Source organism: Acinetobacter sp. ANC_7655, from assembly GCF_056784015.1.
On record NZ_JBWYJB010000001.1, the window covers coordinates 400,977 to 458,647 of the forward strand.

Consider the following 57,671-nt stretch of genomic DNA (forward strand, 5'->3'; position numbering starts at 1 on the left):
ATTTTGTTTGCACAATCCGAAAAAGCCAGTCGAATTTCATTAGAGACACAACGAAGTAACTTTCAATCTCACCAACTTTACGAAAAGATGGGCTTCGTCAAAGACAATGAATTCCAAACCTATCATTGCTTTCTATCTTAAGGCATTACATAACATATCGTCTTGAGAATAGAGTCTTTAGCATTAATGATTTAAATTTCAAGGAGTTGAGCATCAGGACTTTGATTTTTGGCAGCGAGTATTTGCTGTTCAGTGAGATAGCAATATTCACCTTCAGCAAGCTGATCTAATTTTAATTGTCCAATTTGCAGTCGATGCAATGATTCAACACGATTTCCCACAGCAGCAACCATACGCTTTACTTGATGATAAACGCCTTGATGCACTGTAAATTTTAGGTGTTGATTGCTTATGAGTTGAATATCTGTTGCTTGAAACAATCCTGTTTCATTGCGAAGCTCTACACCTTGACCCAATTGAATGATTTGCTGCTCAGTGACTGGATCTACTGTATGCATTTGATAAACTTTAGGAACATGTTTTTTAGGATGAGTCAGCGCTTGCAGAAATTGTCCATCATCTGTAAGTAACAATATACCAGTCGTGTCTTGATCTAAACGTCCGACAGTTTGCACTCCCCTTTGCAACAATATGTCATCGATTAATTCAAACACGCTGAAGTGATGCGTCGCTTGATGCGAGCATTCATAGCCTACAGGTTTATTGAGTGCTATATAAACTTTTTCACGATAAGTATATTCATCGTTATACACGTGGAAGCTAAGACCTTGAAGCTTCAGTTTATATTTCGGGTCCGTGATCACAGTACCATCAATGACCACTGCACCAGCTTTAATTAATTGTTGACAATATTTTCGTGATCCAAAGCCTTGAGACTGTAACATTTTTTCCAGAACCATGAATCACTTCCATTACTTACAATATTCGTTGAAATTTAAAGGATGCCATCTGAATGCAGACTTTAAATCAGTTAAACTATTATAACTTTCAAGTACTGTCCTGATAAGCACTGGATCTTCTTTATGTCTCAATTAGACCTCAATTTAATCGTTCTAATCATTTTATTGGCATGTGGAATATTCAGTCAAAATACAGCTGTCACAATTGCAGTCGCAGTACTTATTGTTTTTCGTATCACCCCTTTAAACGAGTATTTTCCATTGCTTCAACAGCATGGTTTAAATATCGGCATTATTATCCTCACCATTGGCGTACTCACGCCAATTGCCAGTGGCACCATTCCGGGTAAAGATATCCTCAAGTCATTCTTGAGCTTAAACTCAATTTTAGCCATTGGAATCGGGTTATTGGTGGCATGGTTAGGTGGTCGTGGCGTAACGCTTATGGCGAATCAGCCAAATATTGTCGCTGGACTTCTGATTGGTACTGTAGCAGGTGTGGCTATTTTACGTGGCGTCCCTGTTGGACCTTTAATTGCAGCAGGAATACTTTCCATTATTATTGGCACTTCTTGAAACAGGTTGCTTTCACGAGTGAGCAATCATTTCACAAACGCAACAGTCATTATTTGTTGGTTTAATCTTTTAGAACTGCAGTAAAGTATTTTGATTACGGATACTTGCACAGTTTAAATTATGCAAAAAATTAAAATTATTCGTCAGGATCAATACGAACTCGCTGCTACCTTTTTTCCTGCCGAGCATTCAAAGCGTCTTCCCGTCTTGGTGTGCCCTGCCACTGGAATTACTCAAAAGTTTTATCATCGATTTTGCGAATGGCTTAACCAACAAGGCTATGCCGTAATGGTGTTTGATTTTAGTGGTATTGGTGCTTCTCTTTATGGCCCATTGAAGCAATCCAAAGCAAATATTGTGCAATGGGGACAGTTAGATATTCCCGCTGCGATTGATCAACTCTTACAACTTACCCATGCCAAGCAAGTTATTCTTGTCGGTCACAGCGCCGGCGGACAACTCATTGGGATTACCCCCAACCATGATAAAGTTGCAAAAGTCGTTGCAATTGCAGGTTCGACTGGGCATGTAAAAGGGCTCAAAGGTCGTACGAAACTACTTGCCCCTGTGATGTTTAAAGGTATTTTTCCTCTCGCACGTATGATGCTCGGTTACGGCCCTACCCAAGCCATTGGTATGGGGGAAAATCTACCGAAAGATGTTGCACGTGACTGGGCTCAATTTTGTAGTCAACCAGGCTATGTTATTAATGCAATTGGCAAAACGGTTACCCTAGATCAAGATTATCACAAAGAGATACGAATTCCTGTCACGGCCATTTGGGCAAGTGATGATGAGATTGCAACCGAAGCAAATGTTCAGGATTTACTTCGTTTGTATCCTAATGCACCTACCGAAGCGATCGAACTCAAACCCAAAGAGCTTGGCCATAAAGCGATTGGACACATGATGATGTTCAAACAGTCGCATCAAAATATTTGGCCGATGATCGAATCTCAACTGCATATATAAGTCTCCATAAGTAAAAAACCGCATTAAAGGCGGTTTGTTTAAACTTGCTCTATCCCAATATTCCAATGGAGAGCTGGATCACTATCGCATTTACAATATCAATGAAAAATGCACCTGTCAGTGGAATGAGTAAGAATGCTTTGTGTGAAGGACCATAGGTATTGGTTACTGCTTGAATATTGGCAATAGCCGTTGGCGTCGCACCCATACCAAAACCACAATGACCTGCTGATAAAACCGCAGCATCGTAGTTGCTCCCCATCACCTTAAATGTCACAAAAGCAGTGTATAAAATCAATACCAGCATTTGCACAATCAGAATCGTGACTAACGGACCTGCCAAATCTGCTAATAACCACAGTTGTAGTGATAACAATGCCATAGATAAATAAAGTGATAAAGATGCATTTCCAAACACGTCAATCGCACGATCAAAGATATTTACTTTGAATACATGCTCAAGCAAATTTCTCAAAATCACACCTGAACCTAGTGCCCAAACAAAGGTTGGAAGCTCAAACCATTTACCCTGACTAAAATCTGTCATTAAGTTTGCCGTGAATATACAAAGTGCAAACATACCAAGGGTCGAAACCGCATTACTTGCAGTAATTAATCGTGTCTTTTTTGGATATTCAAATGGTGCAGATTTTAACTGATCATCCAATTGTGATTCGTTTTGATCATTGTCAATTTTGTCAGCCAGTTGATGACGTTTAATTAAAAATTTAGCAACTGGACCACCAACGATACCACCAATGATCAGACCAAAGGTCGCACTTGCCATACCCAATACAATAGCACCTTGAATGCCATGCTGGGTTTCAAGCACTTGGCCCCATGCACCTGCCGTGCCATGACCACCCGTTAAGGTGATTGAACCTACAATTAAACCGATGAGCGGATCTAAACCTAATACCGTCGCTAAACTCACCCCAACAATATTTTGAACGATCACAAATCCGATCACACAGAACAAAAATATAAATAGGGCTTTGCCACCATCTTTTAATTTAACAAAATCTGCACCTAAGCCCACAGAGGTAAAGAACATCAGCATTAAAATGCTTTGAATTTGCGCATCAAATGTGGCACTGATATTAAAGAATTTAAATAAGATGAATGCTGTAATTGCTGCGACCAAACCGCCAATCACAGGTTCAGGTAAATTGTAGTTTTTAAAGAATTGGACTCGGTTGACTAGATAGCGCCCAATAAATAGAAAAAATACGGCAATCACGATGGTGCCAAAGGCATCAACTTCAAAATTCATTCTATTTCCCTAATGTTTTAATTTTAATCAATTTTCACAAAGAATTATGCTTTATTCAGCTATTGAAATGTAATTTTTCAATGATTTATAGGCAGTACATTTATTTGTACTGCCCTATTGGTTTATTGCACCTGTTTTCTTCTTTGCTCTCGAATTGATTCGTGAACTTGATCTGGCTCAACTACACCTAGGTGATGCTGATTGTAATAGCGCTGTTTATCGTATTCAGACATGTTTACTGTTTCATCTTTATATTTCTGATAACGTGCGTCTTCTTCTGAATCAGAATTTTTAATCTCCACGCTTGAACATGCAATGAGCGATAGACTGATTAAACTTAATGTGAGTATGCTTTTCATTATATTCATGCTGTGTTCATTTTTTGCTTATTCTATTTATTTCACCTTTCTAGATTGTTGCTGTCTGTTTTATTTATGGTTACGTGCTTGTAAGCTTTTCGCAGTAGTCGATTTGAATTTATATTCGATTCAGCATGACGAATCTGTGTGAATGTGTTTTAATACAGGCAGTATGAGATGAGCCTTATATGAGTATCACGAGAGTGGTACGACTAGCCCCGTTAATTTTTTAATTACGGGGCTTTTTCATGGGCTTTCTTTTTCGGTAGATGACGGTTTCTCCATATTTTTGAAACACCCACTCTTTTGCTTGTTGGTCGGTGATGTTTTCAAACACGTAGTAGTCATGATCCCATGCTTCTTGATGGAAAATGACCTTCTTCGTATAAGTTTCATTCTTTCCATCGGTCATACAAACAAAGCTGTCACTTTGGTCTTTAACTTGGCTTCCGTTAAGGAATCCACCAATGCAGAAGAAACGGGATTGTGAAGACATTGTCTAAATTTTACACCATTGTGAAATATAAACTAACTATAAGTTTTAAAGTAAATCACCTTTTCCTCAAATTCTACATCTATTTTCCTCTCATTTATAATTTTAATTATAATTGAATAATTATCATAATAATTTATATTTTGATAATCATTTTCTTTTAAATTAGGAGAAAATTTAATTACAATTTCGCCCTTATTGATTATTAATTTTGAGTCATCATGATAGTTATCTGAAACTATACTAAATAATCCATCCTCATCAAGTCCTAGAATAAACTTCAGTTTTTTTAACTTACAAAAATCATGACCTATTATCATTAGCTCAAATGATTTATTCGACTCCTCTTTTACACTTAAATATATTTCTTTAGAAACAGAATCATTACAAATCATTTCCCCTGTCTTATAGTCCCATTTTCCTCCATTTTCAGCTAAAAACTTAAAAAAAGCCTCACCCAAGGTTAAATTTTTTTTACCTATGAGATAATTTTTTAAATATTTTATTGACTCATAAAAACCATCATTTCCGAAAGTTTTTTTGCTATAAGTGCAATAGATAGTAACCATTAGATTTGAAAAATAAGCCTTCTCATTCAAAGTAGATATGTTTTCAAAGAAATTATATCTCTCAAATAATTTTTTAATTTTTAATGATCTTTCTCCCTCTGTGGAATGACCATATATTGCTAGACATAAAAGTAATTCTGGCTCTATATAAGCTTTTATAATATTAATATAACCTATCATTTTATCATCTACAGTTTTTTGATAAAAAATCTTATCAGTAATATCTTTTTCATGATCTTCCAAATATTTTAAAGTTTGAAAAATTATTAAATAAAAATTTAAAAAATTTTTAATCTCCAAATCTATTTTATTCTTTAAAAAACCCAGATCTTTTTCACTTCCATATTTTTTAATAAATACCTTAGATTCTTGAGATAAGTTGTTACTATTTTTTATTTCACCTAAAATTCCAATTAATTTAAAAAATCTATCTTCAATTTTTTGTTCTTCAATTCTAGTTTTTTCTTTTAAAAAAGTTATCAAAACAATAATTAGTGTAATTGCTGACAATGAAACTCCTAAACTTCCTGAAATAAAATCACCAATATATCCTAAGTGAACGATATAATTATCTTGTGCATTGATAAGAGAGAATTTTTCAGTGTCAATTTTGCTTACATCCATACCTTTTAGAAGTTCATCCTTTAACTCCTCCTGGTTTTTGGTTTTTTCTAATGCATTCTCAATTTTTTTACCAATTAAATTATAAATAAAAATAAAAATAAAAATAACTAATAAAATAATGGAAAATAAATCCTTTCTTAAATATTTTTTCATTAAATGTCCATAAAAAAATAAGGGCTGATTAATCAGCCCTTACTTTTAACTCATATTACTTTAATTTTCAACAAATTAAGACAATTGAGCAGCAGCAATTTTCTTCGTATCAACGTCTTTAGCAGCGTCTGTATAGTCGTTCATTTGATCGAAGTTCAAGTACTTGTAGATATCCGCAGACATGCTGTCGATTTGAGCAGCATACTGTTGGTATTCTTCAGGAGTTGGCAACTTACCAAGTACCGCAGCAACAGATGCAAGCTCAGCAGAAGCCAAGTAAACGTTCGCACCTTGACCTAAACGGTTCGGGAAGTTACGAGTAGAAGTAGATACAACAGTTGTATTTGGAGCTACACGTGCTTGGTTACCCATACATAATGAACAACCTGGCATTTCTGTACGCGCGCCAGCTTTACCATAAGTATTGTAGAAACCTTCTTCCATCAATTGGCGTTCGTCCATACGAGTTGGAGGAGCTAACCAAAGACGAGTAGATAAAGAACCACCAGGTACTTTGTCTAAAAGTTTACCAGCTGCACGGAAGTGACCGATGTTCGTCATACAAGAACCGATGAATACTTCATCAATTTTGTCGCCTTGAACCTCAGAAAGAAGTTTTGCATCATCTGGATCGTTCGGGCAGCAAAGGATAGGTTCTTTGATGTCAGCAAGGTCGATTTCATACACTTTCGTGTATTCAGCATCAGCATCAGCTTTAAGAAGTGATGGGTTCGCTAACCATTTTTCCATGTTCTCAACACGGCGTGCCATAGTACGAGCATCGCCATAACCTTCAGAGATCATCCACTTCAACATCGTGATGTTTGAACGAAGGTATTCAGCAACTTTCTCTTCAGAAAGTGTGATCGCACAACCAGCAGCAGAACGTTCAGCAGAAGCATCAGAAAGTTCGAATGCTTGCTCAACAGTTAAGTCAGTTTCCATTTCTGATAAGTCGATCTCTAAGATACGACCAGAGAAGATATTTTTCTTACCTTTCTTCTCTACAGTTAAGTCACCTTCTTTAATTGCGTAGTAAGGAATCGCATGTACTAGGTCACGTAGTGTGATACCAGGTTGCATTTTACCTTTGAACTTCACAAGAACTGATTCAGGCATATCAAGTGGCATAACACCAGTTGCTGCAGCGAACGCTACAAGACCAGAACCCGCTGGGAAAGAAATACCGATTGGGAAACGAGTATGGGAGTCACCACCAGTACCTACTGTATCTGGAAGAAGCATACGGTTTAACCAAGAGTGGATAATACCGTCACCTGGACGTAGTGATACACCACCACGGTTCATGATGAAATCAGGAAGCGTGTGTTGCATTTGAACGTCAACTGGTTTTGGATACGCAGCAGTATGACAGAAAGATTGCATTACGAGGTCAGCAGAGAAACCTAAGCAAGCTAAGTCTTTCAATTCGTCACGCGTCATTGGTCCTGTTGTATCTTGAGAACCAACAGTTGTCATCTTAGGTTCGCAGTAAGTACCTGGAAGTACACCTTGACCTTCTGGAAGACCACAAGCACGACCAACCATCTTCTGAGCAAGCGTGAAGCCTTTGCCAGTTGCAGCTGGTTGAACTGGAGTACGGAACAAGTCAGAAGCAGGAAGACCCAGTTCTTCACGTGCTTTAGTAGTCAAGCCACGACCAATGATCAAGTTAATACGACCACCCGCACGTACTTCGTCTAGAAGTACTGGAGTTTTTAACTCAGCTTCAGCAATTTGAGCGCCATCTTTGAACGCTGTAACTTTTGCAGTCGCTTTGTCAATCTTCAACGTGATTTCGTCACCCATGTTCATGTTAGCAACGTCGATTTCAACTGGTAACGCACCAGCGTCTTCCATAGTGTTGAAGAAAATCGGAGCAATCTTAGAACCTAAGCAGTAACCGCCTTCTTTCTTGTTCGGAATGTGAGCGATTTCGTCACCAAAGAACCAAAGTACAGAGTTAGTTGCAGATTTACGAGAAGAACCTGTACCAACAACGTCACCCACGTAAGCAACTTGGTTGCCTTTCGCGATTAACTCTTTGATTTGGCTTAATGGACCAACTTCACCAGGAACTTCTGGGTTAATACCATCACGTACGTTTTTAAGCATTGCATTCGCGTGTAACGGAATGTCTGGACGGCTCCAAGCGTCTTGCGCAGGTGACAAGTCGTCAGTGTTAGTTTCGCCAGTAACTTTGAAAACTGTAAGTTTGATTTCTTCTGGAACGTCTTTACGGCTAGTGAACCATTCAGCGTCAGCCCAAGATTGAAGAACAGCTTTCGCGTTTTCGTTACCTGCTTTTGCTTTATCAGCAACGTCATGGAACGCATCGAAAACAAGAAGTGTTTTCTTAAGCGCTTCAGCAGCTAAAGCACCAAGCGCTGCGTCTTCTAATAATTCTACTAAAGGAGCAACGTTGTAACCACCAAGCATAGTACCTAGTAAGTAAACCGCACGCTCTTTAGAAACTAATGGAGAAGTCGCTTCACCTTTCGCCAAAGCAGCCAAGAAAGCAGCTTTTACATAAGCAGCTTGGTCAACACCTGCTGGAACACGGTTTTCAAGCAAATCAACTAAGAATGCTTCTTCGCCAGCTGGTGGATTTTTTAATAATTCAACTAATGCAGCTGTTTGAGCGTCATCAAGTGGCTTCGGTGGGACTCCGAGTGCGGCACGTTCTTCAACGTGTTGGCGGTAAGCTTCTAGCACGGTGTTATTCCTCTTCTTTAAAAAATTACTTGCAATATCCTGCTTATAAAGCCTGCAAATAATATGGACTGCTAAATTTTACTAAAATTCCGGTTAAAAGTTAATGCAAGAAGAGTGTTTCTTTGTGATGACCATTATTTTCTTACTAAATGATCTCTCTTCTGATTACTCATTGCTCAATATGTTGTTTTATCGAACAATTCTGACATTAACATGAAGCTTTTACGGATCTGAAATAAATAAAAGGCAACAAGATGTTGCCTTTTAAATCCTTTTTTGACTATTCAACCTTAGTGGACAGTCGTGCGATCTAAATATTGTTGCAGACTTTCTCGTGTTCCTTCGAATCTGACCAGAATTTCATCATCATGTAGCATGCGGTGTTCGGCACAGGCAAAACTAATGTGTACCTGATAAATTTTGGCATGTTCATTGATCATATTTTTAAGATAGACTCGATCCCCTAAACTTAGGACGTAATGGCTGCCATTAATTACTGCAACACCATTGGCATCTTCAAGCAGAAGATCGGCATTATTCAGGTATGCGACCACTTCCATTGTTCCGCTCCTTTTGTTTTATTTATCTTATTTTTATATAAGCTTTTCTATTTTAATGCTAATTAAAATTTGTAATTAATTTCAACAAAAAAAGGGAAACTTACGCTTCCCTCTTTTTATGATCAATCTTTTTGTAGCGCCTTAAAACTGTTTGTAGTCAGGCAGATTATCTTTATCGTAAGGAGTGGCTAAACACTCATCCGTTGCTTCTTTTTTGAATTTAGCCATTAATGCATCACGATCCACTTCTAATTGATTCGCAGGATAAGCATAAACCTTCTCAATTTGAGCATCTACAAATTTCTTCGTCGTCGGATCGGTCAGTTTAGAAGCATGTTCGACCGCCGCAGTTTTCTCGATACCATTTTGACGGTCTAGCAAAATAGAGCGTGCAGCATTACCAATACTGGTACAGTAACCATGCCAGACTTCTTCAGGGGTTAGTGGCTTTTTTTCTTCACAAGCACTGAGCAAAACGGCTGAACCAAGTACAGCACCCAGAATCACGAATTTGTTCATACATCTCTCCTGTTGCGGCTATGATAATCGAGTTAAACCGAATAGGAAATCGTGCAATGACATTTCTCGTTCATTAACCGCAGCTTGAACGAATAATTTTATTCTGATCATCCACGGTTACTGTAATACGATCATTTCGATAATCCATAGTAACCAGATCATTTGGTCCGACCCGGCGAATAATTTTGGCTTTGGTTTTATTCAAAATCTGTTGATCATCAAGATTATGCATACCGACTATTTTTTTCGCTTCTTCAGGCTTGCAAATATTTTGATGATGTCTAAATAACTCCCATTCTTCTACTACAACGCCATCTGGCAACTGGCAATAACCCACTTGACCATTTGCCTCATCGCGTATTTCTAATTTTCCACCTTGTTGAACACAAAATTTGCTTGCAGGATTAGCCATTCCAATTTTTGGAGTAAGTTGCTCAGTTTGAGTGGTTTGACAGCCCGCCATGAGTGTTGCCGCTATCATCGCGATGAATATTGCAATTGTTTTCATTTTTTAATTCTTTCTTGTCCGATAAATTTTAAGTCTAGCATTTTAACAATAGGGCTTAAATTTAATTTCGGTTTATACAGTGAATTAAAAAAGGCTTCGATTGAAGCCCTTTTACCTTTTAGAATCGCCAATTGTAGAAAATATCAATGGCTTTTTCTAAAGACTGACTTGCTTCCAAATAGAGTCTTTGGTTCATCTGATATCGTAGCGTCAATTTATTGACTGGCGTAAAGACACCAACACCATAACGGATATATAAATCAGGGGTCAGATAACCTGTCACACTCACTTGAGTGTCATCACCTGTTCCTTGCGCATCAAGAGCAAGACCACTTAACCCAAATGTCTGTCCAATTTGATTGGTTAAAGCACGTGTACCACCAAGCCCTAAACTAATCCCCGCTGCAGCAATGGTATTGTTCACATCTGATTTAAAGCCTTCTGCTTGACTCAAGCTACTAGAACCTTCATTAATTCGACCTGTAATCAAGGCATTCATCGCCTCTTGTTCAGACAACCCGGCATCATTAAAGACTTGGATATTTGGACTGCTTGCAGTTCCAGTAACACGCACACCAACTGTACTGCCTGAAATGAGTTTACTTGCTTCAACCTCAAGGGTTGGGTTAGACAATGCACCATTGAAACGCGCAATTGCACGACTTAATTCTAAAGACTGCCCATAAGCTTCAATAGTAACGCGCTTACTTACACCAATCGCACCATTGGCACGCATGGCAGTTTCTAAACCGCGTTGCGTTAAGTAAATTCGCCCTAGCAATGGAATACGACTATTAAAGCCTTGGAAAATCACTTGGTTTCCTAAATTTAATTCTAAGTCAGCGCGGATATCCCATGGCTTTGCAGCCTTAAGTACCGCGAGTTGATTATCACCTTCACGTACCACTCGAACATCGGCGGATAAAGGCACTACGGATGCGCTCGATTCTGGCATTGAAATCAGCGCACGCGGAACTTCAACTTTACCATTCAAAGTTAATTGCTTACTGACGGGACGTGCATCTAAATCCATTTCAGTGTTCACAACAGCTGTGATTAATGGTGCTTGGCGAATAAATAAATTATCACCTTTGAGTTTTAAACGAATTCTAGGATCATTTTTCCAATCGATATCACCCGTTAACTTACCCACACCTCGACCACTATTGAAAGCGCCATCGATCGTCGCTTGGTTTTGACGAATAGATGAATACAGCTGAATATTCGTGAGATTAACAGGTAACGAAATCATGCTGATTGAACCATTTTTAAGTCGCATTTCGCCGTTAAATAACGGTTGAGTCAATGTCCCACTGATTTTACCTGCAAGGGATAAATTACCATCGATTTTACGCACATCCGAAATGAATGGTTTTAAAATTTTCAGTTGTACTTGACTCAGAGCAACTTCACCACGCATTGGTTTCGAATCAACAAATGGATTCACCACAACATTTGCATATCCAGTCCCAATATTCGGAGCTTTCAAATCAGCACGAAGTAATAATCCTTCACGAATACTTCGTGCAATAAGACTTACTTCATCGTAGTTCATCGTGGTGCTGATATCATCTGGATCGGCAGCTGCTAGACCGACAACACCATTACGCGTAACAAGTTTGGCATCGATTTTTGGTTGAATGCCTTGCCCCCAAGACGCTTTAGCATAACCATCCAATTTACCCGTAATTGCGAAACCTTCAGGCATAAATGCGGCAAAGTCACCAAGATCTAAATTCCGACTCACAAATGAGGCGCTACCTTTGGTCTTACTCACACGTAAGGGCTGATCAAAGCAAAGTTGGCTTTGATTACTGGTCCAGCAATGAGCACCCACAAATAATTCAGTTTTCGCAGTATTATAAATCACAGGTGCAGGTTGGGCCTGTTTCAAATGCACCCGTGCAGAGTCAAAGTCACCTTTTTGAATTTGACCTAACCAATCATTCGCAGGATTAAATCCACCTGCCAGTTGCACATAAAATTTAGACAGCTTGTTCGAGGCTTGCACTTTCAATAAATGTGCTTTTCGTGTACCAGCAATTGAGACTTCAGCGTTTTGAATCTCACGATTGCCACTTCTTAAACTGTCCATTCTTGCAGTTAATGCAGTAGGCACTGTGTCTGAAGTTGGTAATTCCCCTTGGATGTTGAGTGATTTGATACTGACAAGATCATTGAAACCAAAGTTATTCACCCTCACATTCGCAGTTGCAGACAATCTCGGTTGAGACTGCACGTTAACAAAACCTTGCGCACGACCACGTAAACCAGGATAAAGCTCAAATAATGCAGGCGCGTCAATCTTAACGCGAAGATTCTGAGCATTCCCTTCGGCTTGAATCTGATTCTGCGCATACACCAAATACAAATTATTGGCTTCAAACTGTTGTGGTAGGAAACCTGTCTGATTCGAATTAAGAATAACAGCAAGATTACCTTTTGCTCTCAGCGGTTTTTTATTGATCATGCCAGCGAGATTGAGTCGATCAATATTAATTTTTTTCAAACGATCTGACCAAACACCATCCGTTTTGATATTACCTGAAATTTCCCCTTTAACACTTGAAACAAAATAATGAGGCTTAAAGCGTATTAAAGAAGCATTAATGTCCCATCCGATTCCATTGGCTAAATTGACTAAACCATTGGCATTGATCTGACCCGCAGCACCCTGATGTTTAAATTCGGAAATATTGATGCGCTGAGGTGTGCCTGCTACACGTATTTTAAGCTGACCATCCCCTTGTGGCAGTTGGCTTGCATGTAATGCACCATCATAATTGACTGCGAAGCCTTTAAAGCCACCACCCGACTTTTCATCATGTAGAAGAATGGCTGCTGTACTTGAGCCAGTCAGCTTAATTGTTTCCGGTGGATTTTGATTGGCAAGTTGACCTGAAAGATTGATCTGATTTAACTGAATAATTTGCTGGTTAGGTCGAGCAAAGCCACTCGCTTGAATTTGTCCATTTAATAAATTTACAGGAGCAGCAGAACTGATGGTTTGCGGATTAAAGTCTTTTGCATTAAGCACCGCATTCCACTTCAACTGTCTTTGATCAGATGGTAATTCAACCTTGGCATTTGCTTGTAAAGATCCTTTTCCATCTGCTTGATAGATAAATGAAGGAACATGAAGATCATTCCCTTTAAGGTCTAATTGGGCATTGTATTTGCCAGCAGGTAAAGTTCCTTTTTCATTTGCACCAACTACGGTTGCCACATGAATATTTTGTTGACCTTCAACTAAAGCAAGTTTTACATCCCCAGATTCACTACTTAACCAACCAATGTACGGAACAGCACGATCAATATTTTTCCAAGCGACATCTAGCAACATCGGATTCGGTTTATTATTTTTTTGTTCAGCTTGATTAAGATTTAAATTCCATGTTTCATATTGGTCAAAATCAATAAGTGCTGTGAGAGCTAATCCCTTCTCTAACGACCCAGCTGAGGCGATTTTGGCATCCAAACGTTCTGGCAGAAAATCTTGCACCACTTGTGGAATCACTTTATCTTTTGGATTGATTTTATCTAAGCGACCTTGCACATCCCAAGTGACTTTATCCTTCCACCCAACGACACCCGCAAGATTCAGCGCCCCGTTCATCAATTGACCATTCAGGTTTGAAATATTCAATTGATTGACGAGATCTGTATGCGCAAGCGCAGTATATTGTCCTTGAGGAATATTTTTACCAGAAATATCGGTGTTAATATCCAAATTCAAACGTTGGATATCTCCAGAAAACTTAGCAACTCCTTGTTTAGATAAGAGCTCCTGCTCTAGCATTAAAGGCCAGTGATAATCTTTAAAGTTTAAAGCACCTTGCATTGGTACATTTTTTCGAACTGGATGTACCACTGCCCAACCTGTTAATAAATCAGGGGTACGTGTGGCAATGCCCGCTTGAATGGTATCTAAAGAGCCTTTTGCATGGACATAAATATCCTCAACGTTGATCGACTTTAAAGATGGGAGTCTTACAACCGCTTGCGCATCTAACGGATATTTACCTTTAAAATCCATCTGACCTGTTGCTTTTTTTACAGACAAATAACCCATATCAAACTGCGAATCTTCAAACTTAAGCTCAGTACCTGACCATAGTGCTTCGTTTAGGATAATGTCATTAAATTGTACTTTAGAACTTGAAGTCTGAATGACCAATTGATCGATATCGGCTTGATCAACACGTAAAACAAAAGGGAGTTTAATTTCACTAAACTTAAATGGCTCATCACTTGGCGGTGACTTGTTAATGACACGCAAATTTCGGACATCGGCACGATTCAAATGAATTTCTTTATCTAATATGGCACGCCAACCCAAAGTGACATCAGCTCTATCAATTTTCACATCAACTGATTTCAGCGTCACCAATACATTTTTTAGAATAATGCCTTGAAGTAAATTTCCACCTTCATATTCATACTGAATAATCTGTTGAGTGGACAAAGCACGGTCAAGTAAGAATTTACTGCCTTTGTCTGTTGAAAACATTACGGCAAGCGAAGCCACAAAAAAGATCAGAATAAATAAAATGATCAGCAATACACGGCGCAATAAACTTCGCTGTGGCGTCACGTTTTGATCAGGTTGTTGCTCAGGTTGCTGCTCGATGTCTTCAGCCATACTTATTCCAAAAAATGATTGAGTACTTTTATTATCTTAAATATTAAAGTTGCGGCCCGATAAAGAAATGTAGACGAATCGGTTTACCAGGATCAGATATCCCCGATGCCACATCTAGACGAATTGGACCAATTGGAGAGTTCCAGCGGATTCCTGCTCCTATGCTATATTCAGTATCATTGGTAAATTTTTCATCATAAGCATTACCAAAATCACTAAATAACGCGGCGCGCCAGCCTTCTTTAAATTGGTAATTGTACTCTAAAGTCCCAATCGCACGCGCTTGACCTCCGACTTTATATCCAAATTCCACAGGGGACAAACTCTTATAGTCAAAGCCTCGTAGACTTTGGTCACCCCCTTCAAAGAATCTCAAGTTATAGGGCACTTTTTGAAAATCTTCTGTGATGATATAACCGAGGTTTGCCCCACCAATGAATTGATGATCATTGTTACTGCCTAATGAATATAAAAATTTCCAGTTCGCATTTACAATCGCCATATCAGCATCGGATAGCAGGCTTTCACTCCCCAATTGGATTTTGTAGTTTTGTTTAAATCCTTTTGTCGGATTTAATCGATTATCACTGGTGACTTTAGTGGCTTCATAACCAAGTAATAAAGATTGCTGCTCATCATTACCCGTTGCAACGACGAACTCTGGAATTTCATCCCAATTGGTATCTGGGTCAAGTGTCTCAGGAATATCACCTTCAATCGTCATACGATCTAGACGATAACGCACACCAAAAATATGCTGCCAATCACGACGCGCACCTTTAATAATTCTGTCAGCTCCGGCAACGGCGGATTCCACAATGAGATTTAATCCATTCCCAATTTCATCACGATCTTCACGCTCGTAACCACCAACTAGACTGACATAATCATTTAATGGGTGTTTATATGGAATATTATAGCGACCATCAATCGATTGTCTGACTTGTGACAACTCCAAGTTTGCATCAAATGAATGACCACGTTCATTCACAATAGAACGGCGGTACTGACTTCGTAAGCGCACACCGGTATCAGTACCATAACCAATACCCGCTTCAACACTATTTAATTTATCCGCATTCAATGTCACGATGACAGGGATTTTTTTCTCTTCACGTGCTAAGGCTTGTAAACGCTCAGTTTCTTCCTGCTTGGCTTGCGCTTGATTATCAGCATCATTACGCTCTTGCAAAGTACGACGTTCATTTCCACCCGCAAATTGAGTTTCATCTGCCACATTCTGCGTGACTTCTTCTGATGAACTTGCCTGTTGTTCAGCCTTTTCTTGACCTGTTAATAAACTTCTATCAATTTTTTGCTCATCCACTAAAGCCTGCAAATCAGGTGCGAGTTCAAGCGGCTTAATAATTGGATCAGGTTTAACAGCGTCAACAAGGCTATAGTTAAAATAACGTGAATTGGTTAAGTTGTTGGCTAATACATTTACACGCCATGCGGTAAAGTCTGCACCTTCTTGCCAAGGAGCTAAGGTTCTTAAAATATCTTCACGAATCGGTAATTTTTTTGATGGATCACTCATTCTAAACTGCACATCATCCAGCTTATAACGTTCACCTGTTTCCATCTTCAAATTTATATCTGCTTGATTTTGAGGGCGGGCCAACATGACATCGTGCATTCGCCAATAATAATCAAAGAAACCGTTGTTATTCGCCGCTTCAATGATTCGAGCTTTTGTCGCTTCGTATTTACCATGATCGAAAATATCACCCACCTCCAAATCAGGAAGCACTCGAATCACTTGCAATTGAGCAAGATTCTCCCCAGGCCCAGTAAATTCAATATTTTGTTCTCGCACCACTACTGGATTATGAGGTGTGACATTGACACGCACTCGGTTATCACTGACTTTTTCAAACTTAAATTCAGCATCGTAATAACCTACGGCTTGTGCAGCTTGGACAGTCATATTACGGAGTTGCGGGACGGCAGCATTGAAATCTGAAAATGACTCAACAGTGAATGATGATAACTTTGCTTTGATATTGTCCGCGAGTGGTTTAGGTGCGCCCGTAACATCTGCGGTAATACGTGGAACAGCAGCGGGCTGATTAAGACGTGGAGGACGTATTTTGTAGAAAATGCGTTTAAACACATTTACTTTTTCTGGTTCTTTATTTTCAGGTTCTTGGGTTTGAACGGATAATGAACGTCCTTCCACATTTTCAGACACCTCAATCTGACGATCAGACTGAATATTTTGCATCAACTGATCAATGTTGACTGGCGCTTTTGTTAACTCAGCTTCTGAAATGTCATTCGCAGGTAGATCTTGTACTTGAATGGCTGGAGTCGTCAATCCCGATCTGAAATTTTGCGCTTCCTGCTTGGCTTCTTCAGCGACTGATAAAATTTCATTGGCAAGTCGAGGGTCCACACTCTCCTCAGGCAGCAACTCCAAATCATCAAATTCTATCGGCTTGAATTGCTCTTGTGGACTCAATTGCTCTTGCTGCTGAAGCATTTCATAACTATTAAAATCATCTTGCCCACTCAACTGATCTATTTTTTGATCAATACTTTCAATTTTCTCTTTTGATAATCCCTGTTGTTGCGCAACGTTTTCAATTTTTTGTTTATTATTTTCGATGGCTTGTACGGATGTCGCAGGCTCAAGCTCCTGACTTGAAATCACTGTGTCGGCTGCAAATAATACAGGTGAAGAAAGCGCACCTAAAAAAACACTTGCATATAACCATTTATTGATATCATTTGATATCCATGTGTGCTGTACACATTGGGAAAGTAATGATTTTTTAAATTGTGTTTTCGATGGCATACTGCGCTCTGAATACTTTATATTTTAAATAGAAAATACAGATTTTTCACTCAAGCTAACTGAATCAAATTTCTAGTATTTTCAAAATTTTTAGGATGAAAATATGATACATGATTTTCCGATATTGTTACTAAATCATCACATTTCTTAATAATTTTTAAAAAAGCTGAATTGTCATGCAAAAACAAGAGCATCTACTGAGTTCGCGCCGTTTTTTACCTATGTTTTTGACTCAATTTTTTGGGGCCTTAAACGATAATGTCTTTAAACAATCCTTATTGCTCGTCATTACCTATGGTTGGATTCAACAACAGACCGCAAGCGTAAGCACACTGAATAATCTAGCTGCACTTCTCTTTATTCTACCTTACTTCATTTTTTCAGCGACTGCAGGACAAATTGCAGACAAATACGAACGCTCTTTCTTGATTCGTAATATCAAATTGCTTGAAATCTTGATTATGCTGATTGGTACTGCTGGATTTTTACTCGGCAATTTATGGCTATTGTTATTAGCATTGTTCCTCATGGGTACACACAGTACCTTCTTCGGACCGATTAAATACGCCATTCTCCCTGAAATATTAAAACCGAATGAATTGATGTCGGGTAATGCTTTATTCCAGTCAGGTACTTCCATTGCAATATTGATGGGGATGATCTTGGGTGGTGTAGTGATTTCAAACTCTGAAGGTAACTTAGTTTGGATCAGCCTGACGGTCGTGACCATCGCGATACTTGGTTATAGTTGTAGTCGCTTCATTCTCAAACAAAAAGTCCGTGAAAATCATATCAATGTCGATTGGAATTTCTTTCGAACCAGTTTTCAAACCATACGTTATGCAAAAAGCTTACCCCTCATCTTTACCATTTTATTGGGTAATTCTTGGTATTGGTTTTATGGCGCGACATATTTAACTCAAATACCTCAAATGACTCAGCAAAATCTTCATGCCAACGAAAATGTGGTTAGCCTCCTCCTTACCTTTTTTTCTGTGGGTATTGGTGTAGGTTCATTGCTATGCCGAAAAATTGGTGGCTCAGAGGTCAATATTAAAATGGTGCCTATTGGTGCAGTAGGCTTAACCGTTTTCGCCTTCTATTTAGCAGGAAGTTTAGCCTTTGTTCCTGAAAGGACTGGAGATTTTATTGGCATATCAGACATGTTTAATTCTGGTATGATTTATTATCATGTGATGATTGCAGTTACTTTATTAGGGATCAGTGGTGGTTTTTATATTGTTCCGCTGTATGCCATGATGCAAGCCTATTCACCGTGTTCACATCGTGCTCGCGTAGTGGCTGCTAATAACATTATGAATGCAGTATTCATGGTGTCTTCTGCTATATTCTCCATTATTATTTTAAGTATCTTAAGTATTGATATTAAGATTCTATTCGGTATTACAGCAATATTGAGTGCTCTGTACACGATTTGGTTATTAACACGCTTAAAACCAATGTTAAAAAATGCTCAAATTGATTTAGAGGATTAAGGTTATGCGTCACTACACAGGTCTAGATAAATTTATCCATTCATTTGATCAAGCACTGCGTAGTTTGGTACCAGGCACCACCACCTCACAACGTGAAAATCCAGCAAGTCAAGCAGAGACTCATCTCGCAGTGAGTGAAGCAAGGCATGTTGCTGGACTCATGCGTGTTAATCACAGTGGTGAAGTCTGCGCTCAAGCGCTTTATCACGGTCAAGCATTGACAGCTAAATTGCCTAATGTTCGTCGTGAAATGGAGCATGCCGCGATTGAAGAACAAGATCATTTAGCATGGTGTGAAGATCGTTTAAAAGAGTTAGATAGTCATACAAGTCTACTCAATCCTGTATGGTATGGTCTTTCTTTTGGTATGGGTGCGATTGCAGGTATTGCTGGTGACAAATACAGTTTAGGCTTCGTTGCAGAAACTGAACGCCAAGTGAGTCTGCATTTGCAACACCATCTTGACCAACTCCCACCGCATGATGAACGCTCTCGTCAAATTTTGACACAGATGAATCAGGATGAACTTCAACATCGAGATACTGCACTAAATGCAGGTGGTGTGGAATTACCAGCTGCGGTCAAAATCGCAATGACGGGTATATCCAAACTCATGACCAAAACAAGTTATTATATTTAAAAAAAACGCGGCTCATGGGCCGCATTTTTTATAGATGATGGAATCGTCTAAACTTATTTAATTCACGCTCAGCATGATTGAAATTCAAATCTAACCGCAATTTATCCTGCTTTAAGGACTTTATTTTCTTAAGATACTCTTCCCGCTTTTCTTTGGTGATTTTGTCATCCAGTAAGTAGTCTCGATAAGTTTCAATTTCTTTATCTTTAGCATCTTTGTCTTTCTTAGAACGATAGTACTGATCGGCCACATTATAAAAGGGTGCTAATTGGGCATGTAACTCTGATGGACAAACCCTATACCCACCTCTTCCATCCAAAGCTCCATCGAAAATAACTTCGGGTTGACAATATGAACGAAGCCCAAGTTGGTAACCTTTTTCATATAACTTGTGATCAGGTTCAATATTCACTTTTGAACAGGCTTTTTGATGTTTAACAATGCGATTCGAATAACCACTGCTTCCATCTTTTTCACCTATTTCCGACCATTGAGCAGTTCGACACTCTTGAGGGGAAAGCGTTGCACAACCTGAGAGGAACGCCAAAATTGCGCTTAACACAATAATTTTATACATCTTCTTGATATGGAGCTTATTTATTTTGAAGTGGCGTATTATAAAAATTAGTCCATTTAAAAGAAGCTGATTATTGTTACATCACAGCCTATTTCCGTATCAAAGACATATTTGATCAATGCTACCGTTGGACTATTCGGCGAAACTCATCCTATTTTAGAAAATGAACCATCTAGTGACACTTGAGGAAAATGATGCGCTTCATGCTCAAATAATGGATTTTCCCAAATATCAAACATTGGAATTTTAACATCTAAGGCTAATGGCATTTTTTTTGGATTAAATTGCATATTTTGGAGCGTATTTCCCCATGCAATGAGATCTACATCCAAAGAAATATCATGTGACGGACGGACTCGACCAGAAGCTTTTTCCAGCGCTTTTAAAAGATTGGTAATTTCATTGACTTGCCGCTTTGATTCTAATAAACATGCAGCATTCCAATAATCTTGTCCAACACCATCTCGACAAGGTATGACATAGATAGGAGAACGCGTAATACATCCCAATGACGCAATTTGTTTTAATGCATTCACCAGATGATTGTGCGGTTGGCTATTACTCGCCAATGCTAGCGCATAAATCATTACGGTGTCTTTCAAGACGAATTCCTACTGAATTAGCTTGTGGAATAATAGCAGGCTTACGCACAGTAATTTGGATAGACTCAATTGCTGGATATTGTTCAAACAAAGCTTTGAGGACAATTTTTGCAGCAAATTCAATTAATTCAGGTTGAGCTTTTTGAATCGTCTGAGTCGCGATTTCACAAATTTCAGCATAATTTAAAGTATCAGCGAGAAGATCTGAATTTGATGCCTGCTCTAAATCAGTCGCAATATGAAGATCAAGCAATAATGGTTGAATGATTTGCCGTTCCCAGTCAAAACATCCGATGACTGTTTCAACTTTCAATCCTTCAATTAATATGGAATCCATCTTCAATCATGACCTTTTCGTAAACTATCAAACAGTGATAGCACGCTTGACGGGAGGCGATAAAAGCAAATCCTCTTCTATTGAGGATTTGCTGTGATATTTTAACACTTGTTTAAGATTTAATGTTTCAACAAAAGATTAGGATCGATTGTTTGTACCATTTGTAAGCGCTGATCTGCATAAATATCAGTGTACGGCGCAAGAATTCTCATAAAACGATCAAAATAAAGCATTTGTTTAAACAACAATGCGAAATCCCGTGGAAAACGGATGCCATGACGCTCACCTACAGCCACCATATCCATCATGATGTCATTTAAGTCGGCTGGATTAGATGACAGAATTTGCTGAGGATCAGCTGTGAGTACACCACTGAATAATCGCTCTAAATCGTTTGCCAAAACTGTTGTATCAATTTGCGTATTGGTCATGCCCATTTTCAGCATATTTTCTGCCATCAATGGATAATTGGTATTTTGCAATGCATCCATGAAAGCAATACATGCCGTCCATACTTCAGGCTTTAATTGTCCCACAATACCAAAATCAATGAATCCAATGCGACCATCATCCAAAAGCATGAGGTTGCCAGCATGTAAATCTGCGTGGAAACTTTCACACATCATCAAACTACCAAACCATGTGTTCATGGCAGTAATCAAAACCTGTGATGGGTCTTTAGAAACTTGACGAACCACATCGAAATCCGTCAACGGCACGCCATAAAGACGCTGCATTGTCAGGACACGACGTGTTGAATATTGATGATATACCTTTGGTGCAGTCGCTTTAGTATTTTGAGTAATGTGCAGATAATTAACAAAATCATCAATATTTTTTGCTTCTTCAATAAAATCAACTTCACGAACCATACGTGTTTTGATTTCTTCAACAATATCCGCAAGTGAAGCAAATTTTACTTTAGGAACTGCCTTCTCTAGAATCTTGGTCGCCCAATGTAGGACATTTAAATCCGTATAAAGGATAGTTTCAACACCAGGTTTTTGGACTTTGATCACGACATCTTCGCCGCTCACCAATTTAGCAGCATGCACTTGTGCGATCGAAGCAGAAGCTAATGGCGTTTCATCAATAGATGCGAAAATTTCACCTAAATCGCGACCGTCAAACTCAGCATTCAAAACACTTTCAATATAGCTAAATGGGAGTTTAGGTGTCTGATCTAAACACCCTTGAAATTCCTCAACATATTCACGTGGAAATAATGAAGGCGTACTGGCAATAAACTGTCCCAACTTAATATACGTTGAACCAAGTGACTCGAAAGTTTCGCGCATTAATTTCGCATTACTCGGTTTTTCTGTCGCGTATTTAATCCCTGCTCGCGCAGCAATGACCGCAGTTTCACCTACACGGGCCACTGAGCGTAAACCATCTAACCAAATATTATTTTTCATAATGTCGATATTAAATTTCGATATGTTGAGTGTAGCAAATTAAATTGTCTTTGCGGATTGACTGATGTGACAGATTTGACATTCTTTATCCTTGTCAAAATTCAAAATTCGCTGTTGCATGTTCCTTCCATTCCATAGAAGGATCTTCTGTTTTAATGGTGTTAAATTTAACCCCAGATATAATAGCGCATGATGTGCTTGCATACTTGCCATCAGGTTAGGAGTTGTTGCTAAAACTCCTGAATCTGCACACCTTAAACTCTCATCTGCATGATCTTCTTTAGGAAAAAGACATTCATAACATGCTGATTCACCATCCACCATAAATAACTGCCCCTGCAAACCAATCGCAGATGCACTAATGAGTGGAACATTCGCATCCTTACACATTTGATTGACCAAATAACGGGTTTCAAAATTGTCACAACCATCTAACACAAGATCTTGCTGTGTAATCAGTGCGGCAGCATTATTAAAATCAAATTTAGTATTGATGTATTCAATCTTAATATAAGGATTAATTTGAGAAATTTTCTTGGCTAACACTTCAGCTTTGTAAAAACCCACATCATGATGATCAAAGGCAATTTGTCGCTGTAAATTACTAATTTCTACAGTATCAGCATCGATGAGTGTCAATTTACCCACGCCTGCTCTCGCCAATAACTCTGCAGTCAAACACCCTATTCCACCACAACCAATAATAAGCACATTGGACAGCTTTAATCTTTCTTGTGCATCAATATCCCAATCCTCTAGTAATATTTGTCTTGCGTACAACTGTAGCTCAACATCACTCAGTTCAATGCTATCACTCACCTAAACACCCTGATTACATGCTTGTATAAGCCTATGATACCGAATAAATAAGCAGTCTATTCATACAATTCTGAAGATAATTTTTACCCTAGAAGATCTGTACCTTATTGTTACAATTCGAATAGGTTTGTTTAATTTTTCTTATTTTATTTTGTACTATTAATAAACATAATCTCAATAATTGCTTCACTAGCAATTAATTTTAAAAACATCTAACTCCAATAAATGACAGTCATACTTATGAATAAAAAAATTTTTGCACTCGCTACATTATTAGTTTCGAGTTTATTCCTGACGGCATGTAAAGATGAAAAGATCACCAACATTACATACGTCAATCAAGGTTCGGATACCCAACCAGAATATATAGAAAGCACGCTTTATGATCTGGACGAAGAGAATGCTTCACCCAATCAAGACAATCGGCAAATGTTCTTGATTCTGCACTACACAGCAGTATCTAAAGACGAAACATTGGCTTTGTTTAAAGATCCTAATTTCCCTGCCAGTAGTCACTATTTTGTACCCGAATTACCAACCAATGGTAAATTTACTGTGTACCGTCTTGTGCCTGATGATAAAAGAGCTTGGCATGCTGGCACGAGTTCTTGGCAGACCAACAGCAGTTTGAATGCCTCAAGTATCGGCATTGAAATTGAAAATCTCGGTTTCCCTGCAGACGATGAACAACTCCCTTTGATGCAACGTCGATGGTATCCATTTTCATCAAAACAACAAATCGAAGTCCTTGCAGATATTATTTTAAAAATAACTAAAAAATACGAGATCAGACCCGACCGAATTTTGGGGCACAGTGATATTTCTCCAGGTCGTAAATTTGATCCAGGTCCACTATTTCCTTGGAAACGTTTACATGAAGACTATAACATTGGTGCTTGGTACGATAACGACACTGTAAATTATTATCGTACCTATCATCCTTGGAAGAATGATATTGCTTCGTTACAAAGCAAATTGGCATTATACGGTTATAACGTTCCTGTCACTGGTCAATATGATCAAGTCACTCAAAATGTTGTATCTGCATTCCAAATGCATTTTTATCCTGAGAAATATGATGGTTTCGCGGATATTGAAACTGTAGCCCGCCTTGATGCATTACTTGAGAAGTATCGTAATGTAGCTCGTCCGGCGATTACACCATAAAGCATCTGAGATCAGTTTAGTCGTCTATTTAAGTGAAGACTAAACTGATTTTCATATATTATTTTGGCGCCATACGAATTGCGCCATCCAATCGAATCACTTCACCATTTAAATACGAATTTTCAAAGATATGTCCAACCAGTTTCGCAAATTCTTCAGGTTTAGCTAAACGTGGTGGGAATGGAACCATCTGTCCCAATACATCCTGCACATTTTGCGGAAGACCTTTAAGCATCGGAGTTTCCATGATCCCAGGTGCAATAGTCATAACACGGATCTTTTCGCGTGCTAACTCACGCGCCAATGGCAAAGTCATACCAACAACAGCGCCCTTAGATGCAGAATATGCAGCCTGACCAATTTGACCATCAAAAGCAGCAACTGAAGCCGTGTTCACAATGACACCGCGTTCTTCCTCTTCCCCCGAAAGCGCATACTGTGACATTAATTGCGCAGCATATCGCAACATATTAAAGGTTCCACTGACGTTGATATTCAGTACTGTTTGGAACATATCTAAGGCATGCAGGCCATCACGACCAAGCACTTTAGCTGATGGTGCAATACCAGCACAGTTGATTAAACCATTTAATTGTCCATATTTTTCTTGTATGTGTGCAAAGAATGATTCAACTGCTTTTTCATCAGTTACATCTAGTTGAATAAATTCTGCACCAATTTCTTGACCCGTTTGCTCGCCCAAAGATGCATTCATATCAACAATTACGACTCGAGCACCCTGCTGTTGAAGATAAGCTGCTGTCGCCGCACCTAACCCAGAAGCGCCACCTGTAACAACAATCACTTTTCCTTGAATATTCATAAATCCCATTATCCATTTTTAGTTTTAGGTTGGCTTTAGGGTAATCTTCCTCCAATACGGATTCAATTTATTCAGTGACTAATTGGTCTAAATAATTCAAAATAGATATAATTTAATATTTATTTTATATAAAAATAAATCACCCATGACAATTTTTTTTGCCTTAATGACATGATTTAAAAACCATGCAGTCATCGATATTCTTTTGAATTCGGCTAATATTTAAACTATTTTAATCTTATTCATTTCGGCATTTTGCCATATCTCCTAAAGGTTCAATCATGTTTAAAATGATCGATGTCTTAGAGCAAAATTTTGCTCAAACTTTCACCCATGCACTTAATCAAGATTCAGATCAAATTTCAGAGCAGCTTCAAATGAGCATTCTGAATGCATCCGAAATAGATTTAAAAAATGCAATCAATCAATTCCTAGACACTCAAGATGCAAGTGAAACTGCACTTGCATTAGATATTTCAACTGATCGTCTTAATGAACTGAAATCTGGTATTGCGTTAAAAGATGCTTCAAAAATTTCGGACACTTTAAAGGTAGTAGCGCTATGCTTGGCTTTGGAGTCAGACTCATTAGACCTTCTAGAAGTGAGCGATATTTCAACTGAGTATTTCGTATAATGTAAGTATTGAGATCAAACTGATATGGTTTGGTCTCATTTTCACTCTTAGCCTTGCTATATTAAATTATGTGACCTTCATCTCATTGCATTAATTTATATAAAGTTCTGATAAATCACTATATTTTCACAAAACCACAATATTTATAAAATATTGATTTGATTTCAATGTGTTAACTCATAATTTTAACTTTATCAAAATTTGTTCTTTTAATATCTCATTTTCTTTTTTGTCACAAATCACCTGAAAGGCTATTTATATCGAAAATTTAGCGAATTAAATCAGGTACTTCAATGAAAAAATCGATATCTCCATTGAAATTAGGACTGTTGGGTTTAGTAATTAGTGTTGTTCATAGTGGAGCTAATGCTGCCCTCCCTAAGGAAATCAAACTGGATTATGCCTATTATGCTCCTACGAGCTTAGTGGTTAAAAATCAAAAGTTATTAGAAAAGGCTTTACCCAATACCAAAATCAAATGGGTATTTAGTCAAGGCAGTAATCGCTCCTTAGAATATCTCAATAGCGGCAGTGTTGATTTTGCTTCAACAGCTGGTCTTGCCGCTGTATTAAGTCGTGCCAATGGTAGCTCTGTTAAAACAGTTTATATCCAAAGCCAACCTGAATGGACAGCTTTAGTCGTGCCAAAAGACTCCCCGATTAAATCCTTAAAAGATCTAAAAGGTAAAAAAATTGCCGCAACAAAAGGAACTGACCCATTTTTATTCACGCTACAAGCTTTAGATACCGTTGGATTGAATAAAAAAGATGTACAGCTTGTTCATTTGCAACATCCAGATGGCAAAACGGCGTTAGAGCGTAAGCAAGTGGATGCTTGGGCTGGCTTAGACCCTTTGATGGCATCAGCTCAAGTTCAGTCGGGTGCAAAACTGCTTTATCGTAATGTAGGCTTTAATAGTTATAGCGTGTTAAGCGTCAAAGAGCCATTTACTCAATCTAGCCCAGAAGCAATTGAAGCCGTAATTAAAGCGTATGAGCAAGCACGTAAATGGGCAAAAGCCAATCCAGATAAACTGGCGCAGTTACTCGCCACTGAAGCTAAACTACCTTTAGAGGTTGCAAAACTTCAGCTTCAGCGTACTGACTTTAATCAAAACATTCCTACAGCCCAACACATTAATGCACTACAAAAATCCGGCAAAATCTTGACTGAAGAAGACTTAGTTCGTAAAGGAACAAATGTAAATCAAGTTGTTCAACAGTTATTTAATGCCTCATTCGCTCAAAAAGTGGTGACAAAATAATGGCGATCAGTGAAAAAGCGATTGAACATCGGAATATCGATGTCCATTCACAACTGTCGACAAAAGGGAATAAATGGTTGAAAGGTATTTTCCTCCCTGTATTACTGGTATTGCTGTGTGAAATTTTGGTTCGAGGTGGTGTAGTTGAACCTTATCTGCTACCTGCACCAAGTAGCTTATTAGTTTCCCTGCAAGAACTTGCTAAGAATGATTTAGGTCAACATATTTGGGCAAGTACATGGCGAGTGTTTTTAGGGTTTGCTATTGGTAGTGGCTTAGCACTATTTTTTGCAGTTTTGGTAGGACTCAATCACCATGCAGAAGAGTTTATTGAACCGACCTTTTCTGCAATTAAGTCAATTCCTAGTCTTGCGTGGATTCCTCTCCTTTTGTTATGGCTTGGTATTGATGAATCCTCAAAAATCACCCTTATTGCGATTGGTGCTTTTTTTCCAACCTATACCAATACTGTGGCTGGTATTCATGGTGTCGACCGAAAATTGATTGAGTTGGCTCAAGTGTATAGACTGAATCGCTGGCAACAAATCTACCAAATCGTTTTACCCGCAGCTTCTCCATCTATCCTTACAGGCTTGCGCAATAGTTTGAGTTTAGCTTGGATGTTCATGATTGCCGCTGAACTCATTGCAGCAACGCAAGGTATTGGATATTTATTAAGTGATGGACGTGAAACATCGCGTCCAGATATTGTGATCATTGCTATTATTTTATTGGCAATATTGGGAAAAATCACGGATACCATAATGAAAGTATTTGAATCAAAATTATTGTTATGGCGTGATGTCATCAAAAGATGAATCAATAAAAAAGCGACCTAAAGTCGCTTTTTTATTTCTAATGAGGCCATTGTGCTAAAGTCACGCGATCGTTACCACCATAATCTTTAACGGTTCTCACTTTCTTATAACCTGCTTGACGAAATAGATGCTGAACAGCGTCTGCTTGATCATATCCATGTTCAAGTACCACCCAACCTTCAACAGTCAGATGCTTCTTGGCTTGTAAAATAATTTGCTCAAGATCAGCTAAACCTTTTTTATCAGAGATTAATGCACGTTGAGGCTCGGTCGCCAAATTGTGCATATGTTCATCTGCTGGATCAATATAAGGCGGATTAGATACAATGACATCAAAAAATTGACGCCCAAACGGTTTTAACCAACTGCCTAGTACAAATTGAACCTGATCTAAGTCATGTTGCTCAGCATTAAATTTAGCGACTTCCAATGTAGGCTCATAAATATCGGTTGCTGTTAAAGACCAATTAGGACGTTCGGAAGCGAGTGACAATGCAATGGCGCCTGTCCCAGTTCCTAAATCTACAACGCGCGCATCCTCAGGCAACTCTAACTTTAAAACTGTCTCCACCAAAACTTCGGTGTCCGGTCTAGGCACCAAAGTATCGGACGTCACTTTTAAGTCCAATGTCCAAAAAGGTTGCGAACCTGTGACATAAGCTAAAGGCTCACCTGCTTCAATCCGAGCAATCGCCTCTCGATACGCCTGCTCTTGTTCTGCAGTGAGCTCTTTATCCTTCTTCATCACCAAATCGAATGAATCGATTTTAGTGATATGTTCGAGCAACCAAGCATTTTCTTGACGCTCATAACTTTCAGGCTCACCACGCAGTGCAAGCGCTTGTTGAATGTTCATTAACCACCATTCTGCTGTGCAAGCATTGCCAATTGATCCGCTTGATATTCACGATGTAAGCTATCTAAAAGCTCAGTCAAATCTCCCTCCATCACTGCATCCAACTTATATAAAGTTAAGTTAATACGATGATCAGTCATACGACCCTGAGGATAATTATAGGTACGAATACGTTCTGAACGATCACCTGAACCCACCAAATCACGGCGCATTTCAGATGTAGCAGCATCAGCTGCTGCACGTTTAGCATTCTCAAGACGAGATGCCAATAATGCCATTGCCTTTGCTTTGTTCTTATGTTGTGAACGCTCTTCCTGACATTCAACAACAGTACCTGTCGGAATATGCGTGATTCGTACAGCAGAATCCGTTTTATTGACGTGCTGACCACCCGCCCCAGATGCACGATAAGTATCAATACGCAAGTCTGAAGGGTTAATATCTACAGTCGTATCAACATCAATTTCAGGAAGAATTGCAACGGTACAAGCTGAAGTATGAACTCGCCCCTGTGATTCAGTTGCAGGAACGCGCTGAACTCGATGAGCACCGCTTTCAAATTTTAAGCGTCCGTAAACACCTTCACCATTAATTAAACAAATAATTTCTTTGTAACCGCCATGTTCACCTTCATTTTCAGAAAGGATTTCGACACGCCAACCCTGTGATTCAGCATATTTACTGTACATACGGAATAAATCACCAGAGAAAATCGCAGCTTCATCGCCACCTGTCCCTGCACGTACTTCCAGATATGCAGAGTTCGCATCATTTGGATCTTTCGGAATCATCAGAATATTCAATTCTGCCTCTAAAGATTCAATTAATGCTTTATTCTCTTTAATTTCTTCTTGTGCCATTTCCTTAAAGTCAGGATCTGACAACATTGCTTCAGCCGTTACAATATCTTCTTCCGCTTGGGTATATTTTTTCCAAACAGTGGTGATTTCAGTCAAATCATTGTGTTCACGTGACAAATTACGGAAACGCTTATTGTCGGAAATGACTTCAACATCAGCCAATAGCGCTTCTAATTCTTCATGACGATCACAAAGTTGGTCTAATCGTAAACGTAACGATTCTTTCATGTTAAATAAAATCTCTAATACTGGATTAATTTAAGGACTGCCTTAAATTAATATTTCTAAAATTGCGAGTAGTTTAACGACTCTGACATTCAATTAACATATTTATATAGAATGACTTTGCAAAACCATTTTCATTCCTTGTCACACCCAATTAATGGATAATCAAAAATTAGCTCCATAACTGCCAAGTTTAAAAACTGTTTACTGAATCAACTCTCCATAGTTTCTTCTTAATCAGCCCAATAATGCATATTGAATGATCAGTTGTAATATAAAAACAACATTGTGCAACCAAAACGTAAAACTCTAGGTTAACTTCTACATATTTAGCGCTTCAATTCTTGTTACATTGTGCTCAACGAATTATTACTCGTCCACGAACAAGGACATGGAGTCACACATGAAATTAAATACCCTATTAATGTCAGCCACCTTAGCCACTGCATCAATGTTCACGGTATCTGCACATGCAGACAGTACAGCGCGTGTCGCTGCTGCGAGTGCTTTAGGTAGTGTAGCAGGTACAGCAATTGGTAAAAACATGGGTGGCACAACAGGTGCAACTTTAGGTGCAGCACTTGGTGGTGCTGGTGGTGCTGCTGTTGCTAGTAATAAACGTAACCGTACTGAATCTGCCATCGGAGGTGCATTAGGTGGCGGTGCGGGATATACCGTAGGTAATAGTATGGGTGGAACCAATGGCGGTTATATCGGCTCTGCTTTAGGTGCTGCTGGTGGTGCTGCTCTTGGTAACAAAATTGCGAAAGACAAAGCATATGATTCACGTCAAGATCGTAAATGGAAAAAGAAAAAACATAGCCGTCGTTAATATAATCTGATTGATCGTTTCCCCTTTGAATACTCTGTATTCACCTCGATGCGCCTTAGGGCGCATTTTTTTATTAACAAATTAATTATGGATAAATTAGGGAGAGAAAAATACAAACCAGCAACTTGCTCTCCAAAATGATTGCAGAAATTTGGATTAAATTAAAACCATCAAATATAAGACTTCGACAAGGAGTTCACCATGAAATTTAATTCAAAGTTATTTGCTGCTGCGATCGCAACTGCGGCCTTGAGTACAACAACTGCTTATGCTGATAGTTCGTCTAGAGTTGCCCTCACATCTGCTTTAGGTGGAGTCGTTGGTGCTGCGATTGGTCAACAAATGGGTGGCTCGACTGGAGCAATGATCGGATCAGCGATTGGTGGTGCTGGTGGCGCAGCTGCATCAGCGAACAAAAAAGATCGTAATGCTGCTGCAATTGGTGCTGCATTAGGTGGTGCTGGTGGTTACACCGTTGGTAATAATATGGGCGGAACAAATGCTGGTTATGCTGGGGCTGCATTAGGTTCAGCTGGTGGTTCAGTTTTAGGTAAAAAAGTGGCTGAAGATCGTCGCGAAGATGACTATAGAGATCGTTATGATCGCCGTGAAAGCGGTTATCGCAATTCAAACTATCGTTATAATGACCGTAATTACAGAAGTGACAATGGTCGTCATTTAGGCTGGTATAAAAACGGTAAACGTTAATTCCAAACTCTTAGAATTCAAGCGCTCAACTTAGAGCGCTTTTTTATTTACACTTATATCGTTTTTTTTCAATATACAAATACTCGAGTTCGTATTAACATCTTTATGAGTGTTCAAAAGAGTAGAAAGTTATGCGAAGCTTAAAAGATATCGAGTTTTCAGTATTGGAACTCGCTCCTGTACGTGATGATAAAACGATTGCTTTTTCACTACAGCATGCTTTGGAGTTAGCACAAAAAATCGAACAATTGGGTTTTAAACGACTGTGGCTTGCAGAGCACCATAATATGGATGGTATCGCTAGCTCAGCTACAGCTGTGTTATTAGGCTATATCCTTGCTAACACCTCCTCTTTAAAAGTAGGTTCTGGCGGAATCATGCTGCCTAATCATGCACCACTTGTTGTAGCAGAACAATTTGGAACACTAGCAACGCTTTATCCTGATCGAGTTGAGCTCGGACTAGGACGCGCACCAGGTACAGATCAATTGACCATGCGTGCCTTACGCCGAGGTCGTCAAGAGACTGAAGATCAATTTCCACAACACGTGCTCGAAATTTTGAGCTATTTGGGGGAACCATCGCCACATCAGAGAATCAAAGCGACACCAGGTCAAGGAACACATGTTCCCGTATGGCTGTTAGGTTCTAGCTTATTTAGCGCACAATTGGCAGCTAAACTTGGCTTACCTTATTCTTTTGCCTCTCACTTTGCCCCTCGTATGCTGGGTCAAGCGATTCAACTTTACAGAGAAAACTTCGAACCTTCTGAATATTTGGATCGTCCTTATGTATCAATGGGCGTTCCAACTGTTGTAGCTGACACTGATGAAGAAGCTGAATACTTGGCTACTAGCGCTTATCAACGTGTATTAGGCTTAATGCGTGGGCAAAGCTTAAAACTCAAACCTCCAGTTAAATCAATGGATGGAATTTGGTCTGCTCCAGAAAAGATGTCAGTTGACAATTTTTACGCAATGGCTCAAATCGGATCACCAGAAACAGTGAAACAAGGTCTTGAACAACTACTGGTGCCTTATGATGTAGATGAGTTTATTTTTACCTGTGATATCTACGATACAGACAAACGCATTCAAAACTTTGAGTATTTAATGCAAATTAAGCAAAATGCTTAGATCAAAAAAATCCTGAAATGATTGAGTAATGGTTTTGATTTCAAATCTATAATTAATTACTCTTTCATTTCTTGAGTTTGTCAAACAACTATTGGCAACAAATGACATCAAATGTCCCTAAAAGACTATTCCAATGAAAAAATTCTTTTAACCAACAATATTAATTATTCATAATCAAATACTTAAAATTTGGCATTTTATATCAAACTAAAATAAGCACTTCTGCAAAACACATCACATTTTTAAGCGATAAAATTTCATGATTAAAAAATAAATACGGATGTATAACATGGCCTCTATCGACTTAGAAAAAATGTTGGATAAAGTAAAACATACTCAATGGACACTCTCGGATATTGACTGGGATGCTCCTGGCAAAGAATTAGTCACCGCAGAACAGTGGCCCAAGCTTAAAGATTTTATGGCTGATCTAATGTGGATCGAACATGTAGGTGCTCGTGCATTTTCTGCGATGTCAAAAAAAGCACCGACAGATACGCTTCGCGAAATGTATGCCATTTTCCACGCTGAGGAACAGCGTCACGCCAATGCCGAAATGGCACTGATGAAAAGATGGGGTATGCTTGAAGGCGATATTCCTAAACCCAATAAAAATTTAAGACTGATCATCGAATGGCTCGACACTTATGCTGATGAAATGCCCTTCTATATTCTAGGTGCTGTCATTCCGATGCTGGAAGTCGCTCTTGATGGCGCACTTTGTACATTCCTATTGGACACTGTAGAAGACCCAGTTTGTCATCAAGCTTTTGAACTGATTAATGGTGATGAAGCTCGTCATTTAGGTGTTGGATTTAGTGTCATGGAAGATCAAGGCTACAATAAAACCTTTATTGAGCTTTCTAAAATGGCAGCGCGAGTTGTAGATCCACGTTTATTACTTGGTATTCTTGCATACTTACCACTCATTAACAAAATGCGTGATAATGTGATTAAACTAGGTCTGCCAGAAGAAAAGCTCTATGCAGCGATGCACAAATTTGCTCGAATAGGTGGACGTACTGCAGAAGGTCGTCGTAATCCTTGGTATCAAATTATTAACTTCCATGCACGAAGTGCCATGAATCGACGTAATAAATGGTTTCATATCCCTGTCGACACCATGGTAAAAATGACTGATAAGATTCCAGAAAAATCTTTACCTAAAATCCCATCTTGGATATATGAATTAACTGCAGAACCAAAAGCAACCCACTAAAACAATAATTAGGTACAGAAATGAAAAAAAGGAATAAAGCCCACACGGATTCGTTCTTTCATAATGAAGCTGAGTATTTTTCCAACTTCAAAGGAAAAATTATCTCAGCTGAGGACATCAAACAAACCGATTTTTCAGGATTAAAGGTCGCGATTATTGGTGCCAATCAAATGTCAGTTTCACATTTAGATGTGGTTTGTCAAAATGCGCTATTCGTCAAAGTATTTCAAATGACACCTCATTTCGTTTTGCCACACACTGAAAAAGGGATTCAAAAAATTATTGCTCATCCCCTCATCGCTAAAAATAAACGATTATTTAATCAGCGAATTAAGACGACATTGGCAATACGATATTTAGATTCTCAGATTTCAGATACTTGGTTAAAAAGACAATTGATGCCAAATCCAGCTTCGTCGCAAAAAATATTTTTTAAATCCGATCATTATTACAGCGCCTTACAGCGAGAAAACTGTAAATTGATCACATGGCCAGTCGTGAAAATTACTGAAAATGCCGTTCAAAGTATGGAAGGAATCGAACACTTAGTAGATATTATTATTACAACGTACGAAAAATAACCATCATTTAGTAGATAAATGCGATTCTAAATTACATTTTATGATGAAATTATAGACACTTGAATTATATAATTTTTGAATTTTATGAGTATTTATGACGATTAATCTCTTAAAAAAAAGAAGCACAGCTAGTGCTTCTTTTTTTTAAATTAGATTTACCGATTTAACCAATCCGGCGTTTCAAGCCTGTCATTTGCAATACTCGTGTTGAGATTTCTTCAATCGACATTTCTGAAACATTTAGATATTTAATCCCTTCAGAAATATAAATACCTTCGATTGCACGCAATTCCATCTGACATTGGCTAAAACTTGCATAACGACTGTTGGCTTTGCGTTCAGATCGAATTGCCACCAAACGATCAGCATCAATCATTAATCCAAACAACTTATGCTTATGTGGACGTAAAACTGCTGGCAAACGGTTGTCATCCAAATCTTCTTCAGTTAACGGATAGTTCGCAACTCGAATACCAAATTGTAATGACAAATAAATTGAGGTCGGTGTTTTACCAGAACGCGACACTCCAATCAAAATTAAGTCCGCTTTATCATAGTGTCTTGTACGTGCGCCATCATCATTATCCAGCGCGAAATGTACAGCATCAATACGTGCCTTATAAGACTCAGAATCAGTCACAGCATGCGTTTGTCCGACTAAAGTTGTAGGGGCTGTTCCAAGCACCTCAGATAGCTTACTAATTAACCCTTCAAACACATCTAAATTAACCGCATTTGCCGTATTGATGATATCCCGAACATAGGGATCCACAAGAGTATCAAAGACAAGAGGTTGTTGGCCATCAGACTCTGCGCGCGCGTTAATCTCTGCAACGACGTTCATTGCGGCTTCTTCTGTAGTGATATACGGAATGATATGAATATCAAAATCGACATGAGGAAATTGAGCCAATAAAGAATGCCCGAGTGTTTCAGCCGTAATGGCAGTACCATCGGAAATAAAAAAAACACTTCGTTTAATATCTTTACTTTCTGCCATTAAATTAATCCTCAAATATTTGTCTAAGTACTATATAATCTTTATAGTAAACCGATCTTACATGACTGTCGCTTAGTAATGAAAGTTTGCTAAGTTTTCACAGAAAAATATCATGCCAAGATAGTGATTAATACTGCAAAAGTGGAGTAACAACTTTGGAAGCACGCGTAATCGGTCTGGAAAAATTAGGTAAACACGACGTAGAAATCGTGGGCGGTAAAAACTCATCTCTAGGCGAAATGATCAGCCATTTAGCAAATGCTGGTGTATCAGTTCCAGGTGGTTTTGCAACAACTGCTGCAGCTTACCGTGAATTCCTTGAGCAAAGTGGTCTAAATGCCAAAATTTCAGCCGAGCTCAAACAACTCAATGTTGACGACGTAAATGCACTTGCTGAAACTGGTGCTAAAATTCGTCAATGGATCGTTGATACTCCGCTTACTCCAGCACTTGAAAAAGAAGTTCGTGATGCATTCGCAACTCTTTCTAACGGCAACCCTGAGATCGCGGTTGCCGTTCGTTCATCTGCGACTGCAGAAGATTTACCAGACGCATCTTTTGCAGGACAACAAGAGACTTTCCTAAACATCCGCGGTATTGACAACGTCTTAATCGCGATTAAGGAAGTTTTTGCTTCACTTTATAACGACCGCGCAATTGCTTACCGTGTACACCAAAACTTCGATCATGACATCGTTGCTCTTTCTGCTGGTGTGCAACGTATGGTTCGCTCAGAAACTGGTGCTGCTGGTGTAATGTTTACACTGGACACTGAATCTGGTTTCCGTGACGTTGTATTCATTACTGCATCTTACGGTTTAGGCGAAATGGTCGTACAGGGTGCTGTAAACCCTGATGAATTCTATTTATCTAAGCCACTTTTAAATGCAGGTAAACACGCAGTATTGCGTCGTAACCTCGGCTCTAAACACCAAAAAATGATCTATGGTGAAGAAGGCTCTGCAGGTAAATCAGTTGTTGTTGTGGATGTTGAAAAAACTGAACGCCAACAATTTGCTTTAAATGATCAAGAATTACAAGAACTTGCTAAGCAGGCGTTAATCATTGAGCAACACTATGGTGCGCCAATGGATATCGAATGGGCGAAAGACGGTGATGATGGTCAAATTTACATCGTTCAAGCACGTCCTGAAACTGTGAAAAGCCGTGAGAATGTCGGCACAATGGAACGCTACCTATTAAAACAAAAAGGTACAGTTCTTTGTGAAGGTCGCTCAATCGGTCAACGTATCGGTTCTGGTAAAGTACGTATTGTTAATTCAATCAAAGAGATGGACAAAGTCCAAGATGGCGACGTTCTTGTTTCTGACATGACCGATCCTGATTGGGAACCAGTTATGAAACGTGCTGCTGCGATCGTTACAAACCGTGGTGGTCGTACTTGTCATGCCGCGATTATTGCACGTGAACTCGGTGTTCCAGCGATTGTTGGATGTGGTAACGCAACAGAAGTACTTGTTGATGGTCAAGAAGTAACTGTTTCATGTGCTGAAGGCGATACAGGTTTCATTTACGAAGGCGCTTTAGATTTCGAAGTTCAACGTAACTCGATTGAATCTATGCCAACACTTCCGTTCAAAATCATGATGAACGTTGGTAACCCTGATCGTGCATTTGACTTCGCTCAAATTCCAAACGAAGGTATTGGTCTTGCACGTCTAGAGTTCATCATCAACCGTATGATTGGTGTTCACCCTAAAGCATTACTCAATATTGACAGCTTACCTCGCGAAACACGTGCAGCTGTGATGACCCGTACTGCAGGTTACTCTTCACCGATCGAGTTCTACGTTGAAAAACTCGTTGAAGGTATTTCTACACTTGCTGCTGCATTTGCTGATAAACCTGTCATCGTACGTATGTCTGACTTCAAATCGAATGAATACGCGAACTTAATCGGTGGTAAGTTATACGAACCTGAAGAAGAAAACCCGATGTTGGGCTTCCGTGGTGCGAGCCGTTATGTTTCTGACAACTTCCGTGACTGCTTCGAATTAGAATGCCGTGCATTGAAGAAAGTTCGTGATGAAATGGGTCTAACTAACATTCAAATCATGATCCCATTCGTCCGCACAGTTGCTGAAGCAAAACGTGTTATTGAACTTCTTGCTGCAAATGGCTTAAAACGTGGTGAAAATGGTCTTAAAGTGATCATGATGTGTGAATTACCAACCAATGCCCTACTTGCTGAACAATTCTTAGAACATTTTGATGGCTTCTCAATCGGTTCAAATGACTTAACTCAGTTAACGCTTGGGCTTGACCGTGACTCAGGCATCGTTTCTCATTTGTTTGATGAACGCGATCCAGCAGTAAAAGCTCTTCTTTCAATGGCGATTCACGCATGTCGTAAAGCAGGCAAATATGTGGGTATTTGTGGCCAAGGACCATCAGACCACCCAGATCTTGCTCGCTGGTTAATGGAACAAGGTATCGAATCTGTTTCACTCAACCCAGACTCTGTTTTAGATACATGGTTCTTCTTATCTGAAGAAAAGACTAAACAAGCTTAATAAACTATGTTAAAAAAAGACCCATTCGTGGGTCTTTTTTTTACCCCATTATTTTTTAGTAATTTTTGAGAAATTAGGTTTATGCAAATTTACTTGGCGAGAAATAATCAACAAGCTGGACCGTATACGGTAGAGCAGTTAAATCAAATGCTCTCGAGCCAACAAGTTTTACTCACAGACTTGGTCTGGCATCAAGGTATGACTGAATGGAAAGCTTTAGGTGAACTCACTCAAGGAAAATTATATTACCAACCTGAAGGCTATCAACCGACTCCACCAGTACAACAAAGCTATTCAAATCCTTCAATCGCGAGTGTAAATATTCAAAAAAATACTGCTCAGCAAGAACTTGCCTCAATTGGATCTCGATTTTTAGCTAAACTCGTTGATCTGGCGCTTTGGTTGCCTGCCATGGTGATTCCTTCGTTCTTTATGCAGGAAGAACAAGTTGCTCAATTGACTGAACTTCAGCAAAAAATGCAGAATGCTAGCTCATCAGATCAAGCAATCAAATTACAGGAACAGTTATTTACACTGATTCCAATGGAAGCTTGGCAAGCAATGTTGGTTTACATTGTATTAATGCTAGCTGCTCAAGCATTTTTAATTGCGAAAAGTGGTCAGAGTTTAGGAAAAAAAGTAGCAAAAATTCAAATTGTTGATGCTGAAAATGGACAGCAAGTAAACTTAATGCGCGCATTCACATTGCGTAGTGTGATTTTTATTGTATTGAATTTACTCTTTATGCCATTCATTACCATCATTGATCATGCCTTCGGTCTAAGTCAAAAAAGACAAACTTTGCACGATAAATTAGCAAAGACTAAAGTCATAAAACGATAATTTTTATCTTAGGGGAGCAAATGCTCCTCTTTGTTTTGCCTCTGTTTTCATACCAAAAGTAATTAATTCTTCAACCAATTCCGACCAAACAAATTGGGTTTAATCCTTATATTTAAAGGCACTTTACATATAGCTTAGTTGGTCGTTATAGGGCATAATGCCCTACAACGTAGCGGTGTCATATGACTGAAATTCAGTAAATGTAATTTTCTGTTTTTCAATCATGTGACACTATAATCGCTATCCCATAATTTTATTAGGGAATGGGACTCTTCACCGAGGTTGTAAAATGAGACAAACAATTTTAGCTGTATTGTCTTTATCAACGCTTGCCGTGCTCTTAACAGGGTGTGGCGGTGATATAGTACTTCTAAACTCAAAAGGTCCAGTAGCACAAGGTCAGTCTGATCTTATGATGACTGCGATCTACCTCATGCTATTGGTAGTAATTCCATCAGCATTGATGGCTTTATGGTTTAGTTGGAAATATCGTGCGTCAAATAAAGATGCAGACTATAAACCTACATGGGCGCACTCTACTATTATTGAAATCGTAGTGTGGGGTATCCCGTGTATTATTATTGGTATTTTAGCGTATTTAACATGGTGGGGCTCACACAAGTATGACCCTTATCGTCCGCTAGAATCAGAGAAATCGCATTTAACTATTCAAGTTATTGCTGAACAGTTCAAATGGGTTTTTGTTTACCCTGAACAAGAAATTGCAACAGTTAACGAAGTTCGTTTCCCAGAAAAAACTCCGATTAATTTCAATATCACCTCTAACTTCACAATGAACTCTTTCTTCATTCCTCAGTTAGCTGGTCAGATTTATGCAATGGCGGGTATGCAAACTCAACTTCATGTCCTTGCGGATAATGAAGGTGTATACCGTGGTTTCTCTTCGAACTATTCAGGCTATGGTTTCACACAAATGCGCTTCCAAGCTCATTCTGTTTCAGAAGCTAAGTTCGCTGAATGGGTGTCTGCAGTAAAAGCTGGTAACGGTACTTCAATTAACCCTGAAGCTGTTCAAAAAACAGTTTTAGACCAAGCTGAATTTGCAACCTTGCGTGATGGTAACCGTTCAGAGAAACAAATCGCTGCGATGGTTCGTAACGCTAAAACCGATCTAGAGAAGCAACAAGCTGAAATTGCTCAAAAAGAAGGTCCATATAAGGCACATCCTCATCCTGTGACTTACTACTCTTCTGTTGAAAAAGGCTTGTTTGAATCAATTATCAACAAATACATGGCAAACTACCACGGTGCAGATCACTCAGCTAAAGCTGAAGGTCATGCTGTAGCTGCTGATGTAAATGCTGAACCTGCTTCTTCAGTTGTAGGGGAATAAGACATGAGCTTCTTAGGTAAGTTAAGTGTAGATGCTATCCCGTACGATCCAATCGTACAGGTAACAGTGTTAATGATGATTTTAGGTGGTATTGCAGTATTTGCTGGTATCACTTATTTCAAAAAATGGGGCTACTTGTGGAACGAATGGTTCACATCTGTAGACCATAAAAAAATTGGTATTATGTACCTTATCGTTTCTGTGATCATGTTATTACGTGGTTTCGCGGATGCGATTATGATGCGTCTTCAATTGTTCCTTGCAAAAGGCGGTGGCGAAGGCTATCTACATCCTGAACACTACGACCAGATTTTCACCGCACACGGTGTAATCATGATTTTCTTCGTAGCGATGGGTCTTGTAGTGGGTATGATGAACATTTCTGTTCCACTACAAATTGGTGCGCGTGACGTAGCATTCCCATTATTAAACTCTTTAAGCTTCTGGTTATTCGCTGGTGCTGCTGGTTTGATGATGGTTTCTCTTGCGCTTGGTGAGTTTGCGGCAACTGGTTGGATGGCTTACCCTCCTCTTTCAGGTATCGAATACTCTCCTGGTGTTGGTGTTGACTACTATATCTGGGCACTTCAGATCTCTGGTCTTGGTACACTTCTTACTGGTGTTAACTTCTTCGTTACCATCATAAAAATGCGTGCTCCTGGCATGGGTCTTATGGATATGCCGATCTTTACGTGGACATCTTTATGTACTGCAGTATTGATCATCGCATCATTCCCAGTGTTGACTGCAACAATTGCAATGTTAACGCTTGACCGTTACTTCGGTTTCCACTTCTTTACAAATGACATGGGTGGTAGCCCAATGTTGTATGTAAACTTGATTTGGACATGGGGTCACCCAGAAGTTTATATCTTGATCTTACCTGCATTCGGTCTATTCTCTGAGATTACTTCTGTATTCTCTCGTAAGACATTGTTTGGTTACAAATCAATGGTGTATGCAACGATCGCGATTACAGTTCTTGCATTCGTTGTATGGTTACACCACTTCTTTACAATGGGTTCAGGTGCCAACGTTAACGCGTTCTTCGGTATTATGACCATGATTATCGCGATTCCTACAGGTGTGAAAATCTTCTCTTGGTTATTCACAATGTATAAGGGTCGTATTACCTTCACATCACCTATGTACTGGACAGTTGGCTTCTTAGTGACTTTCGGTATCGGTGGTTTGACCGGTGTACTTATGGCGGTTCCACCTGCGGACTTCCTTGTACACAACTCACTATTCTTAATCGCTCACTTCCATAACGTAATTATTGGTGGTGTTGTATTTGGTATGTTTGCTGGTATTACTTTCTACTGGCCGAAAATGTTCGGTTGGCAGTTAAGTGAATTCTGGGGCAAAGCATGCTTCTGGTTCTGGTTCTTCGGTTTCTACTTCGCGTTCATGCCATTGTATATCCTAGGTTTCATGGGTATGACTCGTCGTCTAAACTCGTATGACAACCCAGACTGGGATCCATATGTTGGTATCGCATTATTCGGTGCTGTATTAATCGCAATTGGTATTGCTTGTTTCATCATGCAAATCATTGTTGGTTTCTTACAACGCGAACAAACTCGTGACGTTACAGGCGATCCATGGGATGCACGTACGCTTGAATGGGCGACTTCATCTCCAGCTCCATTCTATAACTTTGCAGTATTGCCTCAAGCGAACGGTATCGACCGCTTCTGGACTGACAAAGAAAATGGTGTAGCTTACGCACGTCCTGCTAAATATGAAGATGTTCATATGCCAACTAACCGTGCTGCGGGTGTACTTATTGCACTGATCATCACTGTTATGGGCTTTGCACTTATCTGGCACATTTGGTGGTTAGCGATTGTTTCTTTCGTTTCTGCAATCATCGGCTTTATCTGGAGCTCATTCACGAAGAAAGTGGATTACTATGTTCCAGCTGCTGAAGTAGAACGTATTGAAAACGAACGTTATGCGTTACTCGAAAAACACTTGAAGAAGGACTAAGGATATGGCTGAAGTACTTCATCACGAAAACCACGAGCATGATGAACATCATCACGATGATACAGACATCACGGTCTTTGGTTTTTGGACTTACTTGATGAGTGACTTGATTTTATTCGGTACACTCTTCATCGCGTTCGCTGTATTAAGCAGTCATATTCCACCTGGCACTCCAAGTGCAAAGGATCTTTTTGCAGATTCTTTAGGTTTCGTTTTAACTGAAACTTTCGCACTTTTGATTTCATCAGTGACATTTGGTTTTGCGGTACTTGCTTCTTACAAGAAAAATGTTGGTCAAGTTCTAGCTTGGTTAGCAGTTACATTTGTATTCGGTGCAATCTTCATCGGCATGGAACTTTATGAATTTAATCATTTAGTTCATGCTGGTCATGGACCAAGCGTTAGTGCGTTCTTATCTGCGTTCTTTACTTTAGTTGGTACGCACGGTATTCACGTTACTTCTGGTTTGGTATGGATGATCGTGTTGATGATTCAAATCAAAAAATATGGTTTGACTACAATCAATACTCGTCGTCTTGCTTGCCTAAGCTTGTTCTGGCACTTCCTTGACATCGTATGGATCTGCGTATTCAGCGTAGTGTACTTAATGGGAGTATTATAATGAGTCATGATCATAATGCTGCTGGTGCATCACACGGTAACGTAAAGCAATACACAATCGGTTTTGTACTTTCTGTTTTATTGACTGTAGTTCCATTCTACATGGCAATGAATACTGATAGCTTCAGCCGTGGTGCAATTATTGCTGTTATCGGTATTACAGCTGTTGCTCAGGTACTTGTACAATTAGTTTACTTCTTGCACATGAACTCATCTTCAGAGCAACGTTGGAACGTGATTGCATTTATCTATACAATTCTAACTATTGCTGTTCTTTTAGTTGGTTCTGTATGGATCATGAACTACTTACATTCAAACATGATGATCTAAACTGATTGTCATGTTTAAAAAGTACTTATTCCTGACTAAGCCAGGAATTCTCTTTGGTAACTTTGTTACCACTTTGGGTGGCTACTTTGTAGCTACCCAAGGTTCAGTAGATTTCCTTCTCCTGCTTCTTACCCTCATTGGCACTACCCTCGTAGTTGCATCTGGATGTGTGGTTAATAACGTTATTGATCAAGACATCGACCAAAAAATGCAGCGCACTCAAAATCGTGCGTTAGTTAAGAAAACCATTTCTGTTCAAATTGCATTAGCTTTTGCTTTGCTATTAGGCATACTCGGTTTTGGTATTTTATGGTTTTGGGTAAATGCGTACGCTTTTTTATTCGCAGTTATTGGTTTTGTTGTATATGTTGGTTTTTACAGCCTATGGACAAAACGAACAACGATCCACCAAACTGTGGTCGGTAGTATTTCTGGTGCAGCCCCCCCTGTCATTGGATATACAGCGGTCGCGAATCAATTCGATTTAGGTGCGCTACTCATTTTCTTGGGTTATGCATTTTGGCAAATGCCTCACTCATGGGGAATTGCAATTTATCGTTTTGATGATTACAAAAATGCAGGTATTCCGATTCTTCCTGTTGCGCGCTCGATTGTTCGCACCAAGATCGAATCGCTGATTTACATTGTGCTATTTGCAATCTCAATGAACGCTTTATTTGTATTTGGCTATGCAAATTGGCTTTATTGTATAATTCTCAACGTATTGACTGTTTATTGGCTATATTTAAATATCATTGGATTTAAAGCTGAAAATGATCAATTATGGGCAAAGAAATATTTTTTATTTTCTGTTCTCCTAATTACGATTATTAGTATCTGCTTTAGTTTTACTGCTACTACACCAATAAACAATCTTGTCATTTTTTAAAAGATAGAGAAGCCTCTATCTTTTTTTTATCTTCGCTTTAAGCAGTCTATAAATATCTATACTCAACACTACCTTCAAATACTTTCTAAAAGTAAGTTAATTTTCAAAATTGAATAGTCCAATTTATTTTCTTCGTCGTTATATTTTGCTTTATTTTTCTTGTAATCCCCTGCCGACATCCTTACAATACAGCTTCGCATTTTTTTGCGACACATTAAGTTTTTTTGAAACCAATAAAATTTATTTGTGACTCCTTGCTTCTAACAAATGCGTTAGGGGCTGCATAAAACCGTAAGGAGCTGACAATGCGTCACTACGAAATCGTAATTCTGGTACATCCAGACCAAAGCGATCAAGTGGTAGGTATGGTAGAACGCTATATCTCTCACATTAAAGATGCTGAAGGTCAAATTCACCGTCTTGAAGATTGGGGCCGTCGCCAATTGGCTTACCCAATTAACAAAATTCACAAAGCGCACTACATTTTAATGAACGTTGAATGTAACCAAACTACGCTTAATGAATTGGAAGAATTATTCCGTTACAACGATGCTATTCTTCGTAACGTTATTATTCGTCGTGAAAACGCAATCACTGAAGAGTCTTTATTGGCTAAGAGTGCTGAAGAAAAACGTGCGCGTAAAGCTCAACGTGAAGAAGCACAACAAGCTCAAGACTCTGCTGAAGCATAAGGAGAACATCAATGGCACGTTTCTACCGTCGTCGTAAGTTCTGCCGCTTTACAGCTGAGAACGTTACATATATCGACTATAAAGATATCGATACTTTAAAACAGTACATCACTGAAAACGGCAAGATTGTTCCTAGCCGTATTACAGGTACTAAAGCTCGTTACCAACGTCAATTAGCTCTTGCTATCAAACAAGCTCGCTACTTAGCGTTGATTCCTTACACTGACAATCATAAGTGAGGTTGAGCTGTGGATATTATCTTATTACAACGCATTAAGAACCTTGGTAAATTAGGTGATAAAGTTTCAGTTAAAGCTGGTTACGGCCGCAACTACTTAATCCCTCAAGGTAAAGCAGTTGCTGCTACTGAAGCTAACACTGCTGCATTTGAAGCTCGTCGTGCTGAACTTGAGAAGCAAGAAGCTGAAGTATTAGCTGCTGCTCAAGCACGTGCTGACCAATTGAACGAAGTAAATATCGTAATCACTGCGAAAGCTGGTGACGAAGGTAAACTATTTGGTTCTATCGGTACTCGTGACATCGCTGACGCGTTGACAAATGCTGGTCTTGAAGTTGACCGTGCTGAAGTTCGTTTACCGAACGGTGCACTTCGTCACACTGGCGAATTCAACATCGCAATCCAATTGCACCATGATGTTGTTGCTGAAGTTCTCGTTACTATCGTATCTGAGTAATTTTATGCAAAGAAAAAGAGCATGCATCTGCATGCTCTTTTTTTATCCCTAAAAATTATAAAATTTGATTTAGCAAGCTGAAATTTGGACTTAGTTTTTCATTTGTTATCGATATTATTTGTTGCACTGTCTTGATTGTGCATTTTGCATTAAGATAAGTCTCCCCTATTCATTTTCGTAATTATTGTAAATCAAGGTTTTATATGTCTCAGGCGACTGCCAAAAAAAATACGAATAACACTGAGTTAGATTTGCTAAAGAGCGAATCTTCAGCACTCAAAGAGTTTCGTACGCCTCCGCACAATCTTGCTATTGAACAGGCTGTTCTTGCCGCACTCATGACAGTAGCTGAGTCATTCGAACAGGTCAGCGATATATTAACCGAGAATGATTTTTACGCGACTCGACATAAATATATTTTTAGAGCAATTGAAAAACTTTCTAAAGAAAGTTCACCTTATGATGCCGTATTGGTCAATGATTGGTTAATCAAACAGAACCTGCTTGATGCGATTGGCGGTGAAGAATATTTAATGCAATTGATGGCGGATTCTCCATCAAGCTTTTATAACCTTGAAACTTATGCCAATAAAATACGTGAATTTGCAACTTTGAGAAATATGATCAAAGTTGGTAATGAAATTCTACAAAATGCGTATGACACGAAAGGTCGAGAAGTCAGTGAAATTTTAGATTTAGCTGAGACCAGTATCTTTTCTTTGGCTGAACAACACAATAACAATGCTAAAGCTCAAGGACCAAAAGCAATTAATACCGTTGTCGCAGATGTATTCGATAAACTCAACGAATTATCACAACTTGATGGGAATATTACTGGTCTGACCACAGGATTTGTGGAGCTTGATAATAAAACATCAGGTATGCAAGCTGGAGATATGATCGTCGTTGCTGCCCGTCCATCAATGGGTAAAACAACTTTCGCAATGAATTTAGTCGAAAGTGTGCTATTCAATTGCAACCTTCCTGCTCTTGTATTCTCCATGGAGATGCCTGCTGACTCTATTGCCATGCGTTTAATTTCCTCGTTTGGTAAAGTGCATCAAGGACATTTACGATCTGGCAAATTAGATGGCGAAGAATGGAACAAGGTCACAGGAACGATTCTTCAACTGCAAGAGAAGCATCTCTATATTGATGATTCTTCTGCCCTTCCACCGACTGAAATGCGCGCACGTGCAAGACGTATAGCCAAACAACACGGTGGTAAACTCGGTTGCATCATGGTCGATTACCTGCAGTTAATGAAAGTACCAGGTATGGGTGATAACCGTGTGGGTGAAATTGGTGAAATTTCTCGAAGCTTGAAAGCATTGGCGAAAGAGATGCATTGCCCTGTGATTGCACTTTCGCAGCTTAACCGCTCACTCGAAAACCGTCCAAATAAACGTCCTGTGATGTCAGACTTACGTGAATCTGGAGCAATTGAGCAGGATGCCGATTTGATCATGTTCATTTACCGTGATGAGGTATATAACAAAGAATCTAAAGAAGCAGGAACTGCTGAAATCATTATCGGTAAACAACGTAATGGTCCAATTGGTACCGTTCGACTCGCTTTTGAAGGTCAATATACGCGTTTTAGTAACTTGTCACCTGAATATTACGCGCAGAACCAAGAAGAAGAGTAATTTTGCTTTGATCAATTCTTAGTTAAGAACGCACGAATTGATCGACCACAATTATCTTTTTTCAGTTTAAAAGATTTAACCTTTCCACATGCCTCTAGGAGTAAATTAGAGTGCGCCAAGCAACGGTTTGTATTGACACACACGCATTGCAATACAATTTAAATCGCGTGAAACAACTTGCACCAAACTCTAAAGTTGTAAGTATGGTAAAGGCAAATGCTTATGGTCATGGAGTCTCAGACTGCTTAGCCGCATTGAGCCAGTCTGATGCTTTTGGCGTTGCATGTTTAGAAGAAGCACTTGAAATACGTGAATTAGGTTTTAAACAACCTATCACCTTAATTGAAGGTGTTTTTTCTGAAGATGAAATGCAAATTGCGATTGAGCAACATATTGAAGTAATCGTTCATCATCATCAACAACTGCAGTGGTTGTTGCAAGTTAAAGATGCTTATATCGCCCGAAATCTAAAAGTATGGGTTAAACTAAATAGCGGAATGAACCGCTTAGGCTTCAAAATTGATGTAATCAAATCGATTATTCATCAATTAAAAAATGAAGGTTTTACCTGTGTACTTGCAATGCATTTTGCTAATGCAGATGTTGATCACCCTTTAAATGAACAACAAATATCTCAATTTCTTGAAGTAAAACAAGATTGTGCACCAATTTTAGCTTCGTGTTGTAATTCAGCAGCAATTTATAAATACCCTGAATTACATTTTGACTATGTTCGTCCTGGTATTATGCTGTACGGCGCAACGCCATTTGCAGATCGTGACGTCCACGCTCTAGATTTAAAACCTGTCATGACATTTAGTGCTGAGATTATTGCACTTAACGCCATTCAATCAGGTGAAGCTGTAGGTTATGGCTCAACCTTTGTTGCACAGCGACCTATGCAATTAGCAATTGTCTCGATCGGATATGGTGATGGGTATCCAAGAGCTTTTATTCGTGAGAATTCAGTTTCATTTAAAGGTCAATTGACCCCAGTGATCGGTCGGGTTGCCATGGATATGATTGCCATAGATGTCACTGATCTCAACGCAAAAATTGGTGATCTAGTAGAATTATGGGGTAAACATCGTTTAGTGGATGATGTTGCTGAAGCGAATGGTACGATTGGTTATGAGTTGTTATGTCGATTAAGCCAACGTCCGAAGCGTCTCAAAATGTAATGAGCGAATTAAATCAACGTAATGCTAAACAGCATTACGTTGTAGTTCATTAAAATCCGTATCCTGAGCGCGTGTCAAAAATCGAATTAGATAATCAGCTTGATCTTGAGTAAACTGTGTTGGCGTAAATTGACTAAATCCCATATCTATTAAAGCCTGCTTCACTGGACTTTGTCGTCCTACAAACTTCATAGACCATTCTTGAAATTGTTTTTTTTCAATATTTTTTCGCTGAAATAGGCGAATTTGATGATGGCGTTTATCCTTGTGAAGCTTTTGCAACAATATATCTAGTGTGGCTTCATCACCCTCTAGACATTGAAAATAGTGCCCATCTGCATAATAAAGTGCTCCAGAAATTTGATGCTCAAAATTGAAATGACGGGCTTCAGTCAAGATTTCACGAACATCAATCAATAACCGACTTGCATCTGCAGTTGACACACTCGCATAACTGAACTGTTGCATTGCTTCCCCTAATTTTTATAGTAATGATTTAATATTCAATGCAACTCAATTTAATCTAAACTTAACCATAAAGCAAAATTATTGCCAATAGTCTTCTGTTGGACGTGGCAAACCGTTTAATCCTTGACGCAAAGTATCTGACCAAAGTTTACTAATAGATGAGAAATATGGATCATCATCATGAATACGTTTAGACAAAGGAATCGCAAAACTATCTTTTTTATAAATACATGCATCTAGTGGTAAGCCCACAGAGACATTAGATCTAAGGGTTGAATCAAATGAAATTAAACCGCATCTTAATGCTTCATCTAACTCAGTATTGTAATTTAATGCACGATCTAAAATTGGTTTACCGTATTTACTTTCCCCAATCTGAAAAAAGGGCGTATCTGACGTCGCATTGATAAAATTACCCTGAGGATAAATATTATATAACTGAATATCCTCCCCTTGAATTTGACCAGAAAGTAAAATCGTACAGTGATAATTACTTTGCTCTAGTTGATCAGTAGTCACATCCATAATGACACGCTTTAAAGTATGACCAACCAATTCAGCCATCTCGAACATGCTATTCACACTATACAAATTAGGTTCGTGTTTTAAATCTAGCTGATTCTGCAAATGTCCTATAACGGCTTGTGTCGTTGCCAAATTACCCGCAGTTTGTATACTGATAAAACGCTCACCCTCAACACCGAAAAGATAGAGTTTACGAAATACAGAGATATGATCTACACCTGCATTTGTTCGCGTGTCACTGATACAAATTAAGCCATCACGTAAACGCATAGCACAACAATAGGTCATTGAAATCTCTCTTCTTAATTTTGTTCTAACACGGTAATACCTGAACGATGGTCGTCATACTCTCCACGCCACCAGCTTCTCGCACGCCTCTGATAGGTGCAACATCCCAATAATCACGCCCTAATGCAATATAAATGTGTGAACTTGGCGTATAGAGCTGATTGCTAACATCAAATGTATACCAAACTCCATCTATATAAGCTTCAGCCCAAGCATGGCTCGCCAAATGACTCATTTCTGGAACGTAAAGATATCCAGAAACATAACGCGCAGGAATATTTAACTCTCTACACATACCTACAAATACATGAGTATGATCCTGACATACCCCTTGTTGATGATGGAATGCATCTATTGCCGTAGTATTCACTTGAGTAGAATCTGAAATATATGGCATATGCTCAAGCAATGCAGAACTTAAATGTTTTAATTCATCACGAGTCTTTTTACTCACATGCTGAGCTGCAAAAGCTTTCATTTCAACATCACATTGAGTCGCTGGGGTAATTTGTAGAAAAATACCGACTGGCACTTCTGACTCAATAGCTTGTTCTGAAACTGTATCGATTTCAATAATGCCCTGCGCCATAATACTTAAATTTTGATATGCATAGCGTTGAGTCGAAGTGATCCAAATATTATTAAAGGCATCTATTGCTTCGACCTTATGACCAGGAATGCTCACTGACCAAGCATCTACTTTTTGGTGAGCATTACTTTGAGGACACATTCGTATATATTGGATACTATTTTTTGCTGTTTCCGTATATTGATAATGAGTTTGATGATTAATCATCAATTTCATGCATCCACCTCAAATAAACATTGCACCTGATCATTCAATTGGTAAAAGCTATTAGCATTTGGATGCGCTAAAAGATGTTGCCAAGCCTCATCTAAACTGTCCCATCCTTTAGATTTCAACAGTTCAATCACAACACTTAAAGAATTGATTGTAGAATTAACATCCTGATTCAATCTTATTTCACGATCAAGATTTTCGAAATATTGTCCTAGACTAAAAAACAGAAAAATGTCTTCATTTTCAGCTTCTAGAATATCGCTACACTCATCAACAACAGTACAAATTAATCCTGCATTTTGTGTCGCTGTATCCACCATCTGTTGTAATTCTGAATAAGCCTGAACTGACAATACACCACGTAAATCTTGAATATTATTTTTCACACATTCAAATTGTTGAAAAAAAGAAGCAGGCTGATCATTACTCAGAATCAGCTCATTGAGCGAACACGCATTAAAAGCAGGTAAGCAAAAAGCATGGGCATACTGCAATGCTTGAACATCATCTTGAAATGGAAACTGACCACATAAATGTTGAATACGAGATAAATAACGGCCAACCCAGTAAATATTTTGCGCATTGCTGTTTAATATAATCATGACAAGCTCCCGGTTGTATATTTATGAATGTAGCGGATCTATAACCCACGTATCTTTAATGCCACCACCCTGTGATGAATTTACAACTAATGACCCTTCTTGCATCGCAACTCGGGTTAAACCTCCCGGCACGATTTCTGTACGATACGGTGAACTTAAAATAAACGGTCTTAAATCAATATGGCGTTCAGCGATGCCGAATTCAGTTAAAGTGGGAGCGACTGAAAGCGCTAAAGTTGGTTGTGCAATGTAAGCATGCGGCTGTGCAATTAACTTTAATCTAAATTGTTCAATTTCTTGTTCGGTCGCTTTAGGACCAATTAACATGCCATAACCGCCTGAACCTTGCGCCTCTTTAACCACTAACTTTTCTAAATTACAAAGTACATAATCGAGTTCTTCACGTTCACGACATTGGTAAGTCGGTACGTTATTTAAAATTGGCTTCTGGTTTAGATAGTAATCAATCATTTTATCGACATAAGGATAGATTGATTTGTCATCTGCTACCCCCGTGCCAGGCGCATTTGCAATCACGACATTGTGTTGTAAGTATGCAGACATTAGGCCAGGTACACCTAATGTACTGTCTGGCATAAAACACAATGGATCAAGAAATCCATCATCTAGGCGTCGGTAAATTACATCGACTTGTTTTTTACCCCAAATGGTTTTGGCATAGACCTTAGCATTTTCAACAAATAAATCCTGACCTGTAACTAGAGAAACATCCATCTCACGTGCGAGGAAGCAATGCTCATAATATGCACTGTTATATCGACCCGGTGTAAGCACCACGATAAATGGATTATCTACTTCAGCATTTTCCTCGAGTATTTGTCTTAAAAGTTGTGGGTATTGCTCTACACCTTGTAAATTTGATGACTTACAAAGTTCGGGCATCATTTTTTCACTAATTTTTCGACTTTCCAACATATAAGACACGCCTGATGGTGTTCTTAAATTGTCTTCTAATACAAAGAAGTCACCTTGCTGATCACGAATAATATCGATTCCGCTAATTTGACTATAAACTTTACCTTTCAATGAATGTTTATACATCAATGGTTGGTATGCCTCATGAGTGAGCACTTGCAGCTCAGGCACTAAACCATCTTTTAAAATCGCCTGATTATGGTAAATATCATCTAAAAAAAAGTTCAATGCTTGCACTCTTTGTGCACAGCCTTGCTCTATTTTGTGCCATTGTTGTTTGGCAATTACACGTGGAATTAAGTCATAAGGAATAATACGATCTGTACCCTCAGCATCACCATAGACTGTAAATGTAATGCCCTGATAGAGGAAATGTTCCTTCGCTTGATGATTTAAAGATTTCAGCTCATCCAAGCTTCTTTCACATAACCAATTTTCGATTTTGCTAGATGCCTCTAAGCCAATCGTTTTATCATCTAAAAGTTCATTATAAAATTCAGATTTAAGTTGATCGAACAAGTACGCAGTGCTGTTTTGTTTAACTTCGATCTGCTTAGATTTTTCAAAAGCTTCGACGGTATGATCAGCCTTAAAATTTGCGAGAATTGAAGTGGTATCTTTTTCCTCTTTTAGCATACATACCTCTTAATTGTTATCAATTGTAAACAAAATTAAGCAATTTCAATGCCAAAAATTTACCTATTCATCTATTAATGCCCCATTTTTGAAGCATTCACAACGAAAAATGGCCTAAAGATGTATCGAAATATACTCAACAGCTTCACTTTCCATGCTTGCTTATCTCTTAAAGATTTTTTATTGTGTGTTTGAAAAATATTTTCTCTTTATTCATTAGTTGATTATGTCCTCTCAAGAAAAAGAAACATCGAATAGCTTATATCGACAGTGGCAAATTCTTTCACGTTTAACCACTGGCAAATGGATGGGTACACGAGAGTTGCAAGAGACCCTGCAAAGAGAAGGTATTGAAATCAGTTTAAGAACCATTCAACGTGATTTAAATCAAATTTCTCAAAGATTTCCTATTGAGAGTAATAAAACTGTACCACAAGGTTGGCGTTGGCGATCAGATGCCCCAATTCAAAGCTTGCCGCATATGACCAGCTCACAAGCCGTCACCTTCATGATGGTTGAAGAGCATTTGAAGCATTTGCTTCCTCCAAGCTTAATTGAGGAAATGAACCCTTGGTTCGAGCTTGCAAAACGCAGCTTATCTACACAAAACAATGTACGTCAGTGGATTAACCGAGTTCGTATTGTCCCAGCAAGCCAGCCCTTGATCCCTCCTGTTGTAGAGAAACATGCGCAGCAAGCTATTTACGAAGGTCTATTACAAGATAAACAGATTGAATGTATATATCGTGCGCGTGGACCTGAAAGTGAAGAACGTGGTTATACCTTAAACCCGCTTGCACTGGTTCAAAAGGGCTCGATCATTTATTTGATTTGTACTCGACATGACAAATCAGAAGTTCAAACTTTTGCTTTACATCGTTTTAAATCTGCAAAAGTTCTAGAACAACGCGCCTTACACCCTGTTGACTTTGATATTGATGCTTACATTGAATCTGGTGCGCTTGGCTTCAGAGTTGATTTCAATAAACCCACTGAGCTCGTTCAACTCGAACTCTTTATGAATAAAGCTGATGCACTTTACTTTTCCGAAAGCCAACTCAGTAAAGATCAATCCATCACACAAGTATCCGATGATCTCTTTAAAGTGGTGGCTAATGTGCCCTTTACTTCACAATTGGTTTGGTGGCTCAGAAGCTTCGGCAAAAAAATCATTCGTATTGAACCGCTCGATGTATTTAACGCCGTTCATGAAATTGAAAATTAAAAAAGAGCCAAATTGGCTCTGAAGATTTTTTATTATCATATTTTCAGTATTGCGCTGGTTTCTTATTGTGTTGAGTTTAAATACGTGAACTAAACTCCCCTTTAGCTCACGTACACTTTTCAATGTCGTTGGATTATGATTTACATCGTGCAGCATGCAATTTCATAACCATTATAACGAATACGCTTCATCGTCATGGCCTTTCCTCTTTGTTGTGAACGTAGAATCAATATAACGACATCAACTTGGATTGAGAAATAACCATAATTTCTTTATTAATCTCTATTCTTGTTAAACGTAAATAATAAATTATTTATCTTATTTATGAATAAATCGTTATATGAGGATCAAAAAAACCCGCATCAAGCGGGTTTTTTGGACTGCAACAGGCTTAAGCAGATTTTTTAGTTTGTGCATTCTTACGAATCGTAATCATCACCAATTGAACAGCAGCAGGTGTGACGCCCGGAATACGACTTGCTTGAGCGAGAGTTTCAGGGCGAACTTCTTTGAGTTTCAAAGTAATTTCACGAGATAAACCAGATACCACGTCATAATTAAAATCAGCTGGAATCTTAGTCTCTTCTAAGCGCTTCATTTGCGCTACATCCTGATGCTGACGGTTAATATAACCCTCATATTTAACTGCAATCTCAATTTGGTCACCCACTTGAGCAGAAACATCAGAACCAGTGAGTTCCGCAATTTGAGCAAAAGTAATGTTCGGACGTTTCAACAAATCAATCGCAGAACATTCTTTAGAAAGATCCGCACCTGTCATTTCAACGAATTTTTTACCCATTGGATTGTTAGGTGCAGCCCAAATGTGTTGTAAACGACCTGTTTCACGCTCAACCGCTTCCATTTTTTCGCAGTACGCTGCCCAACGCTCGTCATCCACAAGACCCATTTCACGCCCGATTGGTGTCAAACGTTGGTCTGCGTTATCTTCACGAAGCATCAAACGGTATTCCGCACGTGAGGTAAACATACGGTAAGGTTCTTTCGTACCTAAAGTGATTAAGTCATCGACCAATACACCCATGTACGCTTCATCACGCTTCGGTGTCCATTGTTCTTGATCCCACGCACGGCGTGCAGCATTCAAACCTGCAAGTAAACCCTGTGCACCGGCTTCTTCATAACCTGTCGTACCGTTAATTTGACCCGCAAAGTACAAGTTATTAATCGCTTTAGTCTCTAAAGTGAATTTCAAAGCTTGTGGGTTGAAATAATCATACTCAATGGCATAACCCGGGCGCAGGATATGCGCATTTTCCATACCACGGATTGAGCGTACTAATTCAAACTGGACATCAAATGGAAGCGATGTAGAGATACCATTTGGATAAAGTTCATGTGTATCTAGGCCTTCAGGCTCTAAGAATACTTGGTGAGAATCTTTATCGGCAAATTTATGAATTTTATCTTCGATTGACGGACAGTAACGTGGTCCTACACCTTCAATCACACCAGTATACATCGGTGAACGGTCTAGGCCGCCACGAATAATATCATGAGTTTTTTCATTGGTATGCGTGATGTAGCAGTTGACTTGCTCTGGGTGCATAGATGCATCACCCATAAATGACATCGTTGGTGATGGGAAATCACCCGGCTGTGGTGTCATGACAGAGAAATCTACAGAACGTGCATCAATACGTGGTGGCGTACCTGTTTTTAAACGACCTACTGGCAATTGAAGCTCACGTAAACGGTGCGCTAAAGAAATTGAAGGTGGATCACCTGCACGACCGCCGCTTGATTTCTCAAGACCAACATGAATCACGCCACCCAAGAATGTACCAGCGGTTAACACGACTGTTTTCGCATCAAAGCGAATCCCCATTTGTGTTACCACACCTTTAACGGTATCGCCATCAACAATGAGATCATCTGCTGCTTGTTGGAAAATATCAAGATTGGCTTGATTTTCTAATGTTTCGCGAATAGCCGCTTTATAACGTATACGGTCAGCCTGCGCACGCGTTGCACGAACTGCAGCACCTTTACGTGAGTTCAGAATACGGAACTGAATACCACCCTTGTCTGCAGCGAGTGCCATCGCACCACCTAAGGCATCAATTTCGCGAACAAGGTGTGATTTACCAATACCACCAATCGCTGGGTTACAGCTCATCTGCCCTAAAGTCTCAATATTATGAGTTAAGAGTAAAGTCTGTCGACCCATACGTGCCGCAGCAAGCGCTGCTTCTGTACCAGCGTGTCCGCCACCGATAACAATGACATCGTAAACTTTAGGATAATGCATAGTGGTATATGAGGAGATAAAAATAATGACAGAAAATTATAGCAAATTTTGTTTGCCTTGAGACAATCGAGAACAATTTAATTCTAATTTTTTTGAAGTCCAATAATATAAACCATATTGATATAAAAATTTATAAATTTTGCAGATTTAAGTGATTTTTTAACAATTTAGAAAATTTATTTACAGCATTGCCCTTCCATTGATTTGACTATTTTTTCAACATATTCATGTCATATTTTTTAACAAGAGTATACGAACATGAAAGTCCAGTTATTTACGATGTCAATGTTATGTTGTTTGGGTCTAAGCGTAAGTAGTATGAGTATTGCGAATGACAAAGTTGATAATGCCTATAATGCCAAACAATTCCAAAGCGTATGTAAGGGTAAAAGCGAAGGTGATGCTGTCAGTTTCCCATATAAAGGAATCATTTGGAATGGTACTTGCCAAACTCAATTTTTCCCAACCCAAAGTAAAGATTTGAAAGGAAATGAAGAGCAGCTTAATTCAGCTTGTAAGTCTGATGCAGCGAGTGTTTCAGTAAATATCGAAGGTCAAGAATATAAAGGCAAATGTGCACTCGGATATGCGCCACCGATGCCAAAAGCGTCTTAACCCAATTTTTTTTAAGTTCGACCATTTATGCAACCAATTGAAAAATTGGTTGCTTTTATTTATTGATAACGATAAAACCAAATTAAAAATAATGATCTATTTACAAATAACACAACAAAATTCAGGATGAATTTATGGACACAGGGATCCTTACGATTTTTTTACCTTTAGCACTTGCAATTGTGATGGCGGGTTTAGGACTTGAACTCACTGTTCAAGATTTTCTACGCGTTCGTAAACACCCTAAAGCAGTGCTCATCGCATTATTTTCCCAACTCATCATTTTGGTTGGCGTTGCATTTATTATATGTAAAATACTCAATCTTTCTCCTTACTTGGCTGTCGGCTTAGTGTTGCTTGCTGCCTCACCAGGGGGTGCGACAGCCAATCTGTTTAGCTATTTATACAAAGGTGATGTTGCGCTCAACATCACCTTGACTGCGATTAATGCCATTATTGCTGCAGTGACCTTGCCACTTATCGTGAATTTTGCAATCACACATTTCATTCAGGATTCAACTCAAATTGGTCTACAATTTAGTAAAATTTTACAAGTGTTCGCCATTATTCTTATTCCAGTTGCCCTCGGTATGTTTGTGCGCTACAAATTTCCAAATGTTGCAACTAAACTAGAAAAACCAGTGCGTATTTTTGCCGTTGTATTCTTAGTGTTAATTATTGTCGGTGCAGTACTTTCTGAACGTGCAAACATTATGAATTATCTTGCTCAAATTGGTTTGGCAACAGCGTTATTTTGTATCGCAAGTCTTAGCGTTGGTTATTTTCTACCACGCTTCTTTGGTGTACCGAGTTTTCAAGCAAGAG

At 38.9% G+C, this 57,671-nt stretch carries 54 protein-coding genes and 1 pseudogene (2 of these 55 cut by a window edge); 29 read left to right on the forward strand and 26 right to left on the reverse strand.

The features are described 5' to 3' along the window. Nucleotides 1-141: the final stretch of a GNAT family N-acetyltransferase gene (locus tag AC1M9N_RS02065; RefSeq protein ID WP_035264628.1), read on the forward strand. 303 nt of this gene lie to the left of the window's left edge; 141 of the gene's 444 nt are visible here — the last part of the coding sequence; its start codon lies off the left edge, out of view; its stop codon occupies nucleotides 139-141. Nucleotides 142-191: 50 nt separating this feature from the next. Here AC1M9N_RS02065 and AC1M9N_RS02070 read toward each other — a convergent pair whose 3' ends face one another. Beyond that, on the reverse strand, nucleotides 192-920 hold the full coding sequence (locus AC1M9N_RS02070) for a pseudouridine synthase (protein ID WP_481954191.1): 729 nt from the start codon (nucleotides 918-920) through the stop codon (nucleotides 192-194). A 123-nt stretch (nucleotides 921-1,043) separates the two neighbouring features. On the opposite strand from AC1M9N_RS02070, the gene AC1M9N_RS02075 reads away from it, so the two are divergent. Beyond that, nucleotides 1,044-1,496: a DUF441 domain-containing protein gene (locus tag AC1M9N_RS02075; protein WP_092766204.1), complete on the forward strand. Its 453-nt coding sequence runs from the start codon at nucleotides 1,044-1,046 to the stop codon at nucleotides 1,494-1,496. Nucleotides 1,497-1,616: 120 nt separating this feature from the next. After that, the gene (locus AC1M9N_RS02080) at nucleotides 1,617-2,468 is read left to right on the forward strand and encodes an alpha/beta hydrolase family protein (protein WP_481954192.1); all 852 of its coding nucleotides are present in this window, start codon (nucleotides 1,617-1,619) and stop codon (nucleotides 2,466-2,468) included. Nucleotides 2,469-2,517: 49 nt separating this feature from the next. On the opposite strand, the gene gltS is transcribed toward AC1M9N_RS02080, so the two are convergent. The 10 genes from gltS to AC1M9N_RS02130 form a co-directional block, all read right to left on the reverse strand. Continuing rightward, nucleotides 2,518-3,741: a sodium/glutamate symporter gene (gene gltS, locus AC1M9N_RS02085; RefSeq protein WP_035264641.1), complete on the reverse strand. Its 1,224-nt coding sequence runs from the start codon at nucleotides 3,739-3,741 to the stop codon at nucleotides 2,518-2,520. Between the two features lie 122 nt (nucleotides 3,742-3,863). Continuing rightward, nucleotides 3,864-4,109, reverse strand: coding sequence for a hypothetical protein (locus AC1M9N_RS02090; protein ID WP_481609503.1), 246 nt, complete (start codon nucleotides 4,107-4,109; stop codon nucleotides 3,864-3,866). A 220-nt stretch (nucleotides 4,110-4,329) separates the two neighbouring features. Then, entirely contained in the window at nucleotides 4,330-4,596 is a 267-nt protein-coding gene (locus AC1M9N_RS02095; RefSeq protein WP_481954193.1) for a hypothetical protein, read from the reverse strand. A 32-nt stretch (nucleotides 4,597-4,628) separates the two neighbouring features. Continuing rightward, a complete protein-coding gene (locus tag AC1M9N_RS02100; protein ID WP_481609501.1) occupies nucleotides 4,629-5,939 on the reverse strand; it encodes a hypothetical protein in 1,311 nt (436 codons plus the stop codon). A 75-nt stretch (nucleotides 5,940-6,014) separates the two neighbouring features. Then, entirely contained in the window at nucleotides 6,015-8,654 is a 2,640-nt protein-coding gene (locus AC1M9N_RS02105; RefSeq protein ID WP_481609500.1) for a bifunctional aconitate hydratase 2/2-methylisocitrate dehydratase, read from the reverse strand. Nucleotides 8,655-8,944: 290 nt separating this feature from the next. Further along, nucleotides 8,945-9,214 carry a hypothetical protein gene (locus tag AC1M9N_RS02110; RefSeq protein WP_035267100.1) on the reverse strand — a complete coding sequence of 90 codons (270 nt, stop codon included), beginning with the start codon at nucleotides 9,212-9,214 and terminating at the stop codon, nucleotides 8,945-8,947. A gap of 141 nt (nucleotides 9,215-9,355) precedes the next feature. Further along, the gene (locus AC1M9N_RS02115) at nucleotides 9,356-9,733 is read right to left on the reverse strand and encodes a hypothetical protein (protein WP_035267099.1); all 378 of its coding nucleotides are present in this window, start codon (nucleotides 9,731-9,733) and stop codon (nucleotides 9,356-9,358) included. 73 nt (nucleotides 9,734-9,806) lie between these two features. Continuing rightward, a complete protein-coding gene (locus AC1M9N_RS02120; protein WP_180027654.1) occupies nucleotides 9,807-10,241 on the reverse strand; it encodes an I78 family peptidase inhibitor in 435 nt (144 codons plus the stop codon). A 118-nt stretch (nucleotides 10,242-10,359) separates the two neighbouring features. After that, on the reverse strand, nucleotides 10,360-14,883 hold the full coding sequence (locus AC1M9N_RS02125; RefSeq protein WP_481954194.1) for a translocation/assembly module TamB domain-containing protein: 4,524 nt from the start codon (nucleotides 14,881-14,883) through the stop codon (nucleotides 10,360-10,362). A 43-nt stretch (nucleotides 14,884-14,926) separates the two neighbouring features. Beyond that, a complete protein-coding gene (locus tag AC1M9N_RS02130; RefSeq protein WP_481954195.1) occupies nucleotides 14,927-17,683 on the reverse strand; it encodes an autotransporter assembly complex protein TamA in 2,757 nt (918 codons plus the stop codon). Nucleotides 17,684-17,859: 176 nt separating this feature from the next. Here AC1M9N_RS02130 and AC1M9N_RS02135 point away from each other — a divergent pair, with 176 nt between their 5' ends. Both AC1M9N_RS02135 and coq7 read left to right on the forward strand, forming a co-directional pair. Then, the gene (locus AC1M9N_RS02135) at nucleotides 17,860-19,179 is read left to right on the forward strand and encodes an MFS transporter (RefSeq protein ID WP_481606992.1); all 1,320 of its coding nucleotides are present in this window, start codon (nucleotides 17,860-17,862) and stop codon (nucleotides 19,177-19,179) included. 4 nt (nucleotides 19,180-19,183) lie between these two features. Further along, nucleotides 19,184-19,819, forward strand: a complete 636-nt coding sequence (gene coq7 / locus AC1M9N_RS02140; protein ID WP_481588376.1) for a 2-polyprenyl-3-methyl-6-methoxy-1,4-benzoquinone monooxygenase — start codon at nucleotides 19,184-19,186, stop codon at nucleotides 19,817-19,819. Between the two features lie 28 nt (nucleotides 19,820-19,847). Here coq7 and AC1M9N_RS02145 read toward each other — a convergent pair whose 3' ends face one another. The 5 genes from AC1M9N_RS02145 to AC1M9N_RS02165 all read right to left on the reverse strand — a co-directional run bounded on the left by AC1M9N_RS02145 (nucleotide 19,848) and on the right by AC1M9N_RS02165 (nucleotide 23,572). After that, nucleotides 19,848-20,396 (reverse strand): DUF2799 domain-containing protein, encoded by a 549-nt coding sequence (locus tag AC1M9N_RS02145; protein ID WP_481589836.1) that lies wholly within the window; start codon nucleotides 20,394-20,396, stop codon nucleotides 19,848-19,850. Between the two features lie 146 nt (nucleotides 20,397-20,542). Further along, a complete protein-coding gene (locus tag AC1M9N_RS02150; protein ID WP_481589835.1) occupies nucleotides 20,543-20,998 on the reverse strand; it encodes a 2-amino-4-hydroxy-6-hydroxymethyldihydropteridine diphosphokinase in 456 nt (151 codons plus the stop codon). Beyond that, entirely contained in the window at nucleotides 20,955-21,335 is a 381-nt protein-coding gene (gene folB / locus AC1M9N_RS02155) for a dihydroneopterin aldolase (protein WP_481589834.1), read from the reverse strand. The genes AC1M9N_RS02150 and folB overlap by 44 nt, the downstream gene beginning before the upstream one ends. Before the next feature lie 119 nt (nucleotides 21,336-21,454). After that, nucleotides 21,455-22,753 (reverse strand): ABC1 kinase family protein, encoded by a 1,299-nt coding sequence (locus AC1M9N_RS02160; RefSeq protein ID WP_481586997.1) that lies wholly within the window; start codon nucleotides 22,751-22,753, stop codon nucleotides 21,455-21,457. A gap of 39 nt (nucleotides 22,754-22,792) precedes the next feature. Continuing rightward, nucleotides 22,793-23,572, reverse strand: a complete 780-nt coding sequence (locus AC1M9N_RS02165) for a HesA/MoeB/ThiF family protein (RefSeq protein ID WP_481586996.1) — start codon at nucleotides 23,570-23,572, stop codon at nucleotides 22,793-22,795. 240 nt (nucleotides 23,573-23,812) lie between these two features. Between AC1M9N_RS02165 and AC1M9N_RS02170 the strand changes: the two genes are divergently transcribed. Continuing rightward, on the forward strand, nucleotides 23,813-24,739 hold the full coding sequence (locus AC1M9N_RS02170) for an N-acetylmuramoyl-L-alanine amidase (RefSeq protein WP_481954196.1): 927 nt from the start codon (nucleotides 23,813-23,815) through the stop codon (nucleotides 24,737-24,739). A gap of 58 nt (nucleotides 24,740-24,797) precedes the next feature. Here AC1M9N_RS02170 and AC1M9N_RS02175 read toward each other — a convergent pair whose 3' ends face one another. After that, the gene (locus tag AC1M9N_RS02175; RefSeq protein WP_481954197.1) at nucleotides 24,798-25,562 is read right to left on the reverse strand and encodes a 3-hydroxyacyl-CoA dehydrogenase; all 765 of its coding nucleotides are present in this window, start codon (nucleotides 25,560-25,562) and stop codon (nucleotides 24,798-24,800) included. Nucleotides 25,563-25,843: 281 nt separating this feature from the next. On the opposite strand from AC1M9N_RS02175, the gene AC1M9N_RS02180 reads away from it, so the two are divergent. From AC1M9N_RS02180 to AC1M9N_RS02190, 3 genes and pseudogenes are all read left to right on the forward strand, one after another. Further along, on the forward strand, nucleotides 25,844-26,197 hold the full coding sequence (locus AC1M9N_RS02180; RefSeq protein ID WP_481586993.1) for a hypothetical protein: 354 nt from the start codon (nucleotides 25,844-25,846) through the stop codon (nucleotides 26,195-26,197). 293 nt (nucleotides 26,198-26,490) lie between these two features. Next, nucleotides 26,491-27,462, forward strand: a complete 972-nt coding sequence (locus tag AC1M9N_RS02185; RefSeq protein ID WP_481586992.1) for an aliphatic sulfonate ABC transporter substrate-binding protein — start codon at nucleotides 26,491-26,493, stop codon at nucleotides 27,460-27,462. Nucleotides 27,463-27,578: 116 nt separating this feature from the next. Next, a pseudogene (locus AC1M9N_RS02190) lies at nucleotides 27,579-28,280 on the forward strand (ABC transporter permease); the annotation flags it as partial. Nucleotides 28,281-28,317: 37 nt separating this feature from the next. Here AC1M9N_RS02190 and prmC read toward each other — a convergent pair. Next, nucleotides 28,318-29,136, reverse strand: coding sequence for a peptide chain release factor N(5)-glutamine methyltransferase (gene prmC, locus AC1M9N_RS02195; RefSeq protein WP_092766184.1), 819 nt, complete (start codon nucleotides 29,134-29,136; stop codon nucleotides 28,318-28,320). Beyond that, a complete protein-coding gene (gene prfA, locus AC1M9N_RS02200; protein WP_035267080.1) occupies nucleotides 29,136-30,224 on the reverse strand; it encodes a peptide chain release factor 1 in 1,089 nt (362 codons plus the stop codon). Before prfA ends, prmC begins: the two co-directional genes overlap by 1 nt. A 400-nt stretch (nucleotides 30,225-30,624) precedes the next feature. On the opposite strand from prfA, the gene AC1M9N_RS02205 reads away from it, so the two are divergent. The 5 genes from AC1M9N_RS02205 (at nucleotide 30,625) to AC1M9N_RS02225 (ending at nucleotide 34,697) form a co-directional block, all read left to right on the forward strand. Then, nucleotides 30,625-31,053, forward strand: coding sequence for a glycine zipper domain-containing protein (locus AC1M9N_RS02205; RefSeq protein WP_092766183.1), 429 nt, complete (start codon nucleotides 30,625-30,627; stop codon nucleotides 31,051-31,053). Nucleotides 31,054-31,254: 201 nt separating this feature from the next. Continuing rightward, a complete protein-coding gene (locus AC1M9N_RS02210) occupies nucleotides 31,255-31,761 on the forward strand; it encodes a hypothetical protein (RefSeq protein WP_092766182.1) in 507 nt (168 codons plus the stop codon). 131 nt (nucleotides 31,762-31,892) lie between these two features. Further along, nucleotides 31,893-32,897, forward strand: a complete 1,005-nt coding sequence (locus AC1M9N_RS02215; RefSeq protein WP_481954198.1) for an LLM class flavin-dependent oxidoreductase — start codon at nucleotides 31,893-31,895, stop codon at nucleotides 32,895-32,897. 289 nt (nucleotides 32,898-33,186) lie between these two features. After that, nucleotides 33,187-34,116 carry a hypothetical protein gene (locus tag AC1M9N_RS02220; protein WP_035267073.1) on the forward strand — a complete coding sequence of 310 codons (930 nt, stop codon included), beginning with the start codon at nucleotides 33,187-33,189 and terminating at the stop codon, nucleotides 34,114-34,116. A 20-nt stretch (nucleotides 34,117-34,136) separates the two neighbouring features. Beyond that, complete coding sequence (locus AC1M9N_RS02225; RefSeq protein WP_481586989.1) at nucleotides 34,137-34,697, forward strand: NAD(P)/FAD-dependent oxidoreductase; 561 nt, start codon at nucleotides 34,137-34,139, stop codon at nucleotides 34,695-34,697. A 163-nt stretch (nucleotides 34,698-34,860) separates the two neighbouring features. Here AC1M9N_RS02225 and ppsR read toward each other — a convergent pair whose 3' ends face one another. Beyond that, nucleotides 34,861-35,697 carry a posphoenolpyruvate synthetase regulatory kinase/phosphorylase PpsR gene (gene ppsR / locus AC1M9N_RS02230; RefSeq protein ID WP_035267069.1) on the reverse strand — a complete coding sequence of 279 codons (837 nt, stop codon included), beginning with the start codon at nucleotides 35,695-35,697 and terminating at the stop codon, nucleotides 34,861-34,863. Nucleotides 35,698-35,852: 155 nt separating this feature from the next. Between ppsR and ppsA the strand changes: the two genes are divergently transcribed. The 12 genes from ppsA (at nucleotide 35,853) to alr (ending at nucleotide 48,477) form a co-directional block, all read left to right on the forward strand. Further along, a complete protein-coding gene (gene ppsA, locus AC1M9N_RS02235) occupies nucleotides 35,853-38,231 on the forward strand; it encodes a phosphoenolpyruvate synthase (protein ID WP_035267067.1) in 2,379 nt (792 codons plus the stop codon). 81 nt (nucleotides 38,232-38,312) lie between these two features. Next, nucleotides 38,313-39,074, forward strand: coding sequence for an RDD family protein (locus AC1M9N_RS02240; protein WP_481608387.1), 762 nt, complete (start codon nucleotides 38,313-38,315; stop codon nucleotides 39,072-39,074). 289 nt (nucleotides 39,075-39,363) lie between these two features. Next, a complete protein-coding gene (gene cyoA / locus AC1M9N_RS02245; RefSeq protein WP_481595475.1) occupies nucleotides 39,364-40,428 on the forward strand; it encodes a ubiquinol oxidase subunit II in 1,065 nt (354 codons plus the stop codon). Nucleotides 40,429-40,431: 3 nt separating this feature from the next. Next, the gene (gene cyoB / locus AC1M9N_RS02250; protein ID WP_035267062.1) at nucleotides 40,432-42,420 is read left to right on the forward strand and encodes a cytochrome o ubiquinol oxidase subunit I; all 1,989 of its coding nucleotides are present in this window, start codon (nucleotides 40,432-40,434) and stop codon (nucleotides 42,418-42,420) included. A gap of 4 nt (nucleotides 42,421-42,424) precedes the next feature. Continuing rightward, complete coding sequence (gene cyoC / locus AC1M9N_RS02255; RefSeq protein ID WP_035267060.1) at nucleotides 42,425-43,042, forward strand: cytochrome o ubiquinol oxidase subunit III; 618 nt, start codon at nucleotides 42,425-42,427, stop codon at nucleotides 43,040-43,042. Continuing rightward, on the forward strand, nucleotides 43,039-43,371 hold the full coding sequence (gene cyoD / locus AC1M9N_RS02260) for a cytochrome o ubiquinol oxidase subunit IV (protein WP_171076771.1): 333 nt from the start codon (nucleotides 43,039-43,041) through the stop codon (nucleotides 43,369-43,371). Before cyoC ends, cyoD begins: the two co-directional genes overlap by 4 nt. Nucleotides 43,372-43,381: 10 nt before the next feature. Continuing rightward, entirely contained in the window at nucleotides 43,382-44,260 is an 879-nt protein-coding gene (gene cyoE, locus AC1M9N_RS02265; protein ID WP_481608385.1) for a heme o synthase, read from the forward strand. Nucleotides 44,261-44,565: 305 nt separating this feature from the next. Further along, nucleotides 44,566-44,952 (forward strand): 30S ribosomal protein S6, encoded by a 387-nt coding sequence (gene rpsF, locus AC1M9N_RS02270; RefSeq protein WP_035267614.1) that lies wholly within the window; start codon nucleotides 44,566-44,568, stop codon nucleotides 44,950-44,952. Between the two features lie 11 nt (nucleotides 44,953-44,963). Beyond that, on the forward strand, nucleotides 44,964-45,191 hold the full coding sequence (gene rpsR / locus AC1M9N_RS02275) for a 30S ribosomal protein S18 (RefSeq protein ID WP_004719336.1): 228 nt from the start codon (nucleotides 44,964-44,966) through the stop codon (nucleotides 45,189-45,191). Nucleotides 45,192-45,200: 9 nt separating this feature from the next. Continuing rightward, nucleotides 45,201-45,647: a 50S ribosomal protein L9 gene (gene rplI / locus AC1M9N_RS02280; RefSeq protein ID WP_035267617.1), complete on the forward strand. Its 447-nt coding sequence runs from the start codon at nucleotides 45,201-45,203 to the stop codon at nucleotides 45,645-45,647. A gap of 203 nt (nucleotides 45,648-45,850) precedes the next feature. Then, entirely contained in the window at nucleotides 45,851-47,296 is a 1,446-nt protein-coding gene (gene dnaB, locus AC1M9N_RS02285; RefSeq protein WP_035267619.1) for a replicative DNA helicase, read from the forward strand. Between the two features lie 110 nt (nucleotides 47,297-47,406). Then, on the forward strand, nucleotides 47,407-48,477 hold the full coding sequence (gene alr / locus AC1M9N_RS02290; protein WP_481595478.1) for an alanine racemase: 1,071 nt from the start codon (nucleotides 47,407-47,409) through the stop codon (nucleotides 48,475-48,477). Between the two features lie 24 nt (nucleotides 48,478-48,501). On the opposite strand, the gene AC1M9N_RS02295 is transcribed toward alr, so the two are convergent. From AC1M9N_RS02295 to AC1M9N_RS02315, 5 genes are all read right to left on the reverse strand, one after another. Next, nucleotides 48,502-48,945: a BLUF domain-containing protein gene (locus tag AC1M9N_RS02295; protein ID WP_179998266.1), complete on the reverse strand. Its 444-nt coding sequence runs from the start codon at nucleotides 48,943-48,945 to the stop codon at nucleotides 48,502-48,504. Between the two features lie 78 nt (nucleotides 48,946-49,023). Next, nucleotides 49,024-49,758 carry a proteasome-type protease gene (locus AC1M9N_RS02300; protein WP_035267625.1) on the reverse strand — a complete coding sequence of 245 codons (735 nt, stop codon included), beginning with the start codon at nucleotides 49,756-49,758 and terminating at the stop codon, nucleotides 49,024-49,026. 25 nt (nucleotides 49,759-49,783) lie between these two features. Beyond that, nucleotides 49,784-50,563 carry a transglutaminase family protein gene (locus tag AC1M9N_RS02305; protein ID WP_481611392.1) on the reverse strand — a complete coding sequence of 260 codons (780 nt, stop codon included), beginning with the start codon at nucleotides 50,561-50,563 and terminating at the stop codon, nucleotides 49,784-49,786. Next, nucleotides 50,560-51,162, reverse strand: a complete 603-nt coding sequence (locus AC1M9N_RS02310; protein ID WP_481954199.1) for a hypothetical protein — start codon at nucleotides 51,160-51,162, stop codon at nucleotides 50,560-50,562. The genes AC1M9N_RS02305 and AC1M9N_RS02310 overlap by 4 nt, the downstream gene beginning before the upstream one ends. 21 nt (nucleotides 51,163-51,183) lie before the next feature. After that, entirely contained in the window at nucleotides 51,184-52,734 is a 1,551-nt protein-coding gene (locus AC1M9N_RS02315) for a circularly permuted type 2 ATP-grasp protein (RefSeq protein WP_481954200.1), read from the reverse strand. A gap of 226 nt (nucleotides 52,735-52,960) precedes the next feature. Between AC1M9N_RS02315 and AC1M9N_RS02320 the strand changes: the two genes are divergently transcribed. Next, entirely contained in the window at nucleotides 52,961-53,959 is a 999-nt protein-coding gene (locus AC1M9N_RS02320) for a helix-turn-helix transcriptional regulator (RefSeq protein WP_179998271.1), read from the forward strand. Between the two features lie 391 nt (nucleotides 53,960-54,350). Here the strand turns inward: AC1M9N_RS02320 and mnmG are convergent, their stop codons facing one another. Beyond that, the gene (gene mnmG / locus AC1M9N_RS02325) at nucleotides 54,351-56,231 is read right to left on the reverse strand and encodes a tRNA uridine-5-carboxymethylaminomethyl(34) synthesis enzyme MnmG (RefSeq protein ID WP_481954201.1); all 1,881 of its coding nucleotides are present in this window, start codon (nucleotides 56,229-56,231) and stop codon (nucleotides 54,351-54,353) included. Between the two features lie 258 nt (nucleotides 56,232-56,489). Between mnmG and AC1M9N_RS02330 the strand changes: the two genes are divergently transcribed. Together AC1M9N_RS02330 and AC1M9N_RS02335 are read left to right on the forward strand one after the other, a co-directional pair. Further along, entirely contained in the window at nucleotides 56,490-56,846 is a 357-nt protein-coding gene (locus AC1M9N_RS02330) for a hypothetical protein (protein WP_035267631.1), read from the forward strand. 134 nt (nucleotides 56,847-56,980) lie between these two features. Next, nucleotides 56,981-57,671: the 5' portion of a bile acid:sodium symporter family protein gene (locus tag AC1M9N_RS02335; RefSeq protein ID WP_481951686.1), read on the forward strand. Its footprint extends 209 nt past the window's final position; the window shows 691 of its 900 coding nt (coding positions 1-691); it begins with the start codon at nucleotides 56,981-56,983; its stop codon lies beyond the right edge, outside the window.

Coding starts and splice junctions, on each gene's coding strand:
- AC1M9N_RS02090 (WP_481609503.1), bottom strand. CDS start 4,109: ATGAATATAATGAAAAGCATACTCACATTAAGTTTAATCAGTCTATCG.
- cyoC (WP_035267060.1), top strand. CDS start 42,425: ATGGCTGAAGTACTTCATCACGAAAACCACGAGCATGATGAACATCAT.
- AC1M9N_RS02305 (WP_481611392.1), bottom strand. CDS start 50,563: ATGAAATTGATGATTAATCATCAAACTCATTATCAATATACGGAAACA.
- cyoB (WP_035267062.1), top strand. CDS start 40,432: ATGAGCTTCTTAGGTAAGTTAAGTGTAGATGCTATCCCGTACGATCCA.
- AC1M9N_RS02175 (WP_481954197.1), bottom strand. CDS start 25,562: ATGAATATTCAAGGAAAAGTGATTGTTGTTACAGGTGGCGCTTCTGGG.
- AC1M9N_RS02145 (WP_481589836.1), bottom strand. CDS start 20,396: ATGTATAAAATTATTGTGTTAAGCGCAATTTTGGCGTTCCTCTCAGGT.
- AC1M9N_RS02095 (WP_481954193.1), bottom strand. CDS start 4,596: ATGTCTTCACAATCCCGTTTCTTCTGCATTGGTGGATTCCTTAACGGA.
- AC1M9N_RS02295 (WP_179998266.1), bottom strand. CDS start 48,945: ATGCAACAGTTCAGTTATGCGAGTGTGTCAACTGCAGATGCAAGTCGG.
- AC1M9N_RS02315 (WP_481954200.1), bottom strand. CDS start 52,734: ATGCTAAAAGAGGAAAAAGATACCACTTCAATTCTCGCAAATTTTAAG.
- AC1M9N_RS02210 (WP_092766182.1), top strand. CDS start 31,255: ATGAAATTTAATTCAAAGTTATTTGCTGCTGCGATCGCAACTGCGGCC.
- gltS (WP_035264641.1), bottom strand. CDS start 3,741: ATGAATTTTGAAGTTGATGCCTTTGGCACCATCGTGATTGCCGTATTT.
- AC1M9N_RS02125 (WP_481954194.1), bottom strand. CDS start 14,883: ATGGCTGAAGACATCGAGCAGCAACCTGAGCAACAACCTGATCAAAAC.
- AC1M9N_RS02220 (WP_035267073.1), top strand. CDS start 33,187: ATGGCCTCTATCGACTTAGAAAAAATGTTGGATAAAGTAAAACATACT.
- coq7 (WP_481588376.1), top strand. CDS start 19,184: ATGCGTCACTACACAGGTCTAGATAAATTTATCCATTCATTTGATCAA.
- AC1M9N_RS02120 (WP_180027654.1), bottom strand. CDS start 10,241: ATGAAAACAATTGCAATATTCATCGCGATGATAGCGGCAACACTCATG.
- AC1M9N_RS02070 (WP_481954191.1), bottom strand. CDS start 920: ATGGTTCTGGAAAAAATGTTACAGTCTCAAGGCTTTGGATCACGAAAA.
- AC1M9N_RS02075 (WP_092766204.1), top strand. CDS start 1,044: ATGTCTCAATTAGACCTCAATTTAATCGTTCTAATCATTTTATTGGCA.
- AC1M9N_RS02130 (WP_481954195.1), bottom strand. CDS start 17,683: ATGCCATCGAAAACACAATTTAAAAAATCATTACTTTCCCAATGTGTA.
- prmC (WP_092766184.1), bottom strand. CDS start 29,136: ATGAACATTCAACAAGCGCTTGCACTGCGTGGTGAGCCTGAAAGTTAT.
- AC1M9N_RS02135 (WP_481606992.1), top strand. CDS start 17,860: ATGCAAAAACAAGAGCATCTACTGAGTTCGCGCCGTTTTTTACCTATG.
- AC1M9N_RS02330 (WP_035267631.1), top strand. CDS start 56,490: ATGAAAGTCCAGTTATTTACGATGTCAATGTTATGTTGTTTGGGTCTA.
- cyoE (WP_481608385.1), top strand. CDS start 43,382: ATGTTTAAAAAGTACTTATTCCTGACTAAGCCAGGAATTCTCTTTGGT.
- AC1M9N_RS02160 (WP_481586997.1), bottom strand. CDS start 22,753: ATGAAAAATAATATTTGGTTAGATGGTTTACGCTCAGTGGCCCGTGTA.
- AC1M9N_RS02240 (WP_481608387.1), top strand. CDS start 38,313: ATGCAAATTTACTTGGCGAGAAATAATCAACAAGCTGGACCGTATACG.
- rpsF (WP_035267614.1), top strand. CDS start 44,566: ATGCGTCACTACGAAATCGTAATTCTGGTACATCCAGACCAAAGCGAT.
- AC1M9N_RS02180 (WP_481586993.1), top strand. CDS start 25,844: ATGTTTAAAATGATCGATGTCTTAGAGCAAAATTTTGCTCAAACTTTC.
- AC1M9N_RS02320 (WP_179998271.1), top strand. CDS start 52,961: ATGTCCTCTCAAGAAAAAGAAACATCGAATAGCTTATATCGACAGTGG.
- rpsR (WP_004719336.1), top strand. CDS start 44,964: ATGGCACGTTTCTACCGTCGTCGTAAGTTCTGCCGCTTTACAGCTGAG.
- AC1M9N_RS02225 (WP_481586989.1), top strand. CDS start 34,137: ATGAAAAAAAGGAATAAAGCCCACACGGATTCGTTCTTTCATAATGAA.
- AC1M9N_RS02300 (WP_035267625.1), bottom strand. CDS start 49,758: ATGACCTATTGTTGTGCTATGCGTTTACGTGATGGCTTAATTTGTATC.
- AC1M9N_RS02110 (WP_035267100.1), bottom strand. CDS start 9,214: ATGGAAGTGGTCGCATACCTGAATAATGCCGATCTTCTGCTTGAAGAT.
- folB (WP_481589834.1), bottom strand. CDS start 21,335: ATGGATTCCATATTAATTGAAGGATTGAAAGTTGAAACAGTCATCGGA.
- AC1M9N_RS02115 (WP_035267099.1), bottom strand. CDS start 9,733: ATGAACAAATTCGTGATTCTGGGTGCTGTACTTGGTTCAGCCGTTTTG.
- AC1M9N_RS02080 (WP_481954192.1), top strand. CDS start 1,617: ATGCAAAAAATTAAAATTATTCGTCAGGATCAATACGAACTCGCTGCT.
- ppsR (WP_035267069.1), bottom strand. CDS start 35,697: ATGGCAGAAAGTAAAGATATTAAACGAAGTGTTTTTTTTATTTCCGAT.
- prfA (WP_035267080.1), bottom strand. CDS start 30,224: ATGAAAGAATCGTTACGTTTACGATTAGACCAACTTTGTGATCGTCAT.
- AC1M9N_RS02215 (WP_481954198.1), top strand. CDS start 31,893: ATGCGAAGCTTAAAAGATATCGAGTTTTCAGTATTGGAACTCGCTCCT.
- dnaB (WP_035267619.1), top strand. CDS start 45,851: ATGTCTCAGGCGACTGCCAAAAAAAATACGAATAACACTGAGTTAGAT.
- cyoA (WP_481595475.1), top strand. CDS start 39,364: ATGAGACAAACAATTTTAGCTGTATTGTCTTTATCAACGCTTGCCGTG.
- AC1M9N_RS02205 (WP_092766183.1), top strand. CDS start 30,625: ATGAAATTAAATACCCTATTAATGTCAGCCACCTTAGCCACTGCATCA.
- AC1M9N_RS02310 (WP_481954199.1), bottom strand. CDS start 51,162: ATGATTATATTAAACAGCAATGCGCAAAATATTTACTGGGTTGGCCGT.
- AC1M9N_RS02100 (WP_481609501.1), bottom strand. CDS start 5,939: ATGAAAAAATATTTAAGAAAGGATTTATTTTCCATTATTTTATTAGTT.
- AC1M9N_RS02185 (WP_481586992.1), top strand. CDS start 26,491: ATGAAAAAATCGATATCTCCATTGAAATTAGGACTGTTGGGTTTAGTA.
- AC1M9N_RS02170 (WP_481954196.1), top strand. CDS start 23,813: ATGAATAAAAAAATTTTTGCACTCGCTACATTATTAGTTTCGAGTTTA.
- mnmG (WP_481954201.1), bottom strand. CDS start 56,231: ATGCATTATCCTAAAGTTTACGATGTCATTGTTATCGGTGGCGGACAC.